This window comes from Niveispirillum sp. BGYR6, from assembly GCF_027568365.1.
In the GTDB taxonomy this organism is placed as follows: Bacteria; Pseudomonadota; Alphaproteobacteria; order Azospirillales; family Azospirillaceae; genus Niveispirillum.
In genome coordinates this window covers 221805-276764 of record NZ_JANLNL010000005.1, presented here as the reverse complement: position 1 = coordinate 276764, position 54960 = coordinate 221805, and the positions used below count along the sequence as shown (strand labels likewise).

The 54960-nt window shown below is 65.0% G+C and carries 57 protein-coding genes (2 of these 57 running past the window's edge); 29 read left to right on the top strand and 28 right to left on the bottom strand.

Annotation, left to right across the window (positions count from 1 at the left end; translation table 11 throughout):
- From trmD to PCJ49_RS13795, 4 genes are all read left to right on the top strand, one after another.
- Positions 1-345, top strand: partial view of a tRNA (guanosine(37)-N1)-methyltransferase TrmD gene (gene trmD, locus PCJ49_RS13810; RefSeq protein ID WP_269911408.1) — the 3' portion only. The gene continues 507 nt to the left of window position 1, outside the view; 345 of the gene's 852 nt are visible here — the last part of the coding sequence; its start codon lies beyond the left edge, outside the window; the stop codon is at positions 343-345.
- Between the two features lie 5 nt (positions 346-350).
- Positions 351-746: a 50S ribosomal protein L19 gene (gene rplS / locus PCJ49_RS13805; RefSeq protein ID WP_089288576.1), complete on the top strand. Its 396-nt coding sequence runs from the start codon at positions 351-353 to the stop codon at positions 744-746.
- A 218-nt stretch (positions 747-964) separates the two neighbouring features.
- Complete coding sequence (locus PCJ49_RS13800; RefSeq protein ID WP_269911407.1) at positions 965-2653, top strand: HAMP domain-containing methyl-accepting chemotaxis protein; 1689 nt, start codon at positions 965-967, stop codon at positions 2651-2653.
- Positions 2654-2800: 147 nt separating this feature from the next.
- The gene (locus PCJ49_RS13795; protein WP_269911406.1) at positions 2801-3370 is read left to right on the top strand and encodes a hypothetical protein; all 570 of its coding nucleotides are present in this window, start codon (positions 2801-2803) and stop codon (positions 3368-3370) included.
- A gap of 167 nt (positions 3371-3537) precedes the next feature.
- Here PCJ49_RS13795 and PCJ49_RS13790 read toward each other — a convergent pair whose 3' ends face one another.
- A complete protein-coding gene (locus PCJ49_RS13790; protein WP_269911405.1) occupies positions 3538-4791 on the bottom strand; it encodes a hypothetical protein in 1254 nt (417 codons plus the stop codon).
- A gap of 251 nt (positions 4792-5042) precedes the next feature.
- Between PCJ49_RS13790 and PCJ49_RS13785 the strand changes: the two genes are divergently transcribed.
- Complete coding sequence (locus tag PCJ49_RS13785) at positions 5043-5414, top strand: ribbon-helix-helix domain-containing protein (protein ID WP_244559535.1); 372 nt, start codon at positions 5043-5045, stop codon at positions 5412-5414.
- 134 nt (positions 5415-5548) lie between these two features.
- On the opposite strand, the gene PCJ49_RS13780 is transcribed toward PCJ49_RS13785, so the two are convergent.
- From PCJ49_RS13780 to PCJ49_RS13765, 4 genes are all read right to left on the bottom strand, one after another.
- Positions 5549-6427 (bottom strand): TIGR01459 family HAD-type hydrolase, encoded by an 879-nt coding sequence (locus tag PCJ49_RS13780; protein WP_269911404.1) that lies wholly within the window; start codon positions 6425-6427, stop codon positions 5549-5551.
- A 139-nt stretch (positions 6428-6566) separates the two neighbouring features.
- Positions 6567-7790 (bottom strand): EAL domain-containing protein, encoded by a 1224-nt coding sequence (locus PCJ49_RS13775; protein WP_269911403.1) that lies wholly within the window; start codon positions 7788-7790, stop codon positions 6567-6569.
- A 9-nt stretch (positions 7791-7799) separates the two neighbouring features.
- The gene (locus PCJ49_RS13770; RefSeq protein WP_269911402.1) at positions 7800-8885 is read right to left on the bottom strand and encodes a quinone-dependent dihydroorotate dehydrogenase; all 1086 of its coding nucleotides are present in this window, start codon (positions 8883-8885) and stop codon (positions 7800-7802) included.
- Positions 8885-9256, bottom strand: coding sequence for a DUF952 domain-containing protein (locus PCJ49_RS13765; RefSeq protein WP_269911401.1), 372 nt, complete (start codon positions 9254-9256; stop codon positions 8885-8887). The genes PCJ49_RS13770 and PCJ49_RS13765 overlap by 1 nt, the downstream gene beginning before the upstream one ends.
- A gap of 255 nt (positions 9257-9511) precedes the next feature.
- Here PCJ49_RS13765 and PCJ49_RS13760 point away from each other — a divergent pair, with 255 nt between their 5' ends.
- A complete protein-coding gene (locus PCJ49_RS13760) occupies positions 9512-9736 on the top strand; it encodes a hypothetical protein (protein WP_269911400.1) in 225 nt (74 codons plus the stop codon).
- Positions 9737-9847: 111 nt separating this feature from the next.
- On the opposite strand, the gene PCJ49_RS13755 is transcribed toward PCJ49_RS13760, so the two are convergent.
- The 4 genes from PCJ49_RS13755 to PCJ49_RS13740 form a co-directional block, all read right to left on the bottom strand.
- Positions 9848-10315 carry a cell wall hydrolase gene (locus PCJ49_RS13755; RefSeq protein WP_269911399.1) on the bottom strand — a complete coding sequence of 156 codons (468 nt, stop codon included), beginning with the start codon at positions 10313-10315 and terminating at the stop codon, positions 9848-9850.
- Positions 10312-10620 carry a hypothetical protein gene (locus tag PCJ49_RS13750; RefSeq protein WP_269911398.1) on the bottom strand — a complete coding sequence of 103 codons (309 nt, stop codon included), beginning with the start codon at positions 10618-10620 and terminating at the stop codon, positions 10312-10314. Before PCJ49_RS13750 ends, PCJ49_RS13755 begins: the two co-directional genes overlap by 4 nt.
- A gap of 303 nt (positions 10621-10923) precedes the next feature.
- Positions 10924-12405 carry a phage terminase large subunit gene (gene terL / locus PCJ49_RS13745; RefSeq protein WP_269911397.1) on the bottom strand — a complete coding sequence of 494 codons (1482 nt, stop codon included), beginning with the start codon at positions 12403-12405 and terminating at the stop codon, positions 10924-10926.
- Positions 12402-14777, bottom strand: coding sequence for a glycosyl hydrolase family 28-related protein (locus PCJ49_RS13740; protein WP_269911396.1), 2376 nt, complete (start codon positions 14775-14777; stop codon positions 12402-12404). Before PCJ49_RS13740 ends, terL begins: the two co-directional genes overlap by 4 nt.
- Before the next feature lie 185 nt (positions 14778-14962).
- Between PCJ49_RS13740 and PCJ49_RS13735 the strand changes: the two genes are divergently transcribed.
- Both PCJ49_RS13735 and PCJ49_RS13730 read left to right on the top strand, forming a co-directional pair.
- Positions 14963-15538: a hypothetical protein gene (locus PCJ49_RS13735; RefSeq protein WP_269911395.1), complete on the top strand. Its 576-nt coding sequence runs from the start codon at positions 14963-14965 to the stop codon at positions 15536-15538.
- The gene (locus tag PCJ49_RS13730; protein WP_269911394.1) at positions 15535-15822 is read left to right on the top strand and encodes a hypothetical protein; all 288 of its coding nucleotides are present in this window, start codon (positions 15535-15537) and stop codon (positions 15820-15822) included. Before PCJ49_RS13735 ends, PCJ49_RS13730 begins: the two co-directional genes overlap by 4 nt.
- A gap of 15 nt (positions 15823-15837) precedes the next feature.
- On the opposite strand, the gene PCJ49_RS13725 is transcribed toward PCJ49_RS13730, so the two are convergent.
- From PCJ49_RS13725 to PCJ49_RS13705, 5 genes are all read right to left on the bottom strand, one after another.
- A complete protein-coding gene (locus PCJ49_RS13725) occupies positions 15838-16383 on the bottom strand; it encodes a hypothetical protein (RefSeq protein WP_269911393.1) in 546 nt (181 codons plus the stop codon).
- Positions 16383-18290, bottom strand: coding sequence for a hypothetical protein (locus PCJ49_RS13720; protein ID WP_269911392.1), 1908 nt, complete (start codon positions 18288-18290; stop codon positions 16383-16385). The genes PCJ49_RS13725 and PCJ49_RS13720 overlap by 1 nt, the downstream gene beginning before the upstream one ends.
- Entirely contained in the window at positions 18287-18859 is a 573-nt protein-coding gene (locus PCJ49_RS13715; protein ID WP_269911391.1) for a hypothetical protein, read from the bottom strand. Before PCJ49_RS13715 ends, PCJ49_RS13720 begins: the two co-directional genes overlap by 4 nt.
- A 183-nt stretch (positions 18860-19042) precedes the next feature.
- Positions 19043-19312, bottom strand: a complete 270-nt coding sequence (locus tag PCJ49_RS13710) for a hypothetical protein (RefSeq protein ID WP_269911390.1) — start codon at positions 19310-19312, stop codon at positions 19043-19045.
- 64 nt (positions 19313-19376) lie between these two features.
- A complete protein-coding gene (locus PCJ49_RS13705) occupies positions 19377-20195 on the bottom strand; it encodes a phage capsid protein (protein ID WP_269911389.1) in 819 nt (272 codons plus the stop codon).
- 369 nt (positions 20196-20564) lie between these two features.
- On the opposite strand from PCJ49_RS13705, the gene PCJ49_RS13700 reads away from it, so the two are divergent.
- Both PCJ49_RS13700 and PCJ49_RS13695 read left to right on the top strand, forming a co-directional pair.
- Positions 20565-21308 (top strand): hypothetical protein, encoded by a 744-nt coding sequence (locus PCJ49_RS13700; protein ID WP_269911388.1) that lies wholly within the window; start codon positions 20565-20567, stop codon positions 21306-21308.
- A 253-nt stretch (positions 21309-21561) separates the two neighbouring features.
- Positions 21562-22023 carry a hypothetical protein gene (locus PCJ49_RS13695; protein ID WP_269911387.1) on the top strand — a complete coding sequence of 154 codons (462 nt, stop codon included), beginning with the start codon at positions 21562-21564 and terminating at the stop codon, positions 22021-22023.
- 153 nt (positions 22024-22176) lie between these two features.
- Here the strand turns inward: PCJ49_RS13695 and PCJ49_RS13690 are convergent, their stop codons facing one another.
- A complete protein-coding gene (locus tag PCJ49_RS13690) occupies positions 22177-23490 on the bottom strand; it encodes a UbiH/UbiF/VisC/COQ6 family ubiquinone biosynthesis hydroxylase (protein ID WP_269911386.1) in 1314 nt (437 codons plus the stop codon).
- Positions 23491-23761: 271 nt separating this feature from the next.
- Between PCJ49_RS13690 and PCJ49_RS13685 the strand changes: the two genes are divergently transcribed.
- From PCJ49_RS13685 to PCJ49_RS13670, 4 genes are all read left to right on the top strand, one after another.
- A complete protein-coding gene (locus PCJ49_RS13685) occupies positions 23762-24100 on the top strand; it encodes a P-II family nitrogen regulator (RefSeq protein ID WP_089288556.1) in 339 nt (112 codons plus the stop codon).
- A 571-nt stretch (positions 24101-24671) separates the two neighbouring features.
- A complete protein-coding gene (locus PCJ49_RS13680; RefSeq protein ID WP_269911385.1) occupies positions 24672-25883 on the top strand; it encodes an aminotransferase class I/II-fold pyridoxal phosphate-dependent enzyme in 1212 nt (403 codons plus the stop codon).
- A 29-nt stretch (positions 25884-25912) separates the two neighbouring features.
- Complete coding sequence (locus tag PCJ49_RS13675) at positions 25913-28555, top strand: DNA translocase FtsK (protein WP_269911384.1); 2643 nt, start codon at positions 25913-25915, stop codon at positions 28553-28555.
- 92 nt (positions 28556-28647) lie between these two features.
- Positions 28648-29049: a group II truncated hemoglobin gene (locus PCJ49_RS13670; protein ID WP_153206262.1), complete on the top strand. Its 402-nt coding sequence runs from the start codon at positions 28648-28650 to the stop codon at positions 29047-29049.
- A gap of 7 nt (positions 29050-29056) precedes the next feature.
- Here PCJ49_RS13670 and PCJ49_RS13665 read toward each other — a convergent pair whose 3' ends face one another.
- The 3 genes from PCJ49_RS13665 to PCJ49_RS13655 form a co-directional block, all read right to left on the bottom strand.
- On the bottom strand, positions 29057-29680 hold the full coding sequence (locus PCJ49_RS13665; RefSeq protein WP_269911383.1) for a hypothetical protein: 624 nt from the start codon (positions 29678-29680) through the stop codon (positions 29057-29059).
- Positions 29681-29778: 98 nt separating this feature from the next.
- The gene (locus PCJ49_RS13660; protein ID WP_269911382.1) at positions 29779-31356 is read right to left on the bottom strand and encodes an MFS transporter; all 1578 of its coding nucleotides are present in this window, start codon (positions 31354-31356) and stop codon (positions 29779-29781) included.
- Complete coding sequence (locus PCJ49_RS13655) at positions 31353-32546, bottom strand: HlyD family secretion protein (RefSeq protein WP_269911381.1); 1194 nt, start codon at positions 32544-32546, stop codon at positions 31353-31355. Before PCJ49_RS13655 ends, PCJ49_RS13660 begins: the two co-directional genes overlap by 4 nt.
- A 162-nt stretch (positions 32547-32708) precedes the next feature.
- Between PCJ49_RS13655 and PCJ49_RS13650 the strand changes: the two genes are divergently transcribed.
- From PCJ49_RS13650 to PCJ49_RS13630, 5 genes are all read left to right on the top strand, one after another.
- A complete protein-coding gene (locus PCJ49_RS13650) occupies positions 32709-33170 on the top strand; it encodes a MarR family transcriptional regulator (protein WP_269911380.1) in 462 nt (153 codons plus the stop codon).
- A gap of 39 nt (positions 33171-33209) precedes the next feature.
- On the top strand, positions 33210-33851 hold the full coding sequence (locus PCJ49_RS13645; protein ID WP_089290513.1) for a LysE family translocator: 642 nt from the start codon (positions 33210-33212) through the stop codon (positions 33849-33851).
- A 125-nt stretch (positions 33852-33976) separates the two neighbouring features.
- The gene (locus tag PCJ49_RS13640) at positions 33977-34675 is read left to right on the top strand and encodes a carbonic anhydrase (protein ID WP_089290514.1); all 699 of its coding nucleotides are present in this window, start codon (positions 33977-33979) and stop codon (positions 34673-34675) included.
- Positions 34676-34832: 157 nt separating this feature from the next.
- The gene (locus tag PCJ49_RS13635) at positions 34833-35474 is read left to right on the top strand and encodes an outer membrane lipoprotein carrier protein LolA (protein ID WP_269911379.1); all 642 of its coding nucleotides are present in this window, start codon (positions 34833-34835) and stop codon (positions 35472-35474) included.
- Positions 35475-35532: 58 nt separating this feature from the next.
- The gene (locus tag PCJ49_RS13630; RefSeq protein WP_269911378.1) at positions 35533-36306 is read left to right on the top strand and encodes a gamma-glutamyl-gamma-aminobutyrate hydrolase family protein; all 774 of its coding nucleotides are present in this window, start codon (positions 35533-35535) and stop codon (positions 36304-36306) included.
- 193 nt (positions 36307-36499) lie between these two features.
- Here the strand turns inward: PCJ49_RS13630 and PCJ49_RS13625 are convergent, their stop codons facing one another.
- Entirely contained in the window at positions 36500-37267 is a 768-nt protein-coding gene (locus PCJ49_RS13625; protein ID WP_089290517.1) for a methyltransferase domain-containing protein, read from the bottom strand.
- Positions 37268-37705: 438 nt separating this feature from the next.
- Here PCJ49_RS13625 and PCJ49_RS13620 point away from each other — a divergent pair, with 438 nt between their 5' ends.
- Positions 37706-38908 (top strand): HAMP domain-containing sensor histidine kinase, encoded by a 1203-nt coding sequence (locus tag PCJ49_RS13620; RefSeq protein ID WP_269911377.1) that lies wholly within the window; start codon positions 37706-37708, stop codon positions 38906-38908.
- A 10-nt stretch (positions 38909-38918) separates the two neighbouring features.
- On the opposite strand, the gene PCJ49_RS13615 is transcribed toward PCJ49_RS13620, so the two are convergent.
- From PCJ49_RS13615 to PCJ49_RS13595, 5 genes are all read right to left on the bottom strand, one after another.
- A complete protein-coding gene (locus tag PCJ49_RS13615; protein WP_089290260.1) occupies positions 38919-39332 on the bottom strand; it encodes a tellurite resistance TerB family protein in 414 nt (137 codons plus the stop codon).
- Between the two features lie 107 nt (positions 39333-39439).
- Positions 39440-41965 carry an ATP-binding protein gene (locus PCJ49_RS13610; RefSeq protein WP_269911376.1) on the bottom strand — a complete coding sequence of 842 codons (2526 nt, stop codon included), beginning with the start codon at positions 41963-41965 and terminating at the stop codon, positions 39440-39442.
- A gap of 138 nt (positions 41966-42103) precedes the next feature.
- Positions 42104-42562 (bottom strand): iron response transcriptional regulator IrrA, encoded by a 459-nt coding sequence (irrA, locus tag PCJ49_RS13605; RefSeq protein WP_269911375.1) that lies wholly within the window; start codon positions 42560-42562, stop codon positions 42104-42106.
- A gap of 162 nt (positions 42563-42724) precedes the next feature.
- The gene (locus tag PCJ49_RS13600; RefSeq protein ID WP_269911374.1) at positions 42725-43024 is read right to left on the bottom strand and encodes a hypothetical protein; all 300 of its coding nucleotides are present in this window, start codon (positions 43022-43024) and stop codon (positions 42725-42727) included.
- 136 nt (positions 43025-43160) lie between these two features.
- The gene (locus tag PCJ49_RS13595; RefSeq protein ID WP_089290263.1) at positions 43161-43808 is read right to left on the bottom strand and encodes a helix-turn-helix transcriptional regulator; all 648 of its coding nucleotides are present in this window, start codon (positions 43806-43808) and stop codon (positions 43161-43163) included.
- Positions 43809-43923: 115 nt separating this feature from the next.
- On the opposite strand from PCJ49_RS13595, the gene PCJ49_RS13590 reads away from it, so the two are divergent.
- The 5 genes from PCJ49_RS13590 to PCJ49_RS13570 are packed head-to-tail and all read left to right on the top strand — an operon-like array spanning position 43924 to position 47470.
- Complete coding sequence (locus tag PCJ49_RS13590) at positions 43924-44304, top strand: hypothetical protein (RefSeq protein ID WP_269911373.1); 381 nt, start codon at positions 43924-43926, stop codon at positions 44302-44304.
- Complete coding sequence (locus tag PCJ49_RS13585; protein ID WP_269911372.1) at positions 44301-45008, top strand: hypothetical protein; 708 nt, start codon at positions 44301-44303, stop codon at positions 45006-45008. Before PCJ49_RS13590 ends, PCJ49_RS13585 begins: the two co-directional genes overlap by 4 nt.
- Before the next feature lie 3 nt (positions 45009-45011).
- On the top strand, positions 45012-46526 hold the full coding sequence (locus tag PCJ49_RS13580; protein WP_269911371.1) for a portal protein: 1515 nt from the start codon (positions 45012-45014) through the stop codon (positions 46524-46526).
- Positions 46516-46779, top strand: a complete 264-nt coding sequence (locus PCJ49_RS13575; protein WP_269911370.1) for a hypothetical protein — start codon at positions 46516-46518, stop codon at positions 46777-46779. Before PCJ49_RS13580 ends, PCJ49_RS13575 begins: the two co-directional genes overlap by 11 nt.
- A 16-nt stretch (positions 46780-46795) precedes the next feature.
- On the top strand, positions 46796-47470 hold the full coding sequence (locus PCJ49_RS13570; RefSeq protein WP_269911369.1) for a hypothetical protein: 675 nt from the start codon (positions 46796-46798) through the stop codon (positions 47468-47470).
- 9 nt (positions 47471-47479) lie between these two features.
- Here PCJ49_RS13570 and PCJ49_RS13565 read toward each other — a convergent pair whose 3' ends face one another.
- A complete protein-coding gene (locus PCJ49_RS13565; RefSeq protein WP_269911368.1) occupies positions 47480-48838 on the bottom strand; it encodes a hypothetical protein in 1359 nt (452 codons plus the stop codon).
- A gap of 137 nt (positions 48839-48975) precedes the next feature.
- Between PCJ49_RS13565 and PCJ49_RS13560 the strand changes: the two genes are divergently transcribed.
- The gene (locus PCJ49_RS13560; RefSeq protein WP_269911367.1) at positions 48976-49737 is read left to right on the top strand and encodes an NAD-dependent deacylase; all 762 of its coding nucleotides are present in this window, start codon (positions 48976-48978) and stop codon (positions 49735-49737) included.
- A 136-nt stretch (positions 49738-49873) separates the two neighbouring features.
- On the opposite strand, the gene PCJ49_RS13555 is transcribed toward PCJ49_RS13560, so the two are convergent.
- The 3 genes from PCJ49_RS13555 to PCJ49_RS13545 form a co-directional block, all read right to left on the bottom strand.
- A complete protein-coding gene (locus PCJ49_RS13555) occupies positions 49874-50545 on the bottom strand; it encodes an MBL fold metallo-hydrolase (RefSeq protein WP_347710435.1) in 672 nt (223 codons plus the stop codon).
- Between the two features lie 130 nt (positions 50546-50675).
- Entirely contained in the window at positions 50676-51260 is a 585-nt protein-coding gene (locus tag PCJ49_RS13550) for a hypothetical protein (protein WP_269911366.1), read from the bottom strand.
- 287 nt (positions 51261-51547) lie between these two features.
- Positions 51548-52132: a gamma-glutamylcyclotransferase gene (locus PCJ49_RS13545; protein WP_269911365.1), complete on the bottom strand. Its 585-nt coding sequence runs from the start codon at positions 52130-52132 to the stop codon at positions 51548-51550.
- Between the two features lie 123 nt (positions 52133-52255).
- Here PCJ49_RS13545 and PCJ49_RS13540 point away from each other — a divergent pair, with 123 nt between their 5' ends.
- From PCJ49_RS13540 to pheT, 3 genes are all read left to right on the top strand, one after another.
- Complete coding sequence (locus PCJ49_RS13540; RefSeq protein WP_269911364.1) at positions 52256-53284, top strand: DUF2125 domain-containing protein; 1029 nt, start codon at positions 52256-52258, stop codon at positions 53282-53284.
- Positions 53285-53350: 66 nt separating this feature from the next.
- Positions 53351-53743 carry a spore germination protein GerW family protein gene (locus PCJ49_RS13535; RefSeq protein WP_089290275.1) on the top strand — a complete coding sequence of 131 codons (393 nt, stop codon included), beginning with the start codon at positions 53351-53353 and terminating at the stop codon, positions 53741-53743.
- Between the two features lie 144 nt (positions 53744-53887).
- A protein-coding gene (gene pheT, locus PCJ49_RS13530; protein WP_269911363.1) for a phenylalanine--tRNA ligase subunit beta crosses the window boundary here: on the top strand, positions 53888-54960 show its 5' end (the start). 1318 nt of this gene lie beyond the right edge of the window; the window shows 1073 of its 2391 coding nt (coding positions 1-1073); its start codon is at positions 53888-53890; the stop codon falls past the right edge of the window.

Genomic DNA, 54960 nt, shown 5'->3' with positions numbered 1-54960 from the left:
GCCGTGGTCCGGCTGCTGCCGGGCGTCATGGGCAACGTGGAGACGGCAGGGGAAGAGAGTTTTGAGCGGGGGTTGTTAGAGTACCCCCATTATACGCGGCCACCCGTCTGGAATGGCCGTGCGGTGCCGGAAGTCCTTTTTTCCGGACACCATGAGAAGGTCCGGGCCTGGCGGCTCGAACAGGCAGAACAGATCACAGCGGCCCGACGGCCGGACCTGTGGTCCGCCTATCTGGAAAGCCGCCCGGTCCCAAAGGTGAAGAAACGCCGCACCCGCAGGGTAGCGGCCGAGCCAACAACAGCCGTTGTATCCCCGGACGGGAACAGCGGCAGCAGTGAAGGATGAGTATTATGAACATTCTGCAGAAGCTGGAAGCCGAACAGGTCGCCAAGCTGTCCGAAGGCAAGAAGATCCCGACCTTCTCCCCCGGCGACACCGTGAAGGTGAACGTGAAGGTGACCGAAGGTACCCGTGAGCGTATCCAGGCTTACGAAGGTGTGGTGATCGCCCGCAAGAACGCCGGCATCAATTCCAGCTTCACCGTCCGCAAGATCTCCTATGGCGAAGGCGTGGAACGCGTGTTCCCGCTGTACAGCCCGCGTCTGGACAGCATCGAGCTGGTCCGCAAGGGCCAGGTCCGTCGCGCCAAGCTGTATTATCTGCGTGGCCTGACCGGCAAGTCCGCTCGTATCGCCGAGCGCACCACCGGCCGCGGCATGAAGAACGGCCGCTCGATCGCCGAGTAATTCATCACTCCCCTTCGGGACTGATGCGCAACACCCCGCCGGAGCGATCCGGCGGGGTGTTGTCATTTTGGGCCCAGGCGGGGCGATGGTTGGAGTCGCAGTCAATTGTATCCCGAAGCATATCTACAGCTACGCCCGCCAGCGCGATAACCTCTACCGTTAAATCGGACATTTTGTTGAAGCCCGGACCGGGCGACGGAACGCGAGAGAGGGCCCCCATGCATTGGACCATCCGTCGCAAGTTGCTGCTTGTCTGGTGCATCGCGCTGGCGGGGCTGAGCGTCATCAGCGTCAGCACCTATTGGATGAATGGGGTGCTGTCGGCCAAGATCAGCCAGACCAACAGCCGGCAGGCCCAGGTGGCGGAGGTGGAAGCGGCCCGGCGTAGCGCGCTGGAACTGGCGCTGGTGGCCATGGATATCATCGTCGACCGCGCCGATGGCCGGGTCGACGATGAACGGCGCAAGATCATTGATAAGGAACTGGGCCAGCTTTCCACCCATATTGCCGACTGGCAGCGCCAGAGCATGGCCAGCGGGGAAACGGCTGCCATCCGCGCGGCCGCTGAACAGCTGGCCGTGTTGCACCGCGCCCTGCTGGAAGGGCTGGTGCCTGCCGTGGATAAGGGGGCCGATGATGCCCGTTTCGCCGCCCTGGATGATGAAATCGATGCCGCCGCCGGCAAGCTGAATGACGAGCTGGGCAATCTGAACAACCTGATCCAGCAGGAATTGGCCGAAGCGCGGGCGGAGCAGGAAAACTGGATTGCCCGGTCCAGCCTGCTGGTCGGCATCAGCTATCTGTCAACCCTGGTGCTGGTTTCCCTGGCGTTGTTGCTGGTTGGGCTCAGCATCATCCGGCCGGTCCGGCGCCTGACGGCGGCCATGCGCCAGCTGGCCCGGGGGCAGCTGGAAACCAGCGTGCCCGTGCTGCGCAGCGGAGACGAGCTGCAGGAGATGGCCGAGGCCACCAGCTTTTTCCGCGCGCAGGCCGTGGACAAGCAGGCGCTGGAGGCCAGCCAGGCGGCCAGCGCCATCGCCGCACGAGAGGAACAGCAACGCCTGCTGCTGGGCGTGGCAGATGCCATCGAGGCACGGGTGCGCGATACGGTACGACAGATCGGCGATGGCATCGCACAACTGCACACCCTGTCCGCCGATATGGCCGCCAAGGCCCGTGACGCCGAGGGGGCAGCCGCCAGCATTGCCGGCGATGCCGATCAGGCCGCCACCAATGTGCAGTCCGCCGCCGGGGCGGCGCAGCAGCTGGATGCCAGCAGCGGGGAGATCACCCAGCAGGTAACCGGGGCCGCCCGCACCAGCCAGGAGGCGGCGCAGGAGGCACGGGCGGCCCGGCAGGTGGTCGACGGGCTTTCCACCGCCGCCACCCAGATCAGCGACATCGTGGCCATGATCAATGATATTGCCGGCCAGACCAACCTGCTGGCCCTGAACGCCACCATCGAGGCGGCGCGGGCGGGCGATGCCGGCAAGGGCTTCGCCGTGGTGGCCACAGAGGTGAAGGCCCTGGCCAACCAGACCGCCCGCGCCACCGATGAGATCGGGGAGCAGATCGGCCGCCTGCAGGCCAATGTCGCCCAGGCCGTGGCCAGCATCGGCCGGGTGGCCAGCACCATTGATGCGGTGAATGGCAATGCCAGTGCCATCGCCGGCGCCGTCCACCAGCAATCACAAGCCATCCGGGAGGTGGGGCAGAATGCCGGTGCAGCGGCGCAGGCGGCCCGGCGTGCCTCTGAACGGGTGAAGGAAATTTCCAGCGGGGCCACCGCCACCCTGCGTTCTGCCGATGGAATCGAAGATTGGATCGGCACTCTCGGCAGTCTTTCCGCCGACCTGAACCGCGAGATCGAACGGTTTGTACAGGATATCCGTCAGCGCGGCCACTAGGCCTAGGATTTTCCACCGGAAACCCCTGTGGCGGGCGCGGAATCCCCACCAAACGCAGCCCACCTATCCCTTTGATGCATGGATGCAGTGGACAGGCCCCCGTCTGACAGGCACCATCCATCACCTTTGACATGACGGGCCACCTTCATGGCTGCACACGAAATGATGGGGAGGGCTGCCGCGACCCAGCGCGCGCCGCAGCCCCCCCTGCAAACCGGCGAACCGGCAAGGCTGCCGGTGCTGCAATCACTGTTGCCCTGGTGGCGGCAATTGCCCCGGCTGGAAGAGGGGTTGCCGGTCTGGAATGGCGACCTGATCGCCCCGCTGCGGCCCTGGCTGGCCCATCTGCTGATGGTGCGGTTTCCCCGCAACGGCGCCATGCCCCGCTTTACGCTCTATGGCAGCGCGTTGACGCGGTTCAGCGGGACGGACGCCACCGGGCGAGACATTGATACCGGTCTGATGCCGGCCTTCGAGGGGGCCGCCGCTTCTTACTTGCGTGCCCATGGCGCCGCCCGCCCGAACTGGAGCCGGGTGCGGGTGGAACTGCCGGGCGGCCTGGGCGTCCGTTACAGCCGGCTGCTGCTGCCCTTTGGCTGCGACGACGGCGACCGGCGGCTGCTCGGCATCATCCATTTTGATGACCCGCCACCGGAAACCGCCGCTGGTGCGCCCGTGCGGCTGCTGATCGAGCAGGAGGCGATGCTGCTCTGTTGAGCCGGGGGCTCATACCCAGTTGCGATGAGGTAAACTCATCGCAACTGGGTATGGCGGCGACTGCCGCCGCGCGGCACGTGCCGCGTGAAGCCAAGCCAACGGATGTTGGCGCCGGCGTTTGAGGGCCATGATCAGAACCGACAGGGTCTGATCATGGCAACAAGGTATCAAGCATTGCCGATCGGCCCGCCCTCATCATCATCGTCGCCATCCTCCTCGTCCTCCTCGTCCTCATCCAGCAGCCCCTCTTCATAGGAGCTGGGGAAGAAGGGAAGCGATGGGTCGGCATCGTCATCCTCTTCATCGATATCGTCGTCATCATCGGCATCCAGCAGGTCGGCCAGGCTGAAGCCGCCGCCATCCATGCCGGGGATGGCGGCAGCAAGGTCGTCGCCATCGCCCTCTTCCTCGCTGGCGGGGCCGATCATGGCCTGACGGATTTCCCGTTCCAGCATGGTGACCAGCGTGCCCTCCCGCTCCCCCCCGCAGGCGGCCAGCGGATAGGCGAAGCTGAACAGGGCGACGATGGTCTGGCCTTCCTGTGCCACGCCCCGTAGCCAGAGGAAGAAGCGCAGTTTCTCGCCATCCTCCTCCCCGTCGGTGACGAATCGGGCCATCACCTCCCCATGTTCCAGCCAGTCCAGGCTGCCATGGCCGATACGGCCATCCGGGCCTTCGGCGAACTGCTCCGCCGTCTGGCGCAGCACGGTGCGGGCCAGCGCCTGGGCTTCCGGCCCTTCATGGCTGAAGCCATGGACGGCGACGCGCAGGGTGCCGCTGCCCGTCTCTTCCCGGTGGAACAGGGTCAGTTCGTCTTCCCGCACGCTCACCCAATCCCAGGGCAGGCGGAAGCGCACCTGATCCCCATGGCTGACATTGCGCATGGTGACGCGCTGCACCGGCCCCTGTACGGGGGCCGGGTAGAACTTGATACGCGCCGCCTCCTCCCCCAGCCGGTCGATCAGGGCGCCCAGGTCGGGTGCCGCACTGGACAGGGCCGGCACATGCAATTGCAGGGAGACGACGCGCACATGGTCCGGTGGCTGGAAATCCGCCACCTTCCAGACGAAAATCTGCCGGTCGGGCGGCTGGGCCACGGCATAGGCGATCCAGCGCCGCTCCTCATCCCCTGTCGGGCCTTCATCATCCGACGGGACAATGCCGCGCGGCAGCACATTTTCCCGGTCCAGATACTGGATGGCCTCATCCGCATCGACGCCATAGGGATTGCGATAGGTGGTGACAGAGACCAGCAGATCGACCGGGTTGTCGCCCGGCGACTGGAAAGCCAGCCCGCCATCATCGCGTGACAGGCGTTGCCAGCTGGCCGGCACGCGCAGGCTGGCAACCCCGCCCCGCAGAGCGATGGAGTTCCAGTCGGCGTCCAGGACCGGGTCGCTATCGTATGGCTCGTCCCTCATGGTCGATAAACTAGGCGCAGCCGGGCACGGTGTCCATGTCCGGGATGCGGAGATGCGGCAAAGACAGATGAAATTTCGACGCGATCCCCCCGGATTATCACCCAAAGGGCGGGGAACATTTCCACCTAGGAAATGTCTTATGACCATATGGCGTCATAATACCTTCGACAACCCATTGTCACATACAAGTAGATTCAATATGTTCCGCACAACTGTGAACCACTCTGGAAAATAGGACGGACGGTCCCCGTATGGCAGCCAAGCGTCGCCCCCCGTCTCAACCCGATGATGTCGCCCCGGAATCGATGCGCGCCGTGTGCCGCAATGTGGTCGTGGGGGGCCGCCGAACCAGCGTGCGGATGGAACCGCTTTTATGGGATAGTCTGGCGGATATCTGCCGACGGGAGGCCCGCGGCGTTCACGAGATCGTCACCATGATTGATGGGCGACGCGGCGACAGCGCGCTGACAGCAGCGCTGCGCATCTTCATCCTGTCCTATTTCCGCACCGCGTCGCAGCCAATCGCCGTGACCGGGCTGGCGGAGGAACAGGCGCCATTCGGCACCACTGCAGGATATTCAACCACTTTCCGTCAAGCCCTGTGCATTTTCGACGAAGAGTAGCAAAAATAATCCATCGACCCGAGAGGTATGATCCGCCGGGGCTGGAGAAAATATCCAAAAAGGAAACGATTTCACCAAAGATCGGAAGGCGGTGATATCCTTGCCGGGCATCACCGCCCTTGAAAGCGCTTCCTTTACCAGCGCAGGCCCGGAATCGCCGCTACGGGGCGGTGGCCGCTGGTTTCCACCAGCCGGCCCAGGGATTGCGGATCGGGATGGCTGCCCCAATTCGTCCCCAGCTCCTCCCGATGGATGCCGCCGGTTACCAGCAGCCCATCGATACCGGCTTCATTGGCGCCAGCAATGTCGGTGCGCAGGCTGTCACCCACCGCCAGAATACGCGACGGAGACAGATCACCCAGCAGCTGGAAACAGCGGCGATAGACCGGCGCGTGGGGCTTGCCGTGATAACGCACCTCCCCGCCCAGATCTTCATAGCGGCGGGCCAGCTCCCCGGCGCAGATCACCAGCTTGTTATCGACCACCACCACCAGATCGGGGTTGGCGCACAGCATCGGCAGGCGGCGTTCCACGCAGGCCGTCAGCACCGGCTCGTAATCGGCCAGCGTCTCGTCAAAATCATCAATGCCGGTATTCAGCACGAAATCCGCCTGATCGGGCGTATGCACCCGGCGGCGATTGGGCAAGGTCTCATAGACATCATTGTCGCGCGGCGGGCCGATATGGAACAGGTTACGACCCAACCCCTGGTGCCATTCATCCGGCGGGTCCAGCAACGCCTCATAGGTCGCCTCACCAGAGGTGAAGATCGCGTCATAGAGGTCAACATCCACGCCCATATCATTCAGCTTGGCCACGGCGGCCGGCACGCGGCGCGGCGCGTTGGACAGCAGGCAGACCCGCTTGCCGCGGTTGCGCAGTTCCGTCAGGCAATGGACGACGCCGGGATAGGGCCGGACCCCGTCATGGATGACACCCCAGAGATCCAGGATGAAGCCGTCATAACGGTCAACAATGGCGGACAGTCCGTCGATCAGCGGCAGGGCGGTCATGCGTGCTTCCGGCTGGAGGTTGTTTGCTGGCCGGAAGGGTGGGGCCTGACTGCGTGAGGGACAAGGCCGGGTACGGCATGGCAGATGCGAGTGGTTGGCAGCCAACCGCCAGGGGCGGGGCGGGCGTTAAGCCAAACCGCTACCCCTGCTTCTTGGCCAATCGCGGCTCGCCGAACAGATAGCCCTGGCCGAAATCGATATAGAGGTCCAGCAGCTCGATCAGCTGGGCATCGGTCTCAATCTTTTCCACGATCAGATCGATATTGGCGCGGTCCAGTTCCTGGCGCAGGTCGCGCACGGCGCGCGGGTCGGCGAAGCGGCCATCGGGGTCCAGCAGGCGGGCGGCATCCAGCTTCACATGGCGGATATCGTGGCGGGCCAGCTCCGACCAGTCCATCTCCAGCCGCCAGACCTGATCCATGGAGAATCGAAAGCCCAGCCGCCGCAGCCCATCCAGAAAGCCGGTGGCGAACAGGCCACCCTGCATCAGCTGATCCTGGCTCAGTTCAAAGATCAGTTTGGAGGCCAGATCGGGATGCTGGCCCATATAGGAGACGAATTCCCGCATGAAGCCGGCATCATTCAGCGTGGCGGTGGAGATATTGCAGAAGAAGCCGACATTCTGGTGCCGCTTCTCCGTCTCCCGCACCAGCTGGATGCAGCGGAACAGCAGCAGATTGTCGATGGTAGCGATCAGCCCCGCCTCTGCCGCCACGCCCAGATATTGTTCGGGCAGCAGGTAAAGCGGCTTGCCATCCGCCCCCTCCCCCGCCCGGATGCGGGAAAACAGCTCGTAATAGCGATGCCGGCGCTGCGGCAGGCTGACCACGGGCTGTAAGAAGATATCCACCTTGTCGGTGCGCAGGGCATCGCGCACCTGATCCAGGATGGCAGCGGCATCGGCCGCCGGGGGCGGATAGGATGGAAGGGGGGCCGGTGCCGCCGTCAGCGGGGGGCGGGCGGGTGCCATGCGGGGGGCTGCTGGCGCGTCAGCCGGGGCACTGCGCAGCGGCGGCAACTGGCCCGCCAGCTGTTCCAGCACCCGCGCTTCCGACAGCACGGCCTGCACCTCCCCGCGCGCCAGGGGCTGGCCATCCTCCAGCCGGCGTTCCAGGGTCACCACCATTTCCATCACCGCTTCCTGCTGTTCGCGCAGGTGCCAGAGCCGGCGGTCATTGCGTTCCTGGGCATCCTGGCGGGCCCAGAATTCATGCAGCAGACCGCCGAAGGTGAGGATGACCAGACCAAACAGGATGCCGGTATGCCGGTCCATCCCCTCCACCGACAAGGGCAGGGTCAGCGCCACGGTAACGGCCAGGGCCACATAAACACCGGCAAAGACAAGGTGGCGGAACCAGCGCATGGGCAGTGCCTATTCCTGGGCTGTGCGGCGGGGTGCGCGATGATCGGCCCCCACGGCTTCCGCCACCGTGAGGTAACCATCGGCAGCCAGCAGGCGCGCCAGCTCCGCCTTGACCCGGCCCACCAGCCCCGGCCCTTCATAGACCATGGCGGAATAGAACTGCACCAGGCTGGCCCCGGCGCGGATCTTGGCATAGGCATCCGCACCCGAGGCAATACCGCCCACGCCCACCAGCGGCAGCCGTCCGCCCAGCAGGCGGTAAAATTCGCCCAGCACGCGGGTGGAGGGCGCCATCAGCGGCGCGCCCGACAGACCGCCGGCCTGGGATGCCAGTTCCGCCGGAATATCGGCCGGGCGGGCCAGGGTGGTGTTGGAGACGATCAGCCCGTCAATGCCGCTGTCCAGCACCACCGCGGCAATATCGGCCTTGTCCTCCTCTGTCAGGTCGGGTGCCACCTTCAGCAGCAGCGGCGGGCGCGTGCCCGACCGGGTGCGCGCTTCCAGGCACTGGCCCAGCAGATGGGCCAGCGCGTCGCGCGATTGCAGCGTACGCAGGCCCGGCGTGTTGGGGGAGGAGACATTGACCACCAGATAATTCACCAGCGGGGCCACCCGTTCGATACAGGCGACATAATCGGTGGCGGCGTCCGCCGTCTCCTTGTTCTTGCCGACATTGCCGCCGACAATGCCGGGGCGGCCATGGCGCTGGCGCAGATGGGTGCAATAGACATCCAGCCCGGCATTGTTGAAGCCGAACCGGTTGATCACCCCGCGCACGTTGGGCACCCGGAACAGCCGGGGCTTGGGGTTGCCATCTTGCGGGCGGGGCGTGACCGTGCCGCATTCAACAAAGCCGAAGCCCAGGCCCAGCATGGCGTCCGGCACCTCGGCATTCTTGTCAAAGCCGGCGGCCAGCCCGACCGGGTTGGGGAAATCGATCCCGAAGACGCGGGTGGCCAGCACAGCCGGATCGCGCCCGCCCAGCGGCGGCATCAGGCCGGTCTTCAACGCCTTGATCGTCAGGTTATGGGCCTTTTCCGCATCCATCGCCATCAGCAGCGGGCGGGCCAGATGGTAAAGGTTGAAACCGGCCATCACACAGCCTCCCCGGCAGCAGCGGCCGCCACATGGGCCGGCATGATATGCAGACCATCATCGCCCAACGGCAGCGGATCGACCCGCAGCACCGCACCCGGCAGCAACGGGCCGTAAAGATGGGGGAACAGTTGCCCCCCGCGTGAGGCTTCCCATTTCAGGGCATCGCCGCAGGCAGCCGCATCCACGGTCAGCAACAGCAATCCTGTCTGGCCCGTGCGGTGACGGGCGGCACTTTCCGGCAACTGCGCGGCGGTGGAGAAATGGATGAAGCCATCCGCCTGATCCTGGGAGGAACCATCATAGCGGCCGGCGGTCTGGGCCGCCTGCCATTCCAGGCTGCGGCACATGTGAAAGATGGGGTGAGCCATTTTGTCCAATCAGGCGGGGCTGTTCCGGATGCGACCGACACCCTAGCTATAATGCGTTGATTTCGCCAGACCGGTGGCGTGATCGGCAGGGCTGGATTTAATCCCCCCATCAGGGTTGCAACGGGCCCCCTATACGAATGTCGGGTTAAGGTATCGGACCTCTATACGTCCGAATAGTAGTAATGAACCAGTTTATCAGCATATAGTTCAGTCATGGCCAATGGCCGACCGGACAGCGCCAAATTAAGGAATGCCATGATGAAAGATGCCGCCCGTTCCCTTCAGGCCGTGAATGATGCCGCGTTGAGCGAGCGTATGCGCCAGGCGCTGAACGAGGTGGAGCAGATGGGCATTCGTGGCCTGACGGCCGTTCCGGTCAAACCAACCCAGGAAATGCTGACGGCAGGCGCGCAGGCCGGCAGCATCAGCATCGAGGCGGCGATGGCGGTTTACACTGCCATGTTGCGCGCCGCTGATTGATGCAACCTTCAGCGCGGTTTTGTGTTCCTGTTCTCGTAGTCTCTCTTCTCTCCCTGTTCTGACCTTAACGCCGCCGGGGTTAGCCACCCCAGCGGCGTTTTCTTTTATGCATTATTGCTGGTGACCCGGGGCAATTACATAGAAGATGATGCCAGAGACTTCTGCAACCGGTTTGGCCCTGGCCTCCCAGGCCGGCAGGTCGCCGCTGGCATGAAAACAGGTGGCCCCCCGGCTGGGGTCGGGCTGGCCGGGGGGTGGGGTCATGGCCCGCCGGGCAATGCGCAGGGCCATGGCAAAAGTGGGATTGCGGCTGTCCGCGTCCTGCATGGCCGTGTTAAGCGGATGAAAGGGCAGCTGGCAGGCAAACAATTCCCCATCGCGCGCCACATGGCCGGGGCTGACGCCCAGCAACCGCGCCCGGTTGACCGCCATGGCGGCCAGCGCCTCCATCGCCCGCACGCCCAGCGCCGCCGCCGTGGCCCAGATGGAACGGGCCAGTTCATAGGCGGGGTCACTGCTGCTGATGCGCGGCGGGGGCAGGGGTGCGGCGCTATCGGGGGTCAGACAGGGCCGGCTCATCGCACACCGCCATCGGCCAGACGGCCATCCAGCTTGGTTTCGATGCGCAAAAGATGGCTGGTCAGCCGGTCCTCCAGCGCCTTCACATCGGCGATGGAGGCATAGTTCTTGGCCACTTCCAGCTTATAGGCGGCCAGCGCCTCCCGCAGCTGGGCTGAGGTGGTTTCCAGCCCCCGCCGCAGCGGGTCGAGGGCCTGTTCATTCTCCTTGCGCGTCTGCTGCACCATCCAGAACAGCCCGGCCAGCGCCGGCAGTTCAATGGCGGTGATCCACCAGATCAGATCAAGGGTGGGGGCGGGGTTCATTTTGGGGGACTCCTGATTGGGGGGATGTTGGTGATGATCCCACCAAGGCCTATCGGCGCTGCCCTTGGAGATTTTCCGCACGAATTCCACCCATTCTCCCGTCACCCCGGCGAAGGCCGGGGTCCAGAATCACAGGCACTCTGCCTTACGAAACTGGACCCCGGCCTTCGCCGGGGTGACGGTGGATGATAACGGGAAACCAACGGTCAACTTCTTGAACAGGCGTCGACAGGCAAAGGCGGGACCAATGGAAGCGATGGGGTGACAAAAGAAACCGGCACAACAGGGGGCACGCGCCCCCCGTCACACCGCGAAATCCCCCGCCACCATCACCAGTGACCGGGCCGGTCGGTTCTCGGGCAGTTGCGGGGGGCAGGCCAGGATGGCGCCGGCGGCGGCGTCCAGACCGTCATCATGGCCCTTGCCGCCGGGCCGCCATTCCCGCATTTCCGCCAGGAAGGGCGTGCCCAGCGCGCTGTCATGGATGAACAGGTCACCGCGATAAAGCGGGGCATCCAGGGCCGACAGGATGCGTTCCTCCTTGGGCCGGTTGGAGTTTTCGGCCATCACCCGCGCCTTCAGCCCGCGTTCCGCCAGCACGCCGCGCAGGGTTTCCGGCAGGAAGGAGCCGATGCCATTGGCCTCCACATGCACAGTGGGGATGGCATGGTCAGCCACCATGTCGGCGATCTGGCCGCATTGCACGGCCCCGGCCTGTTTCTCCATTCCCGCCGGCACCGCCAGATAGCGGATGCGGTGCAAGAAGAACCGGCCCCTGCCGTCCTCGCCGAGCAGTACGGCGACACTGCCGTCACCAGCCTTGCGGGCATTGCGGCGGCGGGTTCCCAGTGCGGGATCCCACCACAGGCGCAAAGTGCGCAAGGCCCGGTCCGCCAGCCGGAAGCGGGTTTCTCCACCGGCCTGGATGATCTGCAATTCCGCCTCATAGGTTTGCAGCCGTTCCGGTTCCAGCCGCCCATCCTCGGTCGACACCGGTATCAGCAGCATCTGGCTGGTGAATTTGTTCGGCCCGTTGCGGCGGCGGATATTCTCAATCACCTCCGGCGGGAAGCGTTCCGGCCAGGCGGACATGCCGTCCGCATTCAGCACCGGCTTTTCCAGCCGGGCGAACCCGTCCAGAAACGGCACCTCCTCCCCCAGTTCCGCACAGGGGATACGGCTGTAGATGGAATGGAACGTGTGCGGCGTGCCGATATAGAGCACCAGCCCCTGCGGGGAGATCACATTGGCAATTTCCGCCAGACGCTGGCGCAAACTGGCCCGTTTATCGGCACTGTTGGCGCTGTTGGGCACCTCCACATCGTCACAGACAATGATATCGGCATGGGAACCGGTGAAATTCGCCGTCACCCCCTTGGCCGCCATGGATGGATCACGATCCACGCGGCTGCGGGCAATGATGAATTCTTCCGCCCCCCACAGTTCCGGTTTGGCCGGCTTCAGGCCCTGACAGGCGGGGTGACGCTCCACCACCAGCTTGACCATGCGCACCATCTTCTTGGCCAGGTTATAGTCGGCCGCCAGCACCAGCACCCGCCGATCCGGGGCCAGATAGAGCAGCCAGGTGCAGAACAGTCCGATCAGGGTGGATTTGCCGCTGTTGCGAAAGGCCAGCAGCAGCAATTCCCGCTTTCCCTGCCGCCACTGCTCTTCCAGCCAGTGGCAGATATCGGCGTGCAGGCTTGGCATCTCCCGCCCCTGCTCCTTGTTCCAGACTGCGACGAATTGCTGGAAATCCAGCATCTCAGGCGGGGGCGCTGTCATCGGCAGCGCCCGACCAGATGCCAGGCCGCCCCGTTGGAGAGCGCCACCACCCCGTCATACTGGGCCGCCAGCGTCACCCGCCCACCATCCGGCCCAGTCGTGCCATCGCCGCTGCTGATGGTGACGGGATGGCTGCCGGGGTCGGTCTTCTTGATGGTGACGGCGATGCCGCTATTGCCGGCGGATGGTGCCGGCAGGCGCACCTCCACCGGGCCGGCATAGGCCGACACCAGATAGAAAGCCGCCCCCAGATCGGGCTGGAACAGGCCCGCCGCTTCATGGAAATGCAGCGGGGCCGGGCTGCGGCTGGCGGCTGTCACCCACCAGCCGGCCCCGTTGGAAAACACCCGCACATAGTCATAGCGCTTGCCCAGCCGCCAGACGCGGCCATCCGGCCCGGTGCCGCTGGCAGCGGTCACCGTCACCACCCCGGTGCTGTCATCCGATTTCTTGATGGTCAGGCTGCGGCCCACGGCGTGGCTGGCCGATGGGCTGGGCAAGCGCACCTCCACATCGCCATCAGCCCCGCTGATCAGATAGAGCGCCTTGGCCAGATCGGGTTCGAACAGCCCGGCCTGATCGCGGAATTCCGCATTGCCGGGCTGGGCCGTTCCCCCGGTGACCCACCAGTTGGCCCCGTTGGAAATGACGGACACGCTGTCATAGCGGCTGGCCAGCACCACCGGCCTGCCATCCGGCCCCGGCCCACCCAACTCCGTCACCCGCACCGGGTGGGCGCTGGCATCGGTCTTCTTGATGGTCAGCATCCGGCCATTGGCGGTACCGGCGGCCGGCAGGCGGAATTCCACCTCTCCCCCGAAGGCCGAGACAAGGTGGGAGGTGGAGGTCAATTCCGCCTCCACCAGCCCGCCGGCTTGCGGTTCCACATAGTTGGTGTCGACGCTGAACCCCTCCACCCGCAGGTCGGTGATGTGGGTTTCCTTCAACAGGTTGCGCAGCGGATAGCCGGCATTGACGGCAGTATAGGCGCGCTTGCCCGTCGGGTCCCAGATGGGCTGGCCGGCGGTGGCGCTGAACAGGTTGACGATACCACTGTTCTGGCTGCCATTATCGATGCGGATGCCGGGTAAGGCGCCTAAGCTTTCCGCATAGAAATTGACGATCAGATTCTGGTCTGTCGCCGCCCCCAGCCGCATACAGGCTTCCGCCCCTGGATGCAGGTTGGCCTCGCAATCGGTGAAGGCATTGTTGAACCGCCCGGCGGAAACAAAGAAGCCGCAACCCGTCATCGGGGCCGACAGGCTATAGACGCGGACATCCTGGAACTTGTTGGCGTTGGGCGTGTCGCCATCGCCTTCCACCGTCAACAGCACGCCATGCAGGGCGGGACGGGCCACCAGCACGCGGGCGATATGGTTCCAGTAACAGGGGCGGTTGGTATCGTCATAGCCATCCAGCACCAGCCCGATCAGGCTGTCCCAGATGGAAATATTCTCCACCACATTCTTCACCGCCGGCCCGTCACGGCCATAGATCTTCACACCAGACGCCCCGCCGACAATGCGCAGGTTGCGGAGTGCTGCATAGCCATCCACCATCTCCACCGCGTTGAACTGGCTGGGATATTCCGGCAGGTTGACGGGGTCATAGGCACTGGCGCGCGCCTGGATCACACTGCCCTCCCCCTCCCCATACAGCGTCTGGCCATAGCCCAGCGTGATGGTGGCGCTGGTGCGATAGGTGCCGGCGGGCAGAAAGACGGAGCGATGGGCGGCCAGTGCGGCCAGGATGGCACCGGTATCATCAGCCACCCCATCGCCGACGGCCCCGAAATCCCGCACGGAAACCAGATCGCGCAGCTTGTCTGCCACCGGGCGGGCCACGGCCCCGGCCCCATGGGCGCTGGCCTGGGCGGTGGTGGGCAAGGCATCCAGGCCCAGCGCCACCGGGTTGCCGGCCTCATCAAAGCCCAGCGCCTTGCCGGCCCGCACCTCCCGCCCCGGCAGCAGGGGAGAGGCCGGCAGGTCGGTGGCGGCCAGTTTCAGCATCTTGTCCTGGTCGGCGGCCAGTTGCTGCACCATGGCGGTCAGCCGGTTCAACTGGGCATTCAGGCTGCGGGCGGAAATCGCCCCGCTTTCCAGGAAATCGGACTGCCGGTCCAGTGAGACACGGCGCTGAATGGTGATGCGGCTGCCGGCGGCCGGCGGGGTGGCGAAGGTCACCGCCCCGCCGGCCGGCTCCCCCAGCCCGTCCAGGCTGTAACCCATGGTGACGGGCGCATCATCCAGATGCAGGGTCAGGTCCGCCGCCGCATAGACGGGAAAGGCAAAGGCAAAGCGGCTGGCCACGCCATCCGCCAGATAATGCACGCGCGGGCTCACCGCCGGCACGGGGATTGTGTCGGTTGTCATGGGGGGATTCCTGGTTGGCTTGTAAGGGAGCGACGGTCAGAAGACTGTCGATGAAAAGCGGCGAAAGAACCCGCCATCCCCAAGATGGCGTCTTTGCCCAAACAGATTACCGCTGCTGAACGGTTGAATAGAGAATCACCAGAGAGGAGAAAGACATCAGGCAATTTCTCACTGGAGAAAAGCAGATGCCCATATTGACTGGCCCCGGACCCTATAGGTCAGTTTCTGATCAGGAGCTTCTGCACATATTCTATCTGAAGCCCATTCGGATTTTTCTCATTGAACTCATCCCCATCGAAGCATCGCCGCCACCGGGCTTCGATGACCCCAGAATAATACCGCTCTTGCGGCGGATGCTCTATCTGCGCCGCCTGGATGCGGCTGACTTACGAAATCTGGCGGAGGAGATTGCCGCACTGCAGAGGGATCGGAACATGATCGCCATATCGGCAAGGCTGCTGTCATTGATGCGAGACGTTTTTCGCTCTCCCTGGGCATTCCCCGCGCTTTTGGAGACTCGAGACGTCTTGGCGTACCATGCTGCTTTCCAGGGGGTTGCTGAAGTTACGAGCGTTACCTCAAACGTCACTGCTGCCACGCCAACTGCTATTGCTTTGAACCGTTTGGGAAAATTCGCGGGTGCAGTGGTTGCACACACCACATATATGTCCATTTTAACAAATCGATATTACAGCGTTTATTTGCAGAAAATGGACAGAGAACTGAATCTCCGCGGCTTCAATACGGAGATAATGGAATGATGAAACCAGAATCCAAACTATCTTTCTTTATAATGAATTTTCTTATTTTCTTATCCAATTGTGTGTTTTTGTATTTTATAGAAAAAGAATACCCAATAAGCGCAGGAATCATATTTCCATCCACCTTAGCTGGCATCGCTATCAGCGCCATTTTTCAGCGCCTGCGTTTCGGGCGGGAGGAAGGCTGGCGTATCCGATACGCGCCATCGGTTTTCCTAGCATTCAACCTGGGCTTCGATCTGATGTTTGTGCCGATGGCGCTGTTCGGCCCACACGGAGGGTGAACTCAACGCACCCCCCTACCGCCGCGCCAGCCGCTCCAGCCGCTGGCGTTCCTGCAGCTCCGACAGTTCCAGCAGGTTGCGCTGATATTCGCTCTGTTGCTGCTGTTCCAGCGCCTTGATCCGCAGGGCGTTCAGCCGGTCGGCATCGGCTTTCTCCTCCCCCGCCTCCTGCATCTGGCCCAGCAGGATCGCCTCCCCCGACCCATCGGCGGTGGAAATCCCCTGTGACCCCAGTTGTGCGCGGGTGCGGCCCACCGCCCGGCGCAGCGCCTGCTGGCGCTTGCGTTCGTCGGCGGCGGCATTGGTGGCGATCTGGTCGGCCTGGTTCTGCACGTTGGCCCGCAACGCCACACTGTCGGCATCCTGGCGGGCGCGCAGGCTGTTCAGGGCGGATTGCTGGCGGTCGGCCAATTGCCGTTCCGCCCGGTGTTCATTGGCCCCGGTCAGGTCGCGCACCTGATCGATGGTGCCTTTCACCGTATTGACGCCGGAAAGCACGGTCTGAACCGGGGTGGTGACGGCGGACAGGGCGGAAAGGGCGGGGGTGGTGATACCAGCCATCAGTCGTTCACCTTCATCTCTTGGGTCACGGACAGCAATGTGAAGGGCAGCGGCCGGTCCTCCATGATGCGCCAGGGCGGGCGCACCGGGTCCAGCGACCAGCCCAGCGTGGCGATGCGTTTTTCCCCGGTGAAGGGGGGTGGGGCCGTATCGGTCAGGGTGGGCACGGCCAGGGGGCCGGTGGTCCGCCGCAGCGGCACCTCCACCGGCCCCCGTCCCAGGTCGGCGCGCAGCAGGGGCGTGTCCTTCAAGCGAAAGGTCACGGCCAGCAGACGGGCGCGCCGTCCCTGTCCCTCCGCCGCCACGGGGTTGGGCGGCATGGGTTCGATAATATGGCTGAAGGGCAATCCCGCCTGGATGCTGCGGGCCGCTTCCGGCAGGCGGATGCGACCGGCCGCCACCGGCCGGTCAGGCATCAGCTTGCCATCAGCCAGCACGCGGGCCTTGCGCCCATCCAGATGGTCCAGCCCCTTCCAGCGGCTGGTGGCGCTGTCGGCCGATCCGGTCAGGCCGCTATCCACGCCCAGCGTGGCATCCCAGGCCTCCACCGCCACCGCCCCGTCGCGTTCGACCAGCCAATAGATCACCCCGCCCACCAGCGCGATGGAGAGGATGCGGCCCTGCGTGGTGATGCGCGTCCAGGCGCTGACCTGTTCGGCGCGGTAGAGCGTCAGCGCGGCCAGCGTGCCATCTTCCTGCACCGCCAGCAGCAGCCGACGCCCCGCATCATGTTCCAGTTCCACCGTGCCCGGCAGCAGATGGCGGGCCATCAGTGACAGGTCGGTGGCGGCATAGGAACGATCCAGATCAGTCCAGAGAAATTCGCGGATGCTGCCATCGGCGGCGGCAAAGATGGTGGCGCCATCCACTTCCCTGGGCGGGATTTGCCGGCTGGCCGGGCTGCCGATGCGGGTCTGCCGGTCCAGCCGGATGGCGGCGGGGGTCAGCGGTTCCCCCGTCACCGCCCATTCGCCGCCGGTGGTGAAGACCTGCAGATGCCGGCCGGAGAAGATGCGGCGGATCGGGTTCACCTCATCCGACAGGATGGCGAATTCAATGGCGCTGTCATCTTCCCCCTTGCCCAGGTCGAAATTGAACAGGTCGCCGGATTTGGACAGCCACAGCCGGTTGGGCAGGTCGCGCGACCCGCCAATGACCAGCCGGTCCTGGTGGAACCCCACGCTGACCGGCCAGCCGCGCATGGCGGAAAAGGCGGCCTCATCCCAATCCGCCGTCGGGTTCAGATGGGGCAGGCTGTCCACCACATCCCATTCCACCTCTGTGGGGGAGCGCACGGCGGCAATCCGCCCCGGCTGGCGATGCACGCGCAGCGCCATGCCTTCATGCCCGACGCCGAAGACCGGGGCCGACGCCCGCAGCCGCACCCGCCCGGTCAGGGCCGAGGGCGTCAGCGTCACCGACGCCTCGGCAAAGCGGTAAAAGGGGATGCGGGGCCGCCCTTCCTCCTCCACAAAGCTCCAGGGCTGCAACCGCCATTGGTCAGCCCCCAGCCGGGTCAGCCGTTGTGGTGGCACCTCTGGATGGCAGACCAGCAGCACGTCACCACTCTGCGCCCATTGGATGGCGGGCAACTGATCCAGGGTCCAGGGCGTGGGCAGGCGGGCCAGCACCGCATCATTGGCGAAGATGGTGACCTCCCGGTCGGTAAAGGCCAGCAGATGCGTCTGTTGGGTGGAAAAGGTGAAGGCGACCAGCCGGCCCCGCCCCGCCAGGCTGGCGATGAAGGCCGTACCGGGCCGGCGGGTGACGCCGCCGGTCGGCTCCACCAGCACATTGGTCAGGTCCAGCGCGCCATTGTCAAAGGCGCGCAGATCGCCACGCCCCAGCAGGGCGCGGCTGACACAGCCACCGGTAAAGCTGGTTTTGACGGGGCGGAGACGGGTCATGTGAATCGGGCCTCAATCAGGGAGAAATCGGTAAAGCCGGGCTGGCTGTCCTGCCCGGCATCAATCAGCCGGGCACGGCGGAATTCCGTTTCCGCCAGCCGGTTCAGGCTGTCGGCACGGCCGCTGTTTTCCGTCAGCGGCACACAGAATTCCGCCGCCAGCCGGGCGATCAGCGCCTGGGTGAAGAAGGCGGGGAACGTCTCCTCCGCCACCCGGGCGATATAGGTCAGCACCACAGCGGGCGCGTCGCAGAGCAACGCCGCCCCCTGGATACGGTATTCCAGCCCCCGCCCGCGCCCGGCGGTGCCCAACGACAGGGCGCGCAGGAAATCATCCGGCAGGGCGAAACCATGGGCGAAATCGGCAGGCGGGGGTGCTGCCAGCCGTGCCAGGGGAGCCTGACGGGTAGCAAAGCTCCAGCCATTGGCGGCCAGCAGCGCATCACGGCAGCCGGGATAAAGCCCGGCGGCCAGTTCGGCCTCCGCCGTGCCATCCTGAAAACTGGCAAGCGGGGCCGCCCCGATCTTCATCAGGGCGCGGGCACACAGCCCGACGGCGGGGTCGGTCATGGGGGAAACCTTTTTGTGGGGGGCCACCCGTTCTCCCCTCTCTCAACCGTCACCCCGGCGCAGGCCGGGGTCCAGCATCGTAGAGCGAAGCGCCTGTGGCCCCTGGCCCCCGGCCTTCGCCGGGGTGACGGTGGGAAATGCGATGTGGATATGCAAATAGAAGCGACAGGCCACCGCCCCCCTTTAATCGCTGTCCACCGCCCCCACTTGCGTCAGGTCGGACACGTCCACCGTGCCGCCGCTATTGGCATTGACCAGCAGGATGCCGGCAACCGGCGTACCACCGGTGCCAGTATTGGCCATGATCATGTCGCCCAGCCGCAGCATGTGGCTGGCCGCGTTGAAATAGCCCGTCACCCGCACAGATGTGTGGGCATCGGGCGTGGTGTAGTGCCAGAGCGTGAAGCCATTGGCATAGGCCAGCACGCCCAGGTCTTTCGACAGAAAGGCCATGGATCAGGTTCCTTAGGTAAAGGCAGAAGACACAGCAGACGGGCGGTAGCACCGCCCCCGCCGCTTATTCCTTGCAGGCCAGCGTCACCACGCCGTCGCCATCAATCAGGCAGGCGCCCTGCGACATCATGTTGTTGACGAAATGGGCGGCCCGGTCGCCATGCCAGGTGACATCGGTGGACACGTCCGCCCCGCTGGCATGGCCGATGGCGGTGCGGTGGTACCAGTGGCAGAGCCGGGCACCGCTGCCTGTGCGCGTCAATCCGGAATGCGGCATCCACAGCGTGCCCAGCCAGCGCTTGGCCTGGGTGCCGCGCCAGGGCAGTTCGCCATCGCCGACATAATTGGCATTGGCAAATTCCTCGATCCCCAGCAGCTGGCTCCATTGTTTCCAGCCGACAATAGCGAAGCGCTGGCCATCATCGGGCACGTCGCTGCCGCCCAGCAGCTCAAACGCCGTCAGCACCTTGTCGCGGGTCAAGCCGTCGCTGTCGGCCCCGGCCAGCCGGGTATTCTTATCCAGCTGGGCGATGATCAGCTCATCCGTCTTGCGGCCCAGCGCATAGGCGCCGGCATTGGCGATCACGCCGCGCTCGTCACCGTTGGTCTTCAGCTCATCCAGCTTATCGACCCAGTCGCCGGCATAATAATCGGCCAGCAGACATTCCACGCTGCCATGATCGACATTCATCACCGGCACCGGCGCATTGCGCGCCTTGGTGGCGGCGGTGCCCTTGCCGACCTTCTGGAAGGTCGTGCTGGCGCCCTGAACCGTTCCTTTCGACCGCACGGTGGCGCGCAGCTTGGACCCCTGGCGCTGATAGGCTTCATGCACTTCGCGTTCGAACTGCTTCACAAAGGCCTTTTCAATATCGATGGCCATGCTCTGGATTTCCTTCCTATGGAACAGGCAGCCATGCGCGGTTGCCGGGCGCCAGAAGGCGCATCCGACCGGTATCAGTGCTGCGGGAATGGGGGGCCTCACCCTGTCTTCCCAAAAGACCGCCGATGAAGCGGGGCGACGGGCACCATGCGGCACCCGGCGCTTATCCATCGCCGGCGGCAGTGGGGAACAGGGGAGCGGACAGAGGATCACCGCCCGACCCGCACCAGGCATGGTTCGGGCGTTGACAAAAACAGTTATAGGATATCGATCCTAAATCCGTCAATCAAAAATCCATCGCCCTGAAGCCCTTCTCCTTTTGGAGACAAGATGGCATCCTAGAACCATCACTACCAAGGGATGCAATCCATGGAAATCTATCAGCCGAACCTGTTCGTCCCGACCTATACCCCGATCGAGCGGACAGATTGGCGGATTTCCATCAACGCGATGGTTTTGTCCAAAGGCTATTGGAGCCCGGCCCGCCTGTGCCTCAACATGGCCGCCCTGCTGCGCCGGGGGCCGGATGGGCAGATGGAAACCTGGATGTCCACCAGCCCGATGGAGCTGGAAAGCCAGGAACTGGGTTGTCTTGCGGCATCCGGCCATGTGGTGGTGATGGGCATGGGCATGGGTTGGGCCGTGGCCAATACCGCCCTGAACCCGGCCGTCACCCGCGTCACCGTGGTGGAAATTGATCCCACCGTGCTGGAAATCATCCGGGAACTGGGCGTTCTGGAACAATTACCGCTGGCGGCGCAGGCGAAAATCCAGATCGTGCCGGGGAGCGCCTATGAATATCGGCCCGACCAGCCGGTGGACCTGCTGATGCCGGATATCTGGTTGCCATTGATGAATGACACGCGGCTGGCAGAGGTGGGGCAGATGGCCGCCAACTGCCAGCCCAAGCAGATTTATTTCTGGGGTCAGGAAATGGAAATCGCCCGCCATGCCCGCGCCCGTGGCATCGCGCTGGATGAGGCCGGGGTGCAGCAGGTGATTGACGGTTTCGGCCTGCCCCTGCTGGTGCCGGCAGGGGTGGATTACCCCGCCCTGATCGGGCGGGCGGCAGAGGCCTGGATGCGCGACCGCTGGCTGCCCGCCGTGGCGTGAGGGCCCGCGCCGTTGACCCCGATGCAGGCGGGTGATCAGGCTGTCGAAGGCCGTGGAATGGGAGCTTGCATCCGGGGCCGACTATGGGTATTGGCCCTGCGGACGATTACATAGGTGGCTATGCGCTTAGGCTATCACGGATAAACCGCTGATCTTATTGGATTTCAGTTATATCCTTTAGCAATATTTTTAGTATGGTAAAAATTTTCATAGAAAAGCGATGGAATATACAATGCTGCGAAACAAACAGAACATGACGAATGTTAGCTTTAATAGAAAAGAAAAATTCTCATTAAGTTTTTTACCCATCACAATTTTATCATTTATTATAACAATTTTCTTTATTTTTCAGCCTATTTTTTGGATTTTTACATTTAAACTTCAATCATGCGAGGTTATGTCGGAAAATATCGGCCCATCTCACAATGGGATGCAGATCGTAATGATCAATAAATTATGCGATGGCATCGCCAGTTCAGACGACATGTCAATAGCAATAAATATGCCTGACGGAAGTAAAAATGTGATAATGGATTATGGCACTGCCTATTCATTTACAAAAAATGAAAATGAAGTATATCCAAATATTGTATGGGATAATGATACATCAATTTCAATATCAATAGGCTCTGTTTCTTATTTAAGAAAGAAAACGAACTCTGTTAATGGGATAGATATTCACTATAATGTTGGAATAATAATGTTTAATGAATAATAGTTTATAGAAATTCCAATGATATCAACGCCCCTAATTCACAACCGTTGGCACCGTGCCGACCGCCGCCGTGCCGCTCATGCGGCGTAGCCAAGCCAGAAGTCGGTGCATTTGATCGACGGGCGGCGGGATTTGGCACGGGTATTGTGACGCTTACAGCGCCTCCCCCCGCACCAGCCGGGGCAGTTCGCCGACAATGCCCATGGCGTGGCGCATGAACAGCTTTTTCATCGGCTGCAACGGCGGCAGCCGGTCAATCGCCGCCATGCCCAGCCGGCGGGCATGGGCCAGCGGGGCGATATCATTGCTGAACAGACGGGTCAGCGTGTCGGTGGTGGCCAGCAGCGACACCGTGTCGAACCGGCGCCAGCGCTGATAGCGTTCCAGCACATCCGCTGCACCGGGGTCCAGCCCGACCCGGATGGCATCCACCACCACTTCGGCCAGGGCCGCCACATCGCGGATGCCGACATTCAGCCCCTGGCCGGCGATCGGGTGCATCCCATGGGCGCTCTCGCTCACCAGCGCCAGCCGCGTGTCGGTATAGCGTTCGGCATGGGACAGGCCCAGCGGCCAGGACCAGCGGCCCGGCACCGGCGTCACCCGGCCCAGCCAGTCGCCCACGCGGGCCTGCAGCTCCGCCTGGAAGCGGGGCTCGGGCAGGTTCATGTAGAAATCCACCATCCGCGACCGTTCGGTCCAGACGATGCTGGTATGGTGCCCGCCGGCCAGCGGCAGCATGGCAAAGGGGCCGGCGGGCAGGAACAGTTCCACCGCCACCCCGCCATGATCAATCTCATGCTGCAACGTGCAGACAATGGCGTGCTGCTGATAGGACCAGCCGATCTGGCGGATGCCGGCATGGTCGCGGCAGAAGCTTTTCTTGCCATCCGCCCCCACCACCAGCCGGCCGGCCACGCGCCGCCCATCGGCCAGCGTAACCAAAACACCGCCGCCATCGCGCACCATGCCGGTCACCGCCATCGGTGCCAGATGGGTGACGGTACCCGCCAGCTCTGCCAGCCGGCGGAACAGAGCGCGGCGCATATGCCGATTCTCAATGATCCAGCCGAAGGGCTGGTCCCCCACCTCCCGGTGGTCATAATGCAGGAACAGGGGCGAATTCTGGTCCGTCACCCGAATGTCCAGCATCGGCCCGACCTGGCCATCCAGGTGCTGCCAGATGCCCGCCCCTTCCAGCACCATGCCCGATCCATAGGCGATGGCCGTGGTGCGCCCGTCAAAATCAGGCAGCAACTGGTCGTCTGGCGCGTCCCGGTCGATGACAATGCAGGGCACGCCCGCCGTGCCCAGGGCACAGGCCAGCGTCAGCCCGGCCAGACCACCGCCGACAATGATGATGTCGGCCTGCAGGTCGGCACCGGTCGCCAGGGACGGGGACGGGCGGTGACCGGCGGTGCCGCTGGCGGGGGCGTCGGTCGGGCGGGTTGTGTCATGCGTCGTCATAAGGCGCAGAATTAGGCACTTGTCGCAGCTTGTCCAGACCGCCATCGGTCGCATCTGACAAACAACCGCGACATGCCCAAATTTTAGCCAGACCGCGCCACCATCTGCGCCCATTACGGGCAGTGTTCCGTTATTTTTGCCCGTCTATGGCGGAAAATGGCTGCGGCACGTTTCTTGTAAGTTATCATCACTACGCGCCGGGGCCACAGCAGCGGCCAGCGCCGGGAACCAGTGGTTGATACCTGTTCACGCCAGAGGAAGGGAGAGCGCAATGAAGCTCGTCATGGCCATCATCAAGCCGTTCAAGCTGGACGAGGTGCGCGAGGCCCTGACGGCGCTCGGCATCCAGGGCCTCACCGTGTCAGAGGTCAAGGGCTTTGGCCGTCAGAAAGGGCAGACCGAGATTTACCGTGGTGCGGAATATTCCGTCAGCTTCCTGCCCAAGGTGAAGGTGGAAGTCGCCGTCACGGATGAGCTGGTGGACAGCGTCGTTGATGCCATCCAGAAGGCCGCCAATACCGGCCGCATCGGCGACGGCAAGATCTTCGTGCTGGACGTGGTGCAGACCGTGCGCATCCGCACCGGCGAGCAGAACGCCGACGCGCTGTAATTTCTTTATAGCCGGGCGGACCTTGCCAAACTGTCAAAGGCTTGTCCTTTGGCAGTTTGGAGGCTGGCGACCGCCAGCCCGGCGCCCATGCGCCGCAAGCCAAGCCCGCGGATGCGGGCGCCCGGCGCTTGAGGGAAGATGAAATCTCTCTTGATCGCTCCGATCAAGAGAGATTGTGCCTAAACCGGCCGGGCGATCCCATCGCCCGGCCGGTTTCATTTCAGGACTCTGCCGTTAACCCATTCAAACTTCCCCTTCCATCCCAAGGGGATAAGCTGTGGATAACCCTGTTCGCGGAAGGTTCCATGAACGGTTTTTCCTGATTCGTTCACTAAAATTTCTGAATCAGATCAATGGCTTAGAAAAGTTTTCAACGTTTTTCTCAGTTTTTATCCACAAGCCTTTGGAATCACGGGACTCTCCACCCCTTTTGGTGGGGTGGCACCCGGCTTGTGCCGCGCAAGGCCGGCGGGTTACAATCAGCGCGGCCAGATGCCGGTGGTGAACCGGCATCACGAAGCGGTTCCAGATCCATAGGCATGTGATGCGTGAAGCGGACACGGGTGCTGTGATGCCCGCCCTTAATGACAGGCTGGGCGGCCTCAGCGATTATCCTTTCCCCCGGCTGGCGGCCTTGCTGGCCGATGTGAAGCCGCGTGCCAACACGCCCCCCACCATCCTGACGATTGGGGAGCCGCAGAACCAGCCGCCCGCCCTGATGCTGGAAGCGATGGCGGCGGCGTCCACCCTGTGGGGCAAATATCCGCCCGTGGCCGGCACACCGGAATTCCGCGCCGCCGTCTCTGCCTGGCTGAACCGGCGTTACCAACTGCCCCCCGGCATGGTGGAGGCCGACAGCGCCATCCTGCCGGTCAGCGGCACGCGCGAAGCGCTCTATCTGCTGGCCCAGATGGTGGTGCCGGCGGAGAAGGCGGGCAGGAAGCCGGTGGTGCTGATCCCCAACCCGTTCTACGCCGTCTATCAGGGCGCGGCCGTGATGGCCGGGGCCGAACCGGTCTTCCTGAATGGCACGCGCGAAACCGGCTTCCTGCCCGATCTGGATGCGGTGCCAGAGGAGACCTGGGCGCGGACATCGCTGTTCTATCTCTGCACCCCCGCCAACCCGCAAGGGGCCGTGGCCAGCCTGGATTATCTGAAGCGCGCCATCACCCTGGCGCGAACCTTCGGATTCGTGCTGGCCATCGATGAATGCTATGCGGAGCTGTGGGACAAGGCGCCGCCGCCGGGCGGGCTGGAAGCGGCGCTGGCCCTGGGGGGCAGTCTCTCCAACCTGCTGGTTTTCCATTCGCTGTCGAAACGGTCCAGTGCGGCTGGGCTTCGTTCCGGTTTCGTAGCGGGTGATACGGATTTAATCCGCACATTTACCCGCTTGCGTAACTATTCCCTGCCGGGGGTGCCGCTGCCATCCATGGCGGCAGCCACCGCGCTTTGGCAGGATGAAACGCATGTGGAACTGAACCGGCAGCTGTACCGTGCCAATATCGATGCGGCGGAGGCGGCCCTGGCCGGAAGGCTGGGCTTTTACCGCCCCGATGGCGGCTTCTTCCTGTGGCTGGATGTCGGCGATGCCTGCGGCAGCGGGGAGGAAGCGGCCCGGCGTCTGTGGCAGGAAGGGGCGATCCGGGTGCTGCCCGGTGCCTATCTGACCCAGCCGGACGCCTCCGGCTATAATCACGGGCATCGCTATATCCGCGTCGCCCTGGTGCATGATACCGAAACCATGGCCCGGTCGCTGGACCAGTTGGGCCGCATCCTGGCCTGATCCATCCGGTTTGGAAGCAGCAAGAGAGCATGATGTCGAGCCGCCCCGCCCCCCGTTCCCCCCAGACCGGCCGCCCTACCGGGCCACGCGGTGCGGCCCCCGGTCCGGCCGCTGCCCCCGCACCGGCACGCGGCCTTTCCAAGGGGCGGCTGCTGCCGGAAGGCACGCTGGTGTTTTTGAAGCGCCGGCTGCGGGAAGCGGGCGGGCTTGGCATTCTCGGGTTCGCCCTGGCCCTGTCGGCTGCCCTGGCCAGTTATAACTCACGCGATCCCTCCTTCAGCACGGCGGTGCCGAACGAGGCGGCGCTGGTGCGCAACATGCTGGGCCTGCCCGGCGCCTATACGGCCGATCTGCTGTGGCAGACGCTGGGGTTCGCTGCCTTCAGCATCGTTTTCATCACCGGGGGCTGGGGCCTGTCGCTGCTGCGGCATCGGGCGATCCGGCAATGGCCCTGGCGGATTCTGGCCGCCATGCTGACCGTGCTGCTGTCGGCCATGCTGCTGATCGCCATCACCGGCGCGCCCGCCGCCGGGGGCAGTGCCGGGCTGATGCTGATCAACCCGCTGGCCCGGCTGGCGGGCGATCTGCTGGGGGTGCTGGCCCTGCCCGTGCTGGCGCTGGCCCTGCTGCTGCCTTTCCTGCTGGCGCTGCTGGCCGCCCTGGGCATCCGCCTGTCCACCGCGCGCGACTGGCTGACCGATCTGCGCCGCTGGTGGAAGGTGCGCAAGGCGGCGGCTTCGGCGGCCCCCGCCCCCGCCACCCGCTGGACCGATGACCCGGCGGCCGATCATCCCGCCGATGCGCCTGCCGGCCTGCTGGCCCGCTGGCGTGACGGGCTGGCCGGGTTGAAGGCCCGCCTGCCCGGCCGCCGCGCGGCAATCCCGGCAGCGGCCCCCATCGCCAGCGGCACTCGTGCCGCCCCCAGCTTCGGTAATATTCCGCCCGCCCCCGCTGATGAGCTTCCCCTGGCCGCGCCCCCGCCGCCGCCGGCCCCGACCGCCCCCGCCCCCAGCGGGGCAGAGGAACGCCGCCGCCCCGCCCCGGTGGTGGAACGCGGGCCCAAGCCCATCCTGCCGGACGTGGCCCGCAAGATGGAAAAGGCCCGCCAGCCCGGCCTGCCGATGGAAGCGGAAATTCGCGGCGATCATGAATTGCCGCCCGTCGACATCATGCAGATGCCACCCCCCGGCATCGGCCCCGCCATGGATGAGGCGGCGATCCAGCGCAATGCGGAGATGCTGGAGACGGTGCTGGATGATTTCGGCGTGCGCGGGCAGATCGTCAAGGTCAGCCCCGGCCCGGTGGTGACCCTGTATGAACTGGAACCCGCCCCCGGCGTGAAATCCGCCCGCGTCATCGGCCTGGCCGATGATATCGCCCGGTCGATGAGTGCGGTGTCGGTGCGTGTGGCCGTGGTGCCGGGCCGCAATGTCATCGGCATTGAAATGCCCAACCAGCGGCGCGAAACGGTGTATCTGCGCGAATTGCTGATGTCGGACGCCTATGAGAAGAGCCAGCAGAAACTGGCCCTGATCCTGGGCAAGGATATTGGCGGCGGGCCGATCATCGCCGATCTGGCCCGGATGCCGCACCTGCTGGTGGCCGGCACCACCGGTTCGGGCAAGTCGGTGGCCATCAACACCATGATCCTGTCGCTGCTCTACCGGCTGCCGCCGGACAAGTGCCGCTTCATCATGGTCGATCCCAAGATGCTGGAACTGTCCATCTATGAAGGCATTCCGCACCTGTTGGCCCCCGTCGTCACCGATCCGAAAAAGGCGGTGGTGGCGCTGAAATGGGCCGTGCGGGAGATGGAGGACCGGTACCGCAACATGTCCAAGCTGCAGGTGCGCAATATTGACGGCTATAATGCCCGCCTGCGCGAGGCCCGGCAGAATGGCGAGATCCTCACCCGCCGGGTGCAGACCGGTTTTGATCCCGACACCGGCAAACCGATATTCGAGGAACATCCGCTCGACCTGACGGAATTGCCCTATATCGTTGTCATTGTTGACGAAATGGCCGACCTGATGCTGGTGGCCGGCAAGGATATCGAAGCGGCCATCCAGCGACTGGCCCAGATGGCGCGTGCTGCCGGCATCCATCTGATCATGGCCACCCAGCGCCCGTCGGTGGATGTGATCACCGGCACCATCAAGGCCAATTTCCCCACCCGCATCAGCTTCCAGGTCACGTCAAAGATCGACAGCCGCACCATCCTGGGCGAACAGGGGGCCGAACAGCTTCTGGGCCAGGGCGACATGCTCTATATGGCCGGCGGCGGCCGCATCACCCGCGTCCATGGCCCCTTCGTCCGGGATGAAGAGGTGGAACAGGTGGTGCGCTTCCTGAAAGCCCAGGGTGAGCCCGCCTATGTCGATGCCGTCACCGAGGAAGAGGATGAGGAAGCCGGCGGCGGGGAGGATGGCGGCAGTGGTGGCGGCGGCGCCCTGGCCACCGGCGATGATCTCTATGATCAGGCCGTGGCGGTGGTGACGAAGGAAGGCAAGGCCTCCACCAGCTTCATCCAGCGCCATCTGCGCATCGGCTATAACTCCGCCGCCCGCCTGATTGAGCGGATGGAAAAGGAAGGCGTGATCAGCAAGGCCAACCATGCCGGCAAGCGCGAAGTGCTGGCCCGCAATATCGACGATAATGAACGGGTGAATTGAGGCTGCTGCCTGGGGCGGTGTGCCACATAGGGCCCCCTCCCCCCGGCTGCTATGCAACCTTCCCCCATCCAGCCGATGACCGGAATACAGGCATGAGCAGCGAGACCGAAGGCGCCGTCAGCATTTTTGACCATATTGGCGGGCAGCCGGTGGTCGACCGGCTGGTCGATTGTTTTTACGACCTGATGGACACGCTGCCGGAGGCGCGGGAGCTGCGCGCCATCCATGCCGCCGATCTGACGGAGACGCGGCGGGTGCTGAAGCTTTATCTGGCGCAATGGATGGGCGGACCGGGGGATTATTCGGCCGAACGCGGCCACCCCAGGCTGCGCGCCCGCCATATGGGTTTCCGGGTCAACCTGTCCGACCGCGATGCCTGGCTTTTATGCATGAAGCGCGCGCTGGACCAGACGGTGCCGGATGAGAAGGCCCGGCTGGTCATCCTGCGCGCGCTGGCCCCGCTGGCCGACTGGATGCGCAATGTGGAGGAATAGGATCAGGCTACCTTGACGGTGCCGCCTTCGCCTGCGGACAGCTATTTCCATAGGCTGTGGCATAGGGTGCATCAAAACAGCGGATGAACCCATCGAGAACATTGAGATTGGCCGGCCACTTAATGGAAGGGGCTTCCTTGAACTCCTCCTTGAACCAGGCAGGTTCCGGCAGGGAGGCCAGCCGTTGCCGCGCCGCCCGCAATCCCGCCAGATCGCGGTTCAGAAAGGCGATGGTTCCCTGGGCATATTCGTGAAAGCCCATTTCCTGGGTTCTTTGGGTGGGGGCCACGCCGGCCATCATCAGCGGGATCGCCAGCCGATAATCCCCCGCTCGCGCTTCCATCTGCCCGGCGTGCCAATACATGAGATGAATAAGTCCCTGCGGAATCCGCCCCCAATTCCGTTCAATATAGGTATTGATCAGGTTGGCCGTTGCCTTTTCGCAGCCTGTGCGGGCGGCAAGGGGACGCCAGCCGCCCTCCTTATCCTGATCGAACGCCTCCGGCGCCAGTTGCATCATTTTCTCGGTATCGACAGCACAGGCGGCGGTCCCACCCGATCCGCCCCCTGGCTGGGCAATGGCAGCAGTCACGGCCATGACCGTCACCACAGCAGAAAGCAGAAAACGCATGATCACCCTATTCCGTTAAGCGTGGTTGGCATTCCGGCAGAAGAGTGACTGCGTTTAAATGTGAATGCAATAGCACCAATAAGGCGAGCCCCCTCCCCTCACCGCCCCGCCGGGGTGAAGGGGGTGACCGGGGCCCGGCCGATCAAGGCGGTCAGCAGGATGGCCACCAGCGCCACCCAGAAGCAGAGCCAGAACCCGTCAATATAAGACAGCACCGTCGCTTCCCGCTGCACAAAGCCGGACAGGGTGGAAAGCGCCTTGGCCCCGGCATCCCCGGCTGTGCCGGCGAAACGGTGGGTCAACTGGCTCAGCAGGGCGGTCACGCCGGGATCGCCCTGTTCCACATGCAGGCCGATCAGGTTGGAATGCACCTGTTCGGACTGGCGCAGCCAGGTGCTGGTCAAGGCACCGGCCAGCGCCACCCCATCCACCCGCAGCACCTGGATATAGGCGGAAATGGCCGTGGCGCGGGCCGGGTTGACATTGGCCAGCGACAGCAACACCACCGGCAGGAAGGTGAAGCAATGGCCCAGCGACTGGATCAACACCATGCCGGTGAAATCCCCCGGCCCCCAATCATGGGTCAGCCGCGTGCCCATCCAGGCGGCCAGGGCGAAGGCTGCCAGCCCGATGGTGATCATCAGCCGCCCATCAATGCGGCCCAGCAGCCAGACGGAAAGCGGCATCATCAGGAACAGCGGCAGGGCCCCGTAATGCAGCAGGAACGGCCCCGTCTGTTCGGGCCGCAGATGCGCCACACTGGTCAGGAAATTCGGGATCAGGGTGGAATTGGAGATGGAGGTGACGGTGTAAAGCGTGGCCACCAGCAGGAACAGCCCGATATTGCGCGACAGCACCACGCTGGCACTGGCCCATGGCTGCGGCACCAGCGCCTCATTCACACAGAACAGTGCCAACAGCAGCACGCCGCCGGCCAGCAGCCCCACCACCAGACCCGATGACAACCAGTCCAGCCGATTGCCCTGATCCAGCCCGATATAGAGCATGGTCAGCCCGGCCCCGAACAGCAACATGCCGCCCCAGTCGGCCTCTGCCAGCAACTCCCGGTTGGCCGGTTCGCGCGGCGCCCCGTAATAGGCGCAGAGCGCCAGCAGCGGGGCCAGCACCACATCTTGCCAATAGAGCCATTGCCAGCCCCATTGCCCGACATAAAGCCCCACCAGTTCCACCCCGGAATTGATAGCAAAGGCCTGACGGAACACGTAGATGGCGATGGCCGGCGCCCACCATTTCATCGGCAGGTTCCGCAGAATGATGCTGATGGTGGCCGGCACAAACAGGCCCAGCAGCAGGCCCTGCACCACATGCAGCGCCAGCAGCGTGCCGGGGTCGCGCAGCAGCGGGATCGCCAGACAGAGAAAGGCATAGAGAAAGGCCGGCACCACCAGCACCCGGCGCACACCGAACACCACCACCAGCCAGGCGACACAAGGCGCGATGAAAATCTGCGGGGCCATGGCGACACTGTTCAGCCACGCCCCTTCATCCATGCCCAGGCCAAAGGCGCCGCGCAGATCGGCCAGCCCGGTGGAAAACAGGCGGGAATGGAAGTTGGTCATATAGGCGCCCAGCAGCACCGCCACCACCGCCAGCAGCGGATGGTGGGAGCGGCGGCCGACGGAAATCGGCCCGGCGCTGACCGGCTGGCTGGTCATGGTATGCGCTCCGCCACCTGGGGGGCCTTGTCATCCAGCGGCAGGGGTGTGCTGTCGGTGTGGATACGGGTTTCCACCGACATGCCGGGGCGCAGCCGCTCCAGAAGCTGCTGTCCCGGCTCCAGCTCAATCCGCACGGCAATGCGCTGCACCACCTTGGTGAAATTGCCCGTGGCATTATCCGGCGGCAGCAGGGCAAAGGTGGCACCGCTGGCCGGCGACAGAAGGGCGACATGGCCACGCAGCACCTGACCGGGGAACATATCCACCGCCACTTCCACCGCCTGGCCGGGGGCGACGCGGGTCAATTGGGTTTCCTTGTAATTGGCCACCACATGCACGTCGGGCAGCGGTACCAGGCTGATCAGGCTGCTGCCGACGCTGACATAATCGCCTTCATGCACCTGCGCTTCCCCCACCACCCCATCCACAGGCGCGGTGACACGGGTATAGGCCAGTTTCAGCCGGGCCGCCTGCAGGGTTGCCTCTGCCGCGCGCAGTTCCGCCGTGCGCTGCTGCTGTTGGCCGGCCAGCACATCCAGTTGGCGGCGCTGCGCCTGGGCGCTGGCCTCTGCCGCGCGGGCATTGGCGGCGGCCTTATCATGGTCGGCGCTGGCCTGTTCCACCTTCTGCCGGGTGCCGGCCAGCCCCCGGTGCAGCAGATCATCCTGGCGGGCGGATTCCAGCCCCGCCTGCCGCTGCGTGGCCCGCGCGGCCTGCAACTGGGCCTCTGCCTGGGCGATGCTGGCCTGTTGCAGGGCGATCTGGTTGGCCAGATTATCCAGCGTCGCCTGGGCCGAGGCGACGCCCGCCTCCGCCTTGGCCAGATCGGCCTGATGATCGGCCGGGTCGATTTCCAGCAGCAGGTCGCCTTTGCGGACCCGCTGATAATCCGTCACCGCCACATGGCGCACGGCACCGGCCACCCGCGCGCCCAGCCGGGTGACATCGGCGCGGATGCTGGCATTGTCCGTCACCTGCACATCCGCCCCGCCGACCCAGCCATCCCAACGGGCCGACACCACCAGCACCAGCGCCATCACGGTGGCCACCGCGAACAGGGGCACGGCCAGCCGCCCCACCGCCCCCGTCAGGGCCGAGCGCATATGCGCGCCCAGCGCCCCCGATTTGGGTTCATGGCGAGGAGGTTTCGAAGAAGAGGGCGGGAGAGACGGATTGTCGCTGGACATGGGGCTTCACCTTTGGCCAGAGCAGGGCCACTTATTATCTGTCTACTGATATTCAGTATGCTGAATAATGGTGGCGATGATATGGTTCCGGGAAAAGCGCGCTTCGCGCATGGCTGACTTCAAAACCATGCAACGAACGCATCCCATAGCGAGGAAAAGCAGATGAACGCGGAGATGGCCCTGGAAGAGATGCCCGGATACCTGATCCGGCGCCTATGGCAGATATCCACCGCCCTGTTCCTGGAGGAAACCCAGGGGCTGGATCTGACGACACCGCAACTGGTGGCAATGCTGCTGATCGTCAATGAACCCGGCCATGACCAGACCTGGCTGGGCTGCCGCTCCGCCCTGGACCGCACCACGATCACCGGCGTGGTGGATCGGCTGGAAGCGCGCGGCCTGATCCGGCGGGAGGTTGACCCCAGCAACCGGCGCGCCCGCCTGCTTTATCCCCTGCCAGAGGGGGAAGCGCTGATGGCCCGGGCGCGGCCCGCCGTGGCCCGCGCCCATGAAAGGCTGCTGGCCCCGCTGCCCCCCGCGGAACGGACGGTTTTTCTCACCTTGCTGCACCGGCTGGTCGATGCCAATAACGACCAGAGCCGCGTGCCCCTGCGCCTGCCTTGACCAGGAAAGGGGCCTTCCCGTCCTTCAAGGATGCGTCCGATGAATTCCCATACGCTGGGCCTGTTCCTGTTCACCTGTTTCTTCCTGTCCGCCACGCCGGGGCCGAACATGCTGTCGGCGCTGGCCATGGGGGTGCGCCATGGGCTGGGCGGTGCGGCCTGGGGTGGGCTGGGCATGTGCCTGTCGCTGGGGCTGATGGCGGCCTTGTCGGCGCTGGGGCTGGGCGTGCTGCTGAAGGCATCGCCGCTGGCCTTCATGATCTTCAAATGGGTGGGCGTTGCCTATCTGATCTGGCTGGGGATACAGGCGATCCGGGCACCGCTGCCGGACACCGATACACAGGGCGATCTGCCGGCGGATGCGGCCACGGGGCGCAGCAACCGCCCGCTGGGCCTGCTGCTGCAAGGCGGGCTGATCACCGCCAGCAACCCCAAGGCGCTGATCTTCATGGCCGCCTTTTTCCCGCAATTCATCGATATGACAAGCCCGCTGGGCCCGCAGCTGGCCATTCTGGTGGGCACCATGCTGGTGATCGAATTCGGCTGGATCATGACCTATGCCGCCGGCGGGCGCAGCCTGGCCCGCCGGCTGTCCGGCCCGCGTGCCAGCCTGTGGCTGAACCGGGGCACGGGGGTGCTGTTGATCCTGGCGGGCGGGCTGCTGTCGCTGGCTTCCCTGTAACCATTCTGTCACTGACCCCTGCGTTGACGTAGGGGGAAACCATACAGGTGCGGTCTGGACAAGAACCGCCTGTCCTGCGCATGGTGCGGTGCCACAGGATATCGAACGGTCACAGGGGTGAACGCATGTTGAAGGATCTGATCGACGGTTTCCGGGAATTTCGCCGCACCAATTTCCGCCAGCAGCGCGGGCTGTTCCGCACCCTGGCCTGGGCCGGGCAGAAGCCGAAGGCGGCCCTGATCACCTGCTGCGACAGCCGTGTCGATCCGACCTTGATCTTCGCCACCCAGCCGGGCGACCTGTTTGTCATCCGCAACGTGGCCAATCTGGTGCCGCCCTATAAGCCCAGTGAAGATTACCACGGCACCTCTGCCGCGCTGGAATTTGCCGTGCGCGAACTGGGAGTGGAATCGGTGGTGGTGATGGGCCATTCGCTCTGCGGCGGTGTGGCCGCCTTGACCCATGATCGCAGCCAGTCCAAGGCTGACTTCATCGGTCAATGGGTCTCCATCGCCGATCCGGCCCTGGCCGCCGTGCGCCAGGGGCTGGAACCCGGCCAGCCGGTGGACCTGCCGGCACTGGAGCGGGCGGTGGTGAAACTGTCGCTGGACAATCTGCGCACCTTCCCCTGGATTGCCGAACTGGAACGTGAAGGCAAGCTGGAGCTGGAAGGGCTGCTGTTCGACGTGGGCGGGGCCGAACTGCATGTGCTGGACAAGGTGACGGGCAACTTCAACCCGGTGCCGCAAATCCGCCCCCGGCTGCGCCCGCGTGGGGGTCTTGCCGCCGCGGCCGCCGCCCTGGTGGATGCCGGGCGGGAGTGACAGGCCCGGCCGGCCCTTCCCTATAGCCTGATGCGTTTAATCGTAAACGCATCAGGCTATAGGCCATTGTTCAACGAGCAGATTCACGCTGCAAAGCGATTCCGCTTTTCCGCGATCTGCTCTAAATCCGCCATGATCGGCGTCTATCAAGGCAATCATGCGCAAGACCCTTCTGGCCCTGCTGGCCGCCGCCCCGCTGCTTTCCCTGCCCGTTGCCCTGCCGGCCCCGGTGCAGGCCGCCACCGCCGTTGCCACGGCGGATCAGCCTGCCCTGCTGGCCAAGGCGGAAACCTATCTGAACGGCATCACCAGCCTGAAGTCGGATTTCATCCAGACCGCCGATAATGGGCAGAGTGCGCGCGGCACCTTCACCCTGCTGCGGCCGGGCCGGATGCGCATCAGTTACGCCCCCCCGGTGGAGAACTTCATCGTTGCCGATGGCAAGTTCGTCTATTTCTGGGATGCCGAGGTGAAGGAGCAGCAGAACGCCCCCATCGGCAGCACGCTGGCCGATTTCCTGCTGCGCGACAAGATCACCCTGTCGGGCGATGTCAAGATCACCCAGGTGGCGCGTGATGACGGGTTGCTGGAAATCACCCTGGTGCAGGCAAAAGACCCCGGTCTGGGCAGCCTGACCCTGGTATTTGAAGAAGCACCCTTTGGCCTGCGCAAATGGCGCGTGCTGGACGCCCAGGGCAAGCTGACCGAGGTGGCCCTGCAGAACCCGGAATTCGGTGTGAAGCTGGACGCCAACCAGTTCTATTTCCGCAATCCCACGCGCGGGCGGGAGCGGGATTGACGGATGCTGTTGGGCGGTTACCATCCTGAATGACCGCCACCACCGGAAGCCCCGCACCATGACCATTGCCACCAAACCCGCCCATCGCCCCCTGGTCGGCCTTTCCTGCGATGCGCGGGAACTGGGTCAACACCCGTTCCATGTGGTGGGTGACAAATATATCCGGGGTGTCAGCCATGGTGCCGGCTGCCAGCCGGTCTTGATCCCGGCCCTGGGTGACTGGTGGGATGTGGATGGGTTGCTGGACCGGTTGGATGGGTTGCTGCTGACCGGCAGCCCCAGCAACCTGCACCCGTCCCATTACGGCCTGCCGGATGAGATGGTGACCCCGCCGCTGGACCCGCACCGCGACGCCACCACCCTGCCGCTGCTGAAAGGGGCACTGGCGCGCGGCCTGCCCGTCTTCGCCATTTGCCGGGGCTTTCAGGAACTGAATGTCGCCCTTGGCGGCACGCTGCACCCGCGTGTGCAGGAAGTGCCGGGCCTGATGGATCACCGTGACCCGGAACATGAACCGGTGGAGGTGCAATATGCCCCGGTGCACAAGGTGGCGCTGACACCGGGCGGGGCCTTTGCCCGCATCACCGGCCAGACGGAGATCATGGTCAATTCCCTGCACCAGCAGGGCATCAACCGTCTGGCCCCCGGTCTGGCGGTGGAAGCGACGGCGCCCGATGGGCTGATCGAAGGGGTGCGGGTGGAAGGGGCCGGCTTTGCCATCGGCGTGCAATGGCACCCGGAATGGCGTTTCTGGGAAAACCCACCCTATGCCGCCCTGCTGGCTGCCTTTGGCGATGCTGTGCGGGATTATGCCCACGGTCATCGTTCATGACCGTGGGCACGGCGGCGACCGCCGCCGCGCCGCTTGGTAGCGGCGTAGCCAAGCCAGCGGATGCTGGCGCCGGCGACTGAGGGGCGCGAAAGCGTGACCATCGGTCATGATTTCGTGCCGCTGGTATTATGCCCACGGTCATCGTTCATGACCGTGGGCGCGGCGGCGACCGCCGCCCGGCGCTGATGCCGGCCTATTCCTCCCCCGTCTCCACCTTGCGCCGTTCGGCCGCCATGCGGCCGAAAACGGGCTGGGCGGCGGGGGACAGCAGGCGGTGGCGTTCCTTCTGCTTGGCACGGGCGGCACTGGCATAGATCTGCTTGGATGCCTCGATCATATGCACACCGGCAAAGGCGCGGAACCAGCGGCGGCCCAGTTCTTCCACCGCACCGGCGCTGGCCAGCAGAAAGCGTGATTCGGTGGGCGGCAGGAACAGGGCGTAATCCTCCCGCTCCGGCACGAACATGTTGGCCTGCAAGGTGCGCTTCAACTGCGAGGGGGAAAAGGGGCTGCCCATGCCGAAGGGCGTGCGGTCGGAACGGGCCCAGATGCCGCGCCGGTTGGGTGCCACGGTGATCAACCGCCCGCCACCCGCCAGAATGCGCCAGAGTTCCCGCATCAGCGGGCGCAGTTCTTCGGTACATTCCAGCCCGTGGATCAGCAGCACCCGATCAATGCTCATATCCGGGAAGGGCAGTTCCGCCTCATCCGCCAGGGTCACCAGACCCGGCCCTTCCGGTGGCCAGCCGATGACGCCCTGGCTGGCCGGCATCACCGCCATCACCCGTTCCGCCTCTTCCTTGAACAGGCCGAGATAGGGGGTGGCATAGCCAATGCCCAGAACCCGCAGCCCTTTGACATCCGGCCACAGGGTGCGGATGCGGCGGCGGATCAGCCGGCGCACCATCTGGCCGGTGCTGCCCTGGTAGAAATCGCGCAGATCAAGGACATCGCTGTACATGCGCTGATCCTAACACGGATCGACGGGCAAAGCAGAAATTTGCAAAGATCGCTGAAAGCAAAGAAAAAGCCGGCTGTGCCTGGCACGCCGGCTTCAGATGATCATCCCCGGATCGGCGAGACACGCCCGAGGTTCCATCCTTTTGTGACGTCGATCGCTCGCCACAAGGCAAGACGGACAATACGCGAAACCGTGCCCACCGCCAGGGGCAACCGACGATGCAGCACTGCATTTGCCCCTGGCGTCACATTTGCGCAACATGATGCGCTGCAATGGTAACAGTTTGGTATGGTACCGAATACGATTTCAACCCTTATAGCAACAAACGAACAAAAGCGGGGATAGTCGGGCTTTCTTTATTCGCCGGATTGTCTAAACTATTAGTCAAATGTCGGGTACCCGCGAAGGGGGACCGGCCGGCCAATGGGGGGCTGTCTCGTGGGGAAACTGCGCCTGCTGTCGCTCAACCTGCTGCTTCTCCCGGCCTATGGGGCGGTGGGATGGCTGGGGGGGACGGTTTCACTGCCGGCCGACTTGGCATTACCGACCATCTGGCTGCCCGCCGGCTTCGCCCTGCTGATCCTCTGGTTCGGTGGGCGGCACCTGCTGCCGGGGGTTCTGGCGGGCACCGGGCTGACGCTTTACCTGATGCAGGCGGGACCGGGGCTGGTGCTGGCCGCCCTGACCGGCGTCGGCGTGGCGGCCCTGCTGGCCCGCACCATGACCAATCTGCGCCGGGTGATGCAGGGGGAGCGCGAGGCCCGCCGTCAGGCGGAAGAAGCGCTGGCCCGGCTGCGCGGCACCCAGGATGAACTGATCCAGGCGGAGAAAATGGCTTCCCTGGGAAGGCTGGTGGCCGGCATCGCGCATGAGGTGGCAACGCCGGTGGGCACCGCCCTTGCCGCCTCCACCCGGCTGGTGCAGGAAACGCGCGGCATCCAGGATGGGCTGGCCAAGGCCACCCTGCGGCGCGAACAGATGCAGGATTATATCGAGGCGACGGCGCTGGCCGCCCGCATCCTGCAATCCAACATGGAACGCGCCGCCCGGCTGATCGAAAGCTTCAAGCATGTGGCCGTGGATCGCACCCGGCAGGACCGGCGGCGCTTCGATCTGGTCAGCTATATTGACGAGGTGCTGATCAGCCTGCGGCCGCAGACGCGCAAGACAGCACATAAGATCAGCCTGACGGGGGCCAGCCGGCTGCCGGTCGATCTGTACCCCGATGCGGTGGCGCAACTGGTGACCAACCTGCTGGTCAATGCCATCACCCACGCCTTCCCGGGGGGACAGGCGGGGGAGATCGTGATTTCCCTGGGGCAGGATGCCGAAGGCTGGGTGGAATTGCGGGTAAGCGATAATGGCGTGGGCATCGCGCCCGATGCCATGCCACATATTTTTGAACCGTTCTTCACCACCAGACGGACCCAGGGCGGCAGCGGGCTGGGGCTTTATCTGGCCTATTGCCAGGTGACCCAGCGGCTGGGCGGCAGCCTGACCGTCAGCCCCATGCCCACGGGCGGGGCACTGTTCCTCGCCCGTTTCCCCAGCCGTTCCCCGGAATATCAGCCGCCGCCGGTGCCAGCGGCGGAATCGGCACCGGCACCGATCAATCTGGCGGAAAAACGCCTATCCGCCTGATGCCCCCTGTTCATGCCCCCGGTGCCGCCGTGTGGCGGGCACGGGCACCGCGTTCCAGGGCGGCGGCGGTCAGCCGGTCCACCTCCAGCCGGTGGCGCAGCATCTCCAGCATCCGCAATTCCTCCTGGCTGGCGGTGCGATCGGCGGCCACCACCTCGCAGGCCAGCATATAGGCGGTCTCCCGCAGCGGCTTGCCCAGGGTCTGGCGGATGATATCGATCGTCTGGTCCAGACCGTCGGCCCCGGCCAGCAGCTCGGTGCATTCGCGCGCCACCGTCGGCAGATGATCCGCCGAAAAACCCTGGAAGGCCGGCAGGGAGCGCACATTCTCCCCGATGGTCATCAGTTCGGCATCCGTCATGTCGCCATCGGCGGCCGAGGCCAGAACCATGGCGTAGATGAGCGCGCGGCAATGATCGATCATGCTGTTTTCCCTACGGATTGGTTGAAGGGGCTGGACATCATCACTGGCACCCTGCCGCCCCGGTTCCCCGGATGCCAGCCGCCAGGGGGTTTACCCCTTCCGGCCTGTCACCGCATGGGCAGGGGAAGCGGCAGGCCGCTTCCGGCTTCTGTCCAGACGATGCGGGCGGGCGGCAGGTTGACGGTGACGGTGGTGCCCTCACCAAACACGCTGTCAATGGTCAACCGGCCGCCATGCAGCTCCGTCAGCCCCTTGGACAGGGTCAGCCCCAGCCCGGTACCGGGGTTGGAGCGGGCATAGACATTATCAACCTGATGGAAGGGCACGAAGACCTTGGCCAGATCGTCGGGCTTGATGCCGATGCCGGTATCGCTGACCGCCACGCTGACACCCCGCGCCGGGTCCACCCCGGCGACCAGCTTCACCGTACCGCCGGGGGCGGTGAATTTCACCGCGTTGGAGAGCAGGTTCAGCACGATCTGCTTGAACTTCACATCATCCACCAGGATGGGCGGCATTCCATCGGCCACCTGCACCACCAGATTAAGGCGGCGTTCCATGGCGCGGGCGCGCACGATGCGTTCACAGCCGCGCACCAGTTCCTCTACCCCGCAGATGCGCTCCCGCAGTTCCACCCGCCCCGCCTCCATCTTGGAGACGTCCAGGATGTCGTTGATCAGCGTCAGCAGATGGCGGCCCGACGCGATGATATCGCCGGCATAGGCGGATGTGGCCATGGGCTTGCCCGCCGCCTCCGCGCTTTGCAGCTCGCTTTCCAGCACCTCCGCGAAACCGATGATGGCGTTCAGCGGGGTGCGCAGCTCATGGCTCATATTGGCCAGGAATTCCGTCTTGGTGCGGCTGCCCAGTTCGGCCTGCGCCTTGGCCTGTTCCAGCTGTTCGGCCGCCCGCCGGCTGGAAATGGTCAGGGAGGCCAGCTGCACCGCCCGGCGCGCCCGCTCCATCTCCCAATCCTTTGGTTCCCGCACCTGCCGGCCATAGATGGCAAAGGCGCCCAGCGCCTCCCCCTCCGCCGTCAGGATGGGCAGCGACCAGCAGGAGCACAGCCCATGCGGCAGCACGATATGCTTGAACTTCTCCCAGCGCGGATCGTTTTCCACATCGGTGACGATGACGGGTACACGGCGATAGATGGCGGTGCCGCAGGAACCCACCTCCGGGCCGATGGAGATCCCTTCATAGGCAGCTGCGATCTCCGCCGGCATGTTGGGTGCGGCCGCCACCGTGACATGCAGCCCATCTTCGCGCAGCAGCAAAATTGAACAGAGCGCATCATCCAGCTGCTGTTCCATGCCCCGGCACAGGGCCGCCAGAATCTCCTCCAAGGGCGCGCTGGCGGCCGCCATCTCCAGAATGCCTCGCTCCACGGTCAATTGCCGCTCCATGCGGCGACGTTCGCGGTTTTCCGTCTGCAGCTGGCGGGCATTTTCCTTGAACACGGCCACCGCTGCCGCCATGGCCCGCAATTCGCGGCTGAACAGTTTTTCCGGCAGCGGGGCCGACAGGTCGCCGCCGGCCACCGCCCGCATGGCGCTGGTCATGTTCTGAATGGGCAGCAGCACGCGCCGGCGGATCAAATGCATGGCCACCAGCAGGGCCAGAATGGCCAGCACCAGCTCGGCCCCGTTGAGCCAGAGGCGCTGGCGGGCGGCGGCCTTGGCCTGGTCGGTGGCCTCTGTCGCCACATTGATGGCGGCGGCAATCAGGTCGCCCGAGGCGTTCAGCACGCCGGTGCCCGTGCGCATCAATTCCGGCAGGCGTGCCCGCTCGGCCCCCACCCCTTCGCCCGGAAGCGCCGTACCCAGCAGCGCGCGGCGCAGCGGGAGATAGCGCTGGAACAGGGCCGTCTCCGTCTGGCTGACCGCCAGACGCACCGGGTCGGGCAGGGAGGCAGCGCCAGCCGCCTCCCGCAGGTTGCGCCAGGAAAGCTCCAGCCAGGCCATGCGGGAGATGCTCTGGTCCGGATCGAACTTCTCCCCCATCATGGTCAGGCGGTAGAGCATCCCCATATCGGCGCCGGCAACCTGGCGCAGCTTGATGGCCTCGCGCACCAGCATCTCTGCCGCACCGGCCGCACCGCCGACCGAAAGGGAGGGGCGGTTGATTTCCCGCAGCAAGGTCAACAGGGCGGCCGACTGGCTCTGCGTTGCGTCCTGCCATTCCGCCAGCGAGAGCGGATTTTCCAGCTCCGCCGCGTCCGCCTCCCCCGAAAGCCGGCGTACCATGCGCGGGCGCACCTCCCGCAGCCGGGTGGTGGCGACCTGAAGGGAGGCCACATCCTCGGCCAGGGATTCTTCTATATCCACCCGGCGCAACCCGGCCAGCGCGGCTTCCACGGCGGCATCCGACTCCCGCCGGTGCCGCGCGATCTGCTGATGCAGGTCCGCCTGGGGCACGCCCGGCACATGGGCCGATTCCAGCAGCAGATTGACCAGCCCGGTTTCAATGGCATGGTCGCGGGCCGCCACCAGCAGCTGCTGGCTGACCTGCTTCAGCCCCGCAATCTCCCGTGCGGCGGCATAGTCCCGCCAGCCGGACCGCAGATCGACCGCCGTTCCAGCAAGCTGAACGCCCGCCAGCATGGCAAGGCCGCCCATCAGGACTTTGCGCATGAAGTCTCCCGCCCCGGCGCCGGCTGGTGCCGGTGAGGTTCAATCATGAACCTCACTCTACGTTTCCGGGTGACGCTCCGCAACGATGCAGGCGGCATCGGCGCGGCTGGCAATCCCGATTACAGCGCCAAAAATATATCAATCACCATCGGTCAGGCGGATGATGACATCGATCCGGGCGATCCGGGCGCCGGCTGGCAGACCGGGAATGCCGGCCACCTGCAGCTGACGGCCGCAGATATCCTGCAGTTGGCCACTGCTTTCATGGAAGAAATGATGGTGGTCGTCGATATTGGTGTCGAAATAGGCGCGCCCGGCCTCCACCACCACTTCGCGCAGCAGCCCGGCCTGCCGGAACTGGTTCAGCGTATTATAGACCGTGGCCAGGGAGACCTGCATCCGCGCTTCCAGCGCTTCCCCATGCAGCTGTTCGGCCGTGACATGGCGGTGCCCGGCATCAAACAGCAGCTTGGCCAGGGCCAGCCGCTGGCGGGTGGGCCGCAGCCCGGCTTCCGCCAGACGGGCCGCCGTAGCGGCGCAGCAGCGATCCGGGGGGTGTGGGCAAAAATCGTCGAACGGGTCGAAAGGCGCGGTCATATCTGCCATGCGGTGGGGGTGGGCCGTTTCATGGAAGCAGTGTGATCGCCGTCATTTGGCGCAGAAGAGCAGGCTTGGCAAGGGGGCGCCTGATCCAGCACATCTGCTGTGCAGCACCAGGGGCCACCCGCCCCGCACCGTCGCCCCTGGCCGCCCCCCCCCTCAGCCCCGCATCCCCACGGCATCAGCCCGCAGCCGGGCCAGATCGGCCACCAAGCGGGCCAGCCAGCGGTCACGCCGGCATTGCAGGCGCGTCAGCAGGGCGCGCCGGCGCACCACCGCCAGCCGCGCCGCGCCATATTGTTCCACCGCCCGTCGCTGTGCCGCCTCTGCCCGCAGGGCTTCCAGGGCGGCCGGTCCGCCGGCCAGCGCCTCCTGCCGGGTGCGCCAGGGCGGGCGCCCGTCATAGAAACTGTGCAGCTGTCCCAGCGGATCGCCCGTCTGTTCATATCCCGGCGGCATGGCCCGGCCCTTCCCATCCTGTCAGCAGCGACAGGATCAGGTCTAGCGGGAGGGGAGATGATTGTAAAGGAATTTTATCCTAGGATTATCTTGGGCGATTACTGAATGCCTACCTGTGTGTGCATTCACCCGGCCGCTATTGGCTGGCCCAGAGGATGCGGGCGATCCACGCGACCTCCCCCATGGCCAGGCTGCGGTCGGGATGCGCCTTGTTCAAGGAGACCAGATCAATGCGGTTGGCGGTCTGGCGCAACAGCTGCTTGGCCATCACCTCCCCCTCCCGCGTGCGCACCACCACCCGGTCGCCGCGCCGCAGCGTTTCAGCCGGGGAAACGATGATGATATCGCCATCACGATAGACCGGTTCCATGCTGTCGCCGGAAATTTCCAGCGCATAGGCCCGCTCATCGGCGACGTGGGGGAATTCCAGCTCATCCCAGCCATTGCCGACCGGATAGCCGGCATCATCGAAATAGCCCTGGTTGCCGGCCTGGGCATAGCCGATCACCGGGATGCGGCGCAGCACCGCGGCCGGCGGCGCGCCGGCCGTGCTGACCCCGTCCGCCATGCCGACAAAATCGGTGAAGCTGCTGCCCGTCGCTTCCAGCACCTTGGCGATGCTTTCCGTGGACGGCCAGCGCAGCTTGCCATCCGGCGTCGTGCGCTTGGACTTGTTAAAGGTGGTCGGATCCAGACCGCCGCGTTTAGCCAGCCCGGATGCCGAGAGGCCGTGCCGCTGCGCCAGCTGGTCAATGGCCTGCCATATGTCTGAATGCTTGAGCATGGGAGAAATATCCCATAATCCGCCCAGGAGGTCCCTAGGATGATTTTCACATACCCCTTGACGAAAGGCGGTCAGAATTAGATAAAGGATCAAATTCCTCTAAATAGGTGACAATATGCCCCTCACCGCCCCCACCACCGCAGCCCCGCGCCGGCGGAACGACGCCCCACCCAACACCATCCCCTTCAGCGATACGACCGAGGTCTGGTTCTGGACCATGCAGGCCCATAAGGCCCTGCTGGAGGGCGCGCGGGTGCGCGCCGGTCAGGCACTGCTGCCCCGCCCTTGCGAGCCGGGGGACATTCTGAAGGTGGTGGAACGGCTCTACCGCCAGGGCCGGCTGCGGCATGAGCATGTACAGGTGCTGGCCCGCTATGGCCAGCAGATGCTAGCCCCAGAACGTGACCGGGCACGGGAAGCTGCGGACTGGCTGCTGTGGCAGGAGGCGCTGGGCCGGATGGAGCCGATCCTGCGCGACAAGGGGATCATCCTGTGACCGGCACGCCAGACCCGCCGCCCGCCCCCGCCCTGGTGGTGTTCTGCGGCGACAGCGAACTGCCTTTGCTGCGCCTGTTGCGGCCGGGGTTCCGCCATGTCTTCGCCCTGCTGCCCATCCCGGCAGCGGGGCCGGAACCGGGCGGCTGGATCAGCATCGACCCGCTGATCGACCGGATGGAGCTGGCCCGGCACCCGCCCTGCCCCGCGTCGGAACTGGCCGACTGGTTCCACCGCCAGGGGCTGATCGCCCTGAATTTTTTCCCAACGCCTGCGCCCCCTCGGCGCGCCGTCCCCTGGGCCCCGCCGCTGGCCCCCTTCACCTGTGTGGAGGTGGTGAAGCGCCTGCTGGGCCTGCGCGCACCCTGGGTGCTGACCCCCTATCAGCTTTACCGCCATCTGGGCGGCCGGCTGCCGCCCCGCCCCCTGTCCCGGAGCATGGAAATGGCCCGAATCGTCTCTTCCGGCAAATCTGCCGCCACACCTGCCCCTGTCACCCTGCCCACCAGCCCCGCCCCGCTGCAACCCGCCGCCCCGGCCCCCGCCAATCCAGGCACCACAGGGGCCGAGGTGGGGCCGACGGCGGCGGAAACCAGCCTGCTGCGCCGCGCCGTCGGGCGGGCGGGCACCATCGCCACCGGCTGGCGCGGCATCCTGCTGCCCAGCGGCCTGGGCCCCACCCGCAAGAACCTGCTGGGGGAATGACCCATGCAATCAGATGAGAAGGAAGCGGGTCCGGCCCTGGTGGCGCGGACCCTGCTGGACCGCCATGCCCGCGCGCTGGAACGCCGCGCGGTGTGGGAGAGCCTGTGGCAGGATTGCTATGACCATGCCCTGCCGCACAGCGCCGCCTTCAGCCAGGGGGCCAGCCCCGGCCAGCGCCGGGGGGAACGGCTGTTTGATGGCACCGCCGCCGATGCGGTGGACCAGTTGGCCGCCGCGCTGCTGGGCCAATTGACGCCACCCTGGTCCCGTTGGGCCGGTCTGGAACCCGGCCCGGCGCTGGAAGCCGACCTGCGCGACCCGATCGCCCCGCTGCTGGACCAGATGGCGGCCAGCCTGCAGGGCCAGATCGACCGGTCCAACTTCGCGGTGGAGGCGCATCAGGCCTTTCTGGATGTGGTGACCGGCGGCACCGGCTGTCTGCTGGTGGAGGAAGCCCCACCGGGCGCCCCCGCCGCCCTGCGCTTCACCGCCGTGCCGCTGAGCGATCTGGCGCTGGAGGAGGGGGAGGAAGGGTGGCTGGACCGGCTGTTCCGTCAGGTGCCGCTGACGCTGGATGGGCTGGCGGCCCGCTTTGGCGTGGATGCCATGCCCGCCGGGCTGCGGCAGGCCGGCCTGGAAAACCCGCAGCGCCGCTTCACTTGCGTGGAACTGGTGGAGCCGGATGCGGCCGGCGGCTGGCGCTGGCGGGTGGTGCTGGAGGGTGATGACGGGCCGCTGCTGCTGTCCGACGGCCATTTCAGCGAGATGCCCTTCATCGCCTTCCGCTGGCTGAAGGCCCCCGGTGAAACCTATGGCCGCAGCCCGGTGATGAAGGCCCTGCCCGACATCAAGACCGCCAACAAGGTGGTGGAGCTGGTGCTGAAAAATGCCAGCATCGCCGTCACCGGCATCTGGCAGGCGGATGATGACGGGGTGTTGAATCCGGCGACCGTGCGACTGGTGCCCGGTGCCATCATTCCCAAGGCGGTGGGGTCGGCCGGGTTGACGCCGCTGGCCAGCCCCGGCCGCTTCGATATCAGCCAGTTGGTGCTGGATGATCTGCGTGCCCGCATCCGCCATGCCCTGCTGGCCGACCGGCTGGCCCCGCTGAATTCCCCGCGCATGACGGCGACGGAGGTGCTGGAACGCAGTGCGGAGATGACCCGCCTGCTGGGGGCCACCTTCGGCCGGCTGCAATCGGAACTGCTGGTACCGCTGGTGCGGCGCTGTCTGGCCATTCTGCGGCGGCGCGGGCTGGTGCCCGATATCGCCGTGGATGGGCGCAACGTGGCCATCCGCATCCTGTCCCCGTTGGCCCGCGCCCAGGCCCAGCGGGATGCAGAGGTCACCCTGCGCTGGCTGGAAAGCATCAACGCCCTGGGGGCCGATGCCCTGGCCACCGCCGATCTGGCCGCCTGCGCCCGTTTTCTGGCCGATGCTGCCGGCGTGCCGCCGGGCCTGTTGCGTGCCGCCACCCCACCCGAACCGGCGCTGAGCCCGGAGATGCATGATGCCTGAGCATGATTGGCCCTGGCCGGGGGAGCCCCCTGCCCCCACCCCCGTCGCCAGCCTGGAAAAAGCCTGCGCCCGGCTGTTCGCCAGCCCGGATGGCCAGGTGCTGCTGACCCATCTGCGCCGCCAGACCCAGGCCGTGGCCCTGGGGCCGGAAGCCAGCGAGGCGCGGTTGCGCCATCTGGAAGGCCAGCGCGCCCTGGTGCTGTCGCTGGAAGCGCTGGCCCGGCGTGGTGCCCGCAATCCCCTTTCCCCCTGAACCGGAGTTCTGCCCCATGGAAAATATCACCGAGACCCCCACCATCCCGCCGCGCCCGGAACAGGTGCCGGCCAAATTCTGGGATGAAGCCACGGGCGCCATCCGCGTGGATGCCTTGCTGAAATCCTATCTGGCGCTGGAAAAGCGCCTGTCCGCCGGGGCCGGCCCCGCGCCCGACCGGCCGGACACGCCGGAGGATTATTGCATCGACTGCGCCCATGGCCTGTTCCAGCCCGATCCCGCCATCAATCAGCGCCTGCATGGCGCCGGTTTCAGCAAGCAGCAGGCCCAGTTGCTTTATGATCTGGCGGCGGAACGGATGCTGCCGCTGCTGGGCGACATGGCCGGGGAATTCCAGGCCGAACGGGAGATGCAGCAGTTGTTGGGCCATTTCGGCGGGGCCGAACAGTGGCAGGAACAGGCGGGCCAGATCCGCGCCTGGGCGGAACGCAACCTGCCGCCGGCCCTGGTGCAGGCCCTGGCCGCCACGGCGGACGGGGTGAAGGCCCTGCACCGGATGATGCGCGATGGCGGGGCCGAACCGAAGCTGCTGCGTGATGGCAGCGGCAGTGCCGGCCTGGACAGCACCACCCTGAACCGCATGGTCGCCGATCCGCGTTACTGGCGCGAACGCGACCCCGCCTTCATCGCCCAGGTGACGGAAGGGTTCCGCCGGCTCTATGCGGGGTGAGGCCCGGCTTCACAGTGAGGAAGGCCGCAGCGTCGGTTCCGGCCGGGTGAGGCCGTTGGTGCGCATCAGGGCGTAAAGTCGCGCCGTCGCCCAGGGGCGGATCAGCGGCTGCACCCAGGCCAGGCCAGGGTTGAAATCCCGCGCCTCGGCCAGCAGGGCGGCGGCCTGTTTCTCCTCCCCCTGATCCAGCGCCAGCAGGGCGGCGGCGGTCAGGGCCACCGGCTCCCGCCCCAGGGCCAGCCCTTCCTCCAGCGCCCGCTTGGCGGCCGCGGCCTCCCCGCGGGCGGCCAGCAGCAAGGCGCGGTTGGCATGGGTCAGGCCCAGATGCGGGCGGGCGGCCACGGCCAGATCATGCGCCGTGGCCGCCCCCGCCAGATCGCCCGCCGCCTGCCGCGCCAACCCCAGATGGCTGGCGCATTGGGCGATCAACAGCGTGTCCTGCGTCTCCCGCGCAATATCCAGCGCCTGTTCCAGCCGCTCCACCGCCAGGGCGAGGGGCCGCCCCATCAGGGAAAGCTGCCCGCAGGTGAAGCGAATCCAGCCATCATGCGGATGGGCCAGTGCTGCCGGTTCAATCACCGCCAGCCCGTCCGCCACCCGGTCGGTGAACATCAGGGCACGGGCATGGCCGAACAGGGCGGCACTGTTGGCCGGGTCCAGTATGGCGGCCCAACGGTGGCAGATCAGCCCTTCGGCAAAGCCCTGGCGCAGCATCAGCCGCTGCGCCAACTGGGTGTAAAGCTGCGACAGGCCGGCATCATCGGGCGGCGGTGGATCATCCACATCCGCCATTTCCATGGAGGCCAGCAGCATATCGGCTGTCAGATTGCGCTCCCCCAGCGCCAGCGCCGCCTGGGCCAGCCGCACCACCGCCCCCGCCTCCCCGGCGCGCAGTTCGGGAATGCCGGCGGGGACGGGGCCGATTTCCGCCAGCAGGGCGGCGGCCGCTGGCGCCTGATCGGCCAGACAATGCCAGCGGGCGCGGGCCAGCCGCACCGCCCGCTGGGGCGCCAGATCGGGCAGCATGGTCAGCAGCCGGTCGATCACCGGCTGATCTTCGGCCCGCGACAGCCGGGCCAGCAGCCGGGCCAGCCCACGCGTGGCCGTCAGCCCATCGACATCGCCGCCGGGATCGCCGCCCAGCAGGGCCGGCAGGATGAACAGGGCAAAGCGTGCCTCCGCACTGGTCGGTTCCAGCCCGGCGGCACTTTCATACATGCGCAGGGCGGCCGGGAATTCCCCCCGCCCGGTCAGCGCCGCCCCCATTTCCACCTGATAATTATAGAAGGTGGAACGGCGGATATTCTGCCGCCAACGCTCAATGGCGGCTTCGTCCAGGGGGGCGGTCTGGTTCTGGGGCTGGGTCATCGGCCTGTCGGGCGGGTGGCAAGGTCAAGGGCGCGGATCGTACCATGCCGGCAGGGCAACGTCGCCCGCTTGTGACGCCACGGCAAAGCGCATAGCCTGTGAAACCAGAGAGAAACAGGCAGCAAGACCGAAACCCGATGCTTCCCGATCCCGTCACCGCCCTTCTGCGCCGCCTGCGGGGCGACGCTGCCATCACCATCCTGACCGGGGCCGGCATCAGCCGGGAATCCGGGCTGCATACGTTCCGCGATGCCGATGGTGTCTGGGCGCAGGTGCGGCTGGAGGATGTGGCGACGCCGCAGGCCTTCGCCCGCGATCCGGAGACGGTGCAGGGCTTCTATAATGCCCGCCGGCGCAGCGTGCTGGACCCGGCGGTGCAGCCCAATGCCGCCCATCATGCGCTGGCGCGGCTGGAACAGTTCTGGCCGGGGCCGCTGCTGCTGGTGACGCAGAATGTCGATGATCTGCACGACCGTGCCGGGTCGCGCCACCTGATCCACATGCATGGCGAATTGCTGAAAATCCGCTGCGAAAGCTGTGGCCTGCTGATGGATTGGACCCGCGACCTGCATACGGGGGAGGCCTGCCCGCAATGTGCCGGGGTGGGCACGCTGCGGCCGCATATTGTCTGGTTCGGGGAAATGCCACTGGCCATGGATGCCATCGGGGAGGCGCTGGACGCCACCGACCTGTTCATCTCCATCGGCACCTCGGGCAATGTCTATCCGGCGGCGGGCTTCGTCTCCCAGGCGCGGGCCGCCGGGGCCGCCACGCTGGAGGTGAACCTGGAAGAAACCGAGGGGGCGGGCCTGTTCCATGCCGGGCTCTATGGCCCGGCCACCGTTACCGTGCCTGCCCTGGTCGATGCCCTGCTGGAATGCGCCGGTGTCCGCTGCTGAGGCCGGTGCCACTTAGAGTCCGTTCAAGAATTTTCACTTCTTTTCCAGTCTCTTAGCCGTCATTCCCGCGAAGGCGGGAATGACGGTGGAGAAAAGTCGAGGGTTCGAAAGACGCGATAACTTTCCGGACAGACACTTACCCCCGTGCCACCGCCTTGTCACCGACATAGGGGTTGCTTTGCCGTTCGCGGCCAAAGGTGGACAGGCCGCCATGGCCGGGCAGGAAGGTGACATCATCGCCCAGCGGGAACAGCTTTTCCCGGATGGAGCGGACCAGATCGGGCATGGAGCCGCCGGGGAAATCGGTGCGCCCGACGGAACCTTCGAAAATCACGTCGCCGACAATGGCAAAGCGGGATGGTGCGTGGAAAAACACCACATGGCCCGGCGTATGGCCGGGGCAATGCAGCACCGACAGGGTCTGTTCCCCCACCGTCACCGTGTCGCCATCCACCAGCCAGCGGTCGGGCGTGAAGGAACGGGCATAGGCCATGCCATAGCCGGCCCCATGTTCCTTCAGCGCCATCAGCCAGTAATTATCCTCAATCGCCGGGCCTTCCACCGGCACGGCCAGCACATCCTTCAGGTCGGCCACGGCGGCGGCATGATCGACATGGCCATGGGTGACCAGGATGCGCTCCACGGTCAGCCCGTTCTTAGCAATGGCCGCCTTGATCTGATCCACCCCGCCGCCGGGATCAATCACGGCGGCGCGGTTGGTCGCCGTACACCAGATGATGGAGCAATTCTGCTGGAAGGGCGTGACCGGGATGATCACGGCTTTCAGGGGCGGGGTCTGGCTCATCATCCTGATCCTCGGGAGCGCGGGTGCGGTGCGGCAATGGCGGACTTTCCGATTACCACGGGGCACGGCTCTTTACAAAACCGCTTTGCCGCTTTCGGCCGGCTGTTCCAGCCGCCCCCTTCGCCAATCCCCGTTACTCTTTGGCGTCAAACCTGTCCATCATCTGGGATCGTTCCATGACCTCAATGCCAGTAAGACCCGACAGCCGATTGCCAAGGCCGGAGGAAGACAGTGAGGATGATTCACGCTTGCCGTTCTTCAGAAAATCTTTAAGCGCTTCCTCTGTCCCTATCACTTGATCTTTTAAAAGAGGGCCATTTTTGTTTTTGCTCAGATCATAAACGCTGAAATTTGTATCCTTGTAATCATTTTTCAAAATAGAAATTCTATCATGATCGCTCATATTGTCTGTAAATTTCTTTACCGCACCAGAATAAGCGCCACCGATAACAAAGCCACCATCTTCCATTGAATAATATACCGGAAGACCATCTTGAAACACGATATTATTTATTTTTTTATTTCCAGCTACTTGTTCTATTTTTTCTTTTATTGAATCAACATTATCTATTATAGCATTTGCGTTTTTTGAAATTGAATTCATTTCAACATCATTAGCAAATGATCTTAAACCCTTATTGTTCAGAACCTGCCCGCGACCGGATTTCAATTTTCCTCCCTCATACCAGGAGAATGAAACGGTATTGACCTCCGACATTCTTACCTCCCCTAAGGTTATTTTGCTAAAAACCAAATTCAGCATAAGCTGATATTCCGAAATTATTAAATTAAACAATGCGATTGAAGTATATACATATGGGATCATTCAGTCAATAAGGCGAATCTAGAAAGTGAAAAACCCGTTTCAAATCGAAAAACAGCAACGACCAACCACAATAAAGAGCTGATATCTATCGATGTTTTCCATCAAACTATATCTGCTCCCCCACACTGTCCGCGCGCTGCCCCGCCCCTCTCCAGGCAATCCTGCTGGTATAAGGGGGCTCAGGGCGTTGTCTGGTTCACCAGGGCCAGCAACTGTTCCAGCCCCCGGTCATGGATGCCGATCTCTGCCAGATGATCGATCAGGCTGGTCAGGTAATCGATATTGCGGCCGGACTGGCCGGTGCCCTGGCGGATCAGCGCCGCCGTGCCGGCCATATCCAGCCCGCCGCAATATTGGTCATGCGCCGGATCGGCGGTGAAGGCCAGGGCCTGGATCGGCCCGTCCGCCGTCGCCAGCCGCACCAGACGCGGGATATAGACCCGATAGGCCATTTCCCGCTGCCAGAGATAATCCAGCACCGTCGGCACATCGGCCGCTGCCACCCGCAGGGCGTGGCCCCGGCAGGCGCCGCCATGGGCCAGCCCCAGCACGGCCCCCGGCCGTTCCGGCGTGCCCCGGTGCATATGGCTGTAGATGCAGAACCGCCGGTGCCAGCCACGCAGCAGCGCCGACACGCTTTGCGCCACGGGAAAGCCTGGATTCCACATTAAGGAACCATAGGCGAAGACCCAGAGATCCTGACCGGGCGGATGATCAAAATCGACAATGACTTTGGGAGCGGAGGGGGAGTCTGGATTGTTCATGATGATCGGGATTTTTTGCGACCGCGAAAGCGTAGCGCAGTCAGGCCGGTGGGGGAACCGGCTTGACGCCACCCCCGCTTCCATGGCGCGCTGTCCCCCCAAGCCACCAGGGTGATCCTTGCCATGCGTCTGCGCCCCCTTTATCTCGCCATCGCCCTGCTGTTGCTGCTGGTGCTGGCCTATACCGGCTGGTGGGTTTCCGCCGCCCAGCAACTGCGCCGCACCGTGGCGGAAATGACCGCGACGGAGGAGGCTTTGGGCAACCATATCAGCCCGCGCGAGCCATCGGTCGGCGGTTTCCCCCTGCGGCTGGCCCTGCGGCTGGACAAGCTGGAATGGCGGCGGCCCGATGGCATGGCCCTGACGGCGGGCGGGGTGGAGGCCTGGGCCCGGCCCTGGAACCCGCTGACCATCCGCCTGGACATTGACGGCAATGCAAGGCTGAGCCTGCCGCCCGGCCCCAGCCATCCCCCCGCCATTCTGGAGGCCAAGGCCGGCGAAGGCACCTTGCTGCTGGATGGAGAGGGCCAACCCAAACAGGCCCACCTGATCCTGACCGATCCGGTGGCCGAAATCCCCGGCATCACCGGCAGCCTGAAGGCCGGCCTGCTGGACCTGACCTGGACCAAGCCGACGGTTCCCCCCGTCGGCCCCGGTGCCGCCACCGGCACCTTGAACCTGCTGGCCCGCACCATCACCCTGCCCGGCCGGGTGCTGCCACCGCTGGAAAAGCAGATCACCGAACTGGCGCTGCAGGCGGAACTGCGCGGCATCCTGCCGCCCAACCCCGATATCGCCGCCCTGCGCGGCTGGAGCGAGGCGGGCGGCACGGTGGAACTGACCTCTGCCCGCCTGCTCTGGGGCAAGCTGGACCTGCGCGGCAATGCCACCCTGGCGCTGGATGCCAACCTGCAGCCCATCGGCGCCGGCAGTGCCGAACTGTCCGGCTCCGACGTGCTGGTGGATATGCTGGTGCAGATGCAAAGCCTGAAGCCCGAACAGGGCCAGACTGTGAAAGCCGCGCTCGGCTTTCTGTCGCAACAGACGCCGGATGGGCGCCGCGCCGTGCGCGTGCCGATGACCATCCAGGATCGCCGCTTCTCCATCGGCCCGATCAAGGTGGGCATGGTGCCGGAGGTGAAGTGGGATTAATACCGTTTGCACTTCATGGTTGTGATGTTATCTTGCTGCATCGCGGCAAGATAGCGGAGCATCAAGATGCTGCCCAATCCCTTCACCACCGATCCGACCCAGGCGCTGATGACCACCATCACGCGGGAATTTGAGCAGATCCTGGAAAATGGCGTGCTGGGCACGCCGGTGGTGGTGGGCAATGTCACCATCGTGCCGGTGATGATCACCAGCTTCGGCATCGGCGCCGGCGGCGGATCGCTGACGGGGGAACCGGTGGGCGGCGGCGGTGGCGGCGGGGTGGTGCCCTGCGCCCTGATCATCATCGGGCCGGACGGGGTGCAGGTGCATGAAATGTCATCGCAAACCACCGTGCCGGCATCGGAAAGCATCGGCCGGCTGGCCCATAACCTTGCCCTGCGCGCCCAGGGCGGCCGCACCGCCATGATGCAGGATGGCAGCGGGGCGGCGGTGGCGTGACCCCACCCGCCGCCCAGGGCTGGGCAGGGCTGCACCGGCGGTTGCCGGGTGGATCGTTGATCTGGACCGGGCTTTGCGGATATTGATGGGGCCACGCGATTTCCCGCCCGGCCATCGGGCGCCAGACAATAATGGTCCCCTCCCATGAAGTTCACCCTCTCCTGGCTGAAGACGCATCTGGATACCGACGCCACGCTGGACCAGATCACGGAAAAGCTGACCGCCCTTGGCCTGGAAGTGGAAGGGGTGGAGGATCGGGGGGCCGCCCTGGCCGGCTTCCGCATCGCCCATGTCGTCTCGGCGGAAAAGCACCCGAACGCCGACAAGCTGCGCCTGTGCATGGTGGATACCGGGGCGGGTGAGCCGGTGCAGGTGGTCTGCGGTGCGCCCAATGCGCGCGAAGGCATCAAGGTGGTGTTCGCCGCCCCCGGCACGGTGATCCCGGTTTCCGGCGACACGCTGAAGGTGGGCGCCATCCGTGGCGTGGAAAGCCGCGGCATGATGTGTTCGGAACGCGAATTGCTGCTGTCCGAGGAACATAACGGCATCATCGAACTGCCGGCCGATGCGCCGGTGGGGGCCGCCTTTGCCGATTGGCGCGGCCTGTCCGACCCGGTGATCGAAATCGCCCTGACGCCCGACCGGGTGGATTGTGCCGGCGTGCGCGGCATTGCCCGCGATCTGGCCGCAGCCGGCCTGGGCACGCTGAAGCCGCTGCCGGCCCCCGCCGTCACCCCCGGTTTCGACAGCCCGCTGTCGGTTGATCTGGCCCATCCCGGCTGCCCGCAGATCGCTTTCCGGGTGATCCGGGGCGTGACGAACGGCCCCAGCCCGAAATGGCTGGCGGATAAGCTGCTGGCCGTCGGCCTGCGCCCGATCAGCGCCCTGGTGGATATCACCAATTTCTTCAGCCTGGATCAGTGCCGCCCGCTGCATGTGTTCGATGCCGCCAAGCTGCAGGGTGCCATCGCCCTGCGTCCCACGGCGGCCGGTGACACGCTGCTGGCCCTGAACGGCAAGGAATACACCACCCCCGCCGGCCTGATCGGCATCTATGATGATGCCGGGCTGATCAGTCTGGCCGGCGTGATGGGCGGGGAAAAGACCGGCGTGACCGCCGAGACGGTGGATGTGGTGCTGGAAGTCGCCACGTTTGAACCGGTGCGCATTGCCGAGGCCGGTCGCGCCCTGCAGATCGACAGCGATGCGCGTTACCG

What these genes read in the sequence shown, in the direction of transcription:
- PCJ49_RS13590 (WP_269911373.1), top strand. Translation starts at nt 43,924, where the DNA reads ATGCCCCTCACCGCCCCCACCACCGCAGCCCCGCGCCGGCGGAACGAC.
- PCJ49_RS13535 (WP_089290275.1), top strand. Translation starts at nt 53,351, where the DNA reads ATGCTGCCCAATCCCTTCACCACCGATCCGACCCAGGCGCTGATGACC.
- PCJ49_RS13735 (WP_269911395.1), top strand. Translation starts at nt 14,963, where the DNA reads ATGCCCATATTGACTGGCCCCGGACCCTATAGGTCAGTTTCTGATCAG.
- PCJ49_RS13545 (WP_269911365.1), bottom strand. Translation starts at nt 52,132, where the DNA reads ATGAACAATCCAGACTCCCCCTCCGCTCCCAAAGTCATTGTCGATTTT.
- PCJ49_RS13695 (WP_269911387.1), top strand. Translation starts at nt 21,562, where the DNA reads ATGACGAATGTTAGCTTTAATAGAAAAGAAAAATTCTCATTAAGTTTT.
- PCJ49_RS13700 (WP_269911388.1), top strand. Translation starts at nt 20,565, where the DNA reads ATGGAAATCTATCAGCCGAACCTGTTCGTCCCGACCTATACCCCGATC.
- PCJ49_RS13615 (WP_089290260.1), bottom strand. Translation starts at nt 39,332, where the DNA reads ATGATCGATCATTGCCGCGCGCTCATCTACGCCATGGTTCTGGCCTCG.
- PCJ49_RS13720 (WP_269911392.1), bottom strand. Translation starts at nt 18,290, where the DNA reads ATGACCCGTCTCCGCCCCGTCAAAACCAGCTTTACCGGTGGCTGTGTC.
- terL (WP_269911397.1), bottom strand. Translation starts at nt 12,405, where the DNA reads ATGACAGCGCCCCCGCCTGAGATGCTGGATTTCCAGCAATTCGTCGCA.
- PCJ49_RS13555 (WP_347710435.1), bottom strand. Translation starts at nt 50,545, where the DNA reads ATGATGAGCCAGACCCCGCCCCTGAAAGCCGTGATCATCCCGGTCACG.
- PCJ49_RS13610 (WP_269911376.1), bottom strand. Translation starts at nt 41,965, where the DNA reads ATGCGCAAAGTCCTGATGGGCGGCCTTGCCATGCTGGCGGGCGTTCAG.
- PCJ49_RS13560 (WP_269911367.1), top strand. Translation starts at nt 48,976, where the DNA reads ATGCTTCCCGATCCCGTCACCGCCCTTCTGCGCCGCCTGCGGGGCGAC.
- PCJ49_RS13580 (WP_269911371.1), top strand. Translation starts at nt 45,012, where the DNA reads ATGCAATCAGATGAGAAGGAAGCGGGTCCGGCCCTGGTGGCGCGGACC.
- PCJ49_RS13760 (WP_269911400.1), top strand. Translation starts at nt 9,512, where the DNA reads ATGATGAAAGATGCCGCCCGTTCCCTTCAGGCCGTGAATGATGCCGCG.
- PCJ49_RS13570 (WP_269911369.1), top strand. Translation starts at nt 46,796, where the DNA reads ATGGAAAATATCACCGAGACCCCCACCATCCCGCCGCGCCCGGAACAG.
- PCJ49_RS13600 (WP_269911374.1), bottom strand. Translation starts at nt 43,024, where the DNA reads ATGCCGCCGGGATATGAACAGACGGGCGATCCGCTGGGACAGCTGCAC.
- PCJ49_RS13685 (WP_089288556.1), top strand. Translation starts at nt 23,762, where the DNA reads ATGAAGCTCGTCATGGCCATCATCAAGCCGTTCAAGCTGGACGAGGTG.
- PCJ49_RS13660 (WP_269911382.1), bottom strand. Translation starts at nt 31,356, where the DNA reads ATGACCAGCCAGCCGGTCAGCGCCGGGCCGATTTCCGTCGGCCGCCGC.
- PCJ49_RS13765 (WP_269911401.1), bottom strand. Translation starts at nt 9,256, where the DNA reads ATGGCTCACCCCATCTTTCACATGTGCCGCAGCCTGGAATGGCAGGCG.
- PCJ49_RS13675 (WP_269911384.1), top strand. Translation starts at nt 25,913, where the DNA reads ATGATGTCGAGCCGCCCCGCCCCCCGTTCCCCCCAGACCGGCCGCCCT.
- PCJ49_RS13775 (WP_269911403.1), bottom strand. Translation starts at nt 7,790, where the DNA reads ATGCGCTGGTTCCGCCACCTTGTCTTTGCCGGTGTTTATGTGGCCCTG.
- PCJ49_RS13740 (WP_269911396.1), bottom strand. Translation starts at nt 14,777, where the DNA reads ATGACAACCGACACAATCCCCGTGCCGGCGGTGAGCCCGCGCGTGCAT.
- PCJ49_RS13705 (WP_269911389.1), bottom strand. Translation starts at nt 20,195, where the DNA reads ATGGCCATCGATATTGAAAAGGCCTTTGTGAAGCAGTTCGAACGCGAA.
- PCJ49_RS13550 (WP_269911366.1), bottom strand. Translation starts at nt 51,260, where the DNA reads ATGTCGGAGGTCAATACCGTTTCATTCTCCTGGTATGAGGGAGGAAAA.
- PCJ49_RS13665 (WP_269911383.1), bottom strand. Translation starts at nt 29,680, where the DNA reads ATGCGTTTTCTGCTTTCTGCTGTGGTGACGGTCATGGCCGTGACTGCT.
- PCJ49_RS13655 (WP_269911381.1), bottom strand. Translation starts at nt 32,546, where the DNA reads ATGTCCAGCGACAATCCGTCTCTCCCGCCCTCTTCTTCGAAACCTCCT.
- PCJ49_RS13755 (WP_269911399.1), bottom strand. Translation starts at nt 10,315, where the DNA reads ATGAGCCGGCCCTGTCTGACCCCCGATAGCGCCGCACCCCTGCCCCCG.
- PCJ49_RS13785 (WP_244559535.1), top strand. Translation starts at nt 5,043, where the DNA reads ATGGCAGCCAAGCGTCGCCCCCCGTCTCAACCCGATGATGTCGCCCCG.
- PCJ49_RS13730 (WP_269911394.1), top strand. Translation starts at nt 15,535, where the DNA reads ATGATGAAACCAGAATCCAAACTATCTTTCTTTATAATGAATTTTCTT.
- PCJ49_RS13710 (WP_269911390.1), bottom strand. Translation starts at nt 19,312, where the DNA reads ATGGCCTTTCTGTCGAAAGACCTGGGCGTGCTGGCCTATGCCAATGGC.
- PCJ49_RS13770 (WP_269911402.1), bottom strand. Translation starts at nt 8,885, where the DNA reads ATGGCCGGTTTCAACCTTTACCATCTGGCCCGCCCGCTGCTGATGGCG.
- rplS (WP_089288576.1), top strand. Translation starts at nt 351, where the DNA reads ATGAACATTCTGCAGAAGCTGGAAGCCGAACAGGTCGCCAAGCTGTCC.
- PCJ49_RS13690 (WP_269911386.1), bottom strand. Translation starts at nt 23,490, where the DNA reads ATGACGACGCATGACACAACCCGCCCGACCGACGCCCCCGCCAGCGGC.
- PCJ49_RS13680 (WP_269911385.1), top strand. Translation starts at nt 24,672, where the DNA reads ATGCCCGCCCTTAATGACAGGCTGGGCGGCCTCAGCGATTATCCTTTC.
- PCJ49_RS13625 (WP_089290517.1), bottom strand. Translation starts at nt 37,267, where the DNA reads ATGTACAGCGATGTCCTTGATCTGCGCGATTTCTACCAGGGCAGCACC.
- PCJ49_RS13790 (WP_269911405.1), bottom strand. Translation starts at nt 4,791, where the DNA reads ATGAGGGACGAGCCATACGATAGCGACCCGGTCCTGGACGCCGACTGG.
- irrA (WP_269911375.1), bottom strand. Translation starts at nt 42,562, where the DNA reads ATGACCGCGCCTTTCGACCCGTTCGACGATTTTTGCCCACACCCCCCG.
- PCJ49_RS13640 (WP_089290514.1), top strand. Translation starts at nt 33,977, where the DNA reads ATGTTGAAGGATCTGATCGACGGTTTCCGGGAATTTCGCCGCACCAAT.
- PCJ49_RS13565 (WP_269911368.1), bottom strand. Translation starts at nt 48,838, where the DNA reads ATGACCCAGCCCCAGAACCAGACCGCCCCCCTGGACGAAGCCGCCATT.
- PCJ49_RS13635 (WP_269911379.1), top strand. Translation starts at nt 34,833, where the DNA reads ATGCGCAAGACCCTTCTGGCCCTGCTGGCCGCCGCCCCGCTGCTTTCC.
- PCJ49_RS13630 (WP_269911378.1), top strand. Translation starts at nt 35,533, where the DNA reads ATGACCATTGCCACCAAACCCGCCCATCGCCCCCTGGTCGGCCTTTCC.
- PCJ49_RS13670 (WP_153206262.1), top strand. Translation starts at nt 28,648, where the DNA reads ATGAGCAGCGAGACCGAAGGCGCCGTCAGCATTTTTGACCATATTGGC.
- PCJ49_RS13540 (WP_269911364.1), top strand. Translation starts at nt 52,256, where the DNA reads ATGCGTCTGCGCCCCCTTTATCTCGCCATCGCCCTGCTGTTGCTGCTG.
- PCJ49_RS13650 (WP_269911380.1), top strand. Translation starts at nt 32,709, where the DNA reads ATGAACGCGGAGATGGCCCTGGAAGAGATGCCCGGATACCTGATCCGG.
- PCJ49_RS13595 (WP_089290263.1), bottom strand. Translation starts at nt 43,808, where the DNA reads ATGCTCAAGCATTCAGACATATGGCAGGCCATTGACCAGCTGGCGCAG.
- PCJ49_RS13750 (WP_269911398.1), bottom strand. Translation starts at nt 10,620, where the DNA reads ATGAACCCCGCCCCCACCCTTGATCTGATCTGGTGGATCACCGCCATT.
- PCJ49_RS13725 (WP_269911393.1), bottom strand. Translation starts at nt 16,383, where the DNA reads ATGGCTGGTATCACCACCCCCGCCCTTTCCGCCCTGTCCGCCGTCACC.
- PCJ49_RS13800 (WP_269911407.1), top strand. Translation starts at nt 965, where the DNA reads ATGCATTGGACCATCCGTCGCAAGTTGCTGCTTGTCTGGTGCATCGCG.
- PCJ49_RS13780 (WP_269911404.1), bottom strand. Translation starts at nt 6,427, where the DNA reads ATGACCGCCCTGCCGCTGATCGACGGACTGTCCGCCATTGTTGACCGT.
- PCJ49_RS13715 (WP_269911391.1), bottom strand. Translation starts at nt 18,859, where the DNA reads ATGACCGACCCCGCCGTCGGGCTGTGTGCCCGCGCCCTGATGAAGATC.
- PCJ49_RS13645 (WP_089290513.1), top strand. Translation starts at nt 33,210, where the DNA reads ATGAATTCCCATACGCTGGGCCTGTTCCTGTTCACCTGTTTCTTCCTG.
- PCJ49_RS13795 (WP_269911406.1), top strand. Translation starts at nt 2,801, where the DNA reads ATGGCTGCACACGAAATGATGGGGAGGGCTGCCGCGACCCAGCGCGCG.
- PCJ49_RS13575 (WP_269911370.1), top strand. Translation starts at nt 46,516, where the DNA reads ATGATGCCTGAGCATGATTGGCCCTGGCCGGGGGAGCCCCCTGCCCCC.